The 57,671-nt window shown below is 42.6% G+C and carries 56 protein-coding genes, 1 other RNA gene and 2 pseudogenes (2 of these 59 only partly in view); 51 read left to right on the top strand and 8 right to left on the bottom strand.

All coding sequences use genetic code 11. From position 1 onward, the window contains the following. The 4 genes from OIT45_RS10660 to OIT45_RS10675 form a co-directional block, all read left to right on the top strand. On the top strand, positions 1-1,189 hold the 3' portion of the coding sequence (locus tag OIT45_RS10660) for an ATP-dependent DNA helicase (RefSeq protein ID WP_264340067.1). It extends 1,109 nt beyond the left edge of the window; only the last 1,189 of its 2,298 coding nucleotides appear in the window; its start codon lies beyond the left edge, outside the window; it ends in the stop codon at positions 1,187-1,189. Between the two features lie 91 nt (positions 1,190-1,280). Beyond that, on the top strand, positions 1,281-1,793 hold the full coding sequence (locus tag OIT45_RS10665; protein ID WP_071707421.1) for a DUF5590 domain-containing protein: 513 nt from the start codon (positions 1,281-1,283) through the stop codon (positions 1,791-1,793). A gap of 29 nt (positions 1,794-1,822) precedes the next feature. Further along, on the top strand, positions 1,823-3,118 hold the full coding sequence (asnS, locus tag OIT45_RS10670; protein WP_003610494.1) for an asparagine--tRNA ligase: 1,296 nt from the start codon (positions 1,823-1,825) through the stop codon (positions 3,116-3,118). A 307-nt stretch (positions 3,119-3,425) separates the two neighbouring features. After that, positions 3,426-4,166, top strand: a complete 741-nt coding sequence (locus OIT45_RS10675; protein WP_087043723.1) for a DnaD domain-containing protein — start codon at positions 3,426-3,428, stop codon at positions 4,164-4,166. A gap of 70 nt (positions 4,167-4,236) precedes the next feature. Here OIT45_RS10675 and OIT45_RS10680 read toward each other — a convergent pair whose 3' ends face one another. Next, positions 4,237-6,471, bottom strand: coding sequence for a PBP1A family penicillin-binding protein (locus tag OIT45_RS10680; RefSeq protein ID WP_264340069.1), 2,235 nt, complete (start codon positions 6,469-6,471; stop codon positions 4,237-4,239). A 15-nt stretch (positions 6,472-6,486) separates the two neighbouring features. Continuing rightward, entirely contained in the window at positions 6,487-7,092 is a 606-nt protein-coding gene (recU, locus tag OIT45_RS10685) for a Holliday junction resolvase RecU (protein WP_087043720.1), read from the bottom strand. Between the two features lie 121 nt (positions 7,093-7,213). On the opposite strand from recU, the gene OIT45_RS10690 reads away from it, so the two are divergent. The 23 genes and pseudogenes from OIT45_RS10690 (at position 7,214) to OIT45_RS10790 (ending at position 28,622) form a co-directional block, all read left to right on the top strand. Next, a complete protein-coding gene (locus tag OIT45_RS10690) occupies positions 7,214-7,777 on the top strand; it encodes an SLOG family protein (protein WP_039968696.1) in 564 nt (187 codons plus the stop codon). A gap of 88 nt (positions 7,778-7,865) precedes the next feature. Continuing rightward, positions 7,866-8,234 carry a cell division regulator GpsB gene (gene gpsB, locus OIT45_RS10695; RefSeq protein WP_199404200.1) on the top strand — a complete coding sequence of 123 codons (369 nt, stop codon included), beginning with the start codon at positions 7,866-7,868 and terminating at the stop codon, positions 8,232-8,234. 24 nt (positions 8,235-8,258) lie between these two features. Next, positions 8,259-8,628: RNase P RNA component class B (rnpB, locus tag OIT45_RS10700), an RNA gene on the top strand. A gap of 97 nt (positions 8,629-8,725) precedes the next feature. Further along, entirely contained in the window at positions 8,726-9,856 is a 1,131-nt protein-coding gene (locus OIT45_RS10705) for a THUMP domain-containing class I SAM-dependent RNA methyltransferase (protein ID WP_199404201.1), read from the top strand. A 27-nt stretch (positions 9,857-9,883) separates the two neighbouring features. Continuing rightward, complete coding sequence (gene pcrA / locus OIT45_RS10710) at positions 9,884-12,175, top strand: DNA helicase PcrA (RefSeq protein WP_199404202.1); 2,292 nt, start codon at positions 9,884-9,886, stop codon at positions 12,173-12,175. A gap of 17 nt (positions 12,176-12,192) precedes the next feature. After that, positions 12,193-14,229: an NAD-dependent DNA ligase LigA gene (gene ligA, locus OIT45_RS10715; RefSeq protein WP_264340070.1), complete on the top strand. Its 2,037-nt coding sequence runs from the start codon at positions 12,193-12,195 to the stop codon at positions 14,227-14,229. A gap of 57 nt (positions 14,230-14,286) precedes the next feature. Then, positions 14,287-15,474, top strand: coding sequence for a CamS family sex pheromone protein (locus tag OIT45_RS10720; RefSeq protein ID WP_199404207.1), 1,188 nt, complete (start codon positions 14,287-14,289; stop codon positions 15,472-15,474). A gap of 243 nt (positions 15,475-15,717) precedes the next feature. After that, positions 15,718-15,978: a transposase gene (locus tag OIT45_RS10725; RefSeq protein WP_199404204.1), complete on the top strand. Its 261-nt coding sequence runs from the start codon at positions 15,718-15,720 to the stop codon at positions 15,976-15,978. 2 nt (positions 15,979-15,980) lie between these two features. Beyond that, complete coding sequence (locus OIT45_RS10730; RefSeq protein WP_264330368.1) at positions 15,981-16,808, top strand: IS3 family transposase; 828 nt, start codon at positions 15,981-15,983, stop codon at positions 16,806-16,808. A 505-nt stretch (positions 16,809-17,313) separates the two neighbouring features. Then, positions 17,314-17,451, top strand: a complete 138-nt coding sequence (locus OIT45_RS10735) for a hypothetical protein (protein ID WP_199404844.1) — start codon at positions 17,314-17,316, stop codon at positions 17,449-17,451. A 122-nt stretch (positions 17,452-17,573) separates the two neighbouring features. Further along, positions 17,574-17,801 carry an IS3 family transposase gene (locus OIT45_RS10740; protein ID WP_199404845.1) on the top strand — a complete coding sequence of 76 codons (228 nt, stop codon included), beginning with the start codon at positions 17,574-17,576 and terminating at the stop codon, positions 17,799-17,801. Positions 17,802-17,956: 155 nt separating this feature from the next. Continuing rightward, entirely contained in the window at positions 17,957-18,136 is a 180-nt protein-coding gene (locus OIT45_RS12640) for an IS3 family transposase (RefSeq protein ID WP_199404846.1), read from the top strand. 532 nt (positions 18,137-18,668) lie between these two features. Continuing rightward, a complete protein-coding gene (locus OIT45_RS10745; protein WP_264340071.1) occupies positions 18,669-19,667 on the top strand; it encodes a MucBP domain-containing protein in 999 nt (332 codons plus the stop codon). A 76-nt stretch (positions 19,668-19,743) separates the two neighbouring features. Continuing rightward, a pseudogene (locus OIT45_RS12645) lies at positions 19,744-20,112 on the top strand (MucBP domain-containing protein); the annotation flags it as partial. 274 nt (positions 20,113-20,386) lie between these two features. Further along, complete coding sequence (locus OIT45_RS10750) at positions 20,387-21,571, top strand: phytoene desaturase family protein (RefSeq protein ID WP_264340072.1); 1,185 nt, start codon at positions 20,387-20,389, stop codon at positions 21,569-21,571. An 8-nt stretch (positions 21,572-21,579) separates the two neighbouring features. Further along, positions 21,580-21,870 (top strand): phytoene desaturase family protein, encoded by a 291-nt coding sequence (locus tag OIT45_RS10755; RefSeq protein WP_264340073.1) that lies wholly within the window; start codon positions 21,580-21,582, stop codon positions 21,868-21,870. 1 nt (position 21,871) lies between these two features. Next, positions 21,872-22,747, top strand: a complete 876-nt coding sequence (locus tag OIT45_RS10760) for a phytoene/squalene synthase family protein (protein ID WP_199404849.1) — start codon at positions 21,872-21,874, stop codon at positions 22,745-22,747. Positions 22,748-22,915: 168 nt separating this feature from the next. Further along, on the top strand, positions 22,916-23,128 hold the full coding sequence (locus tag OIT45_RS10765) for a helix-turn-helix domain-containing protein (RefSeq protein WP_199404850.1): 213 nt from the start codon (positions 22,916-22,918) through the stop codon (positions 23,126-23,128). A gap of 179 nt (positions 23,129-23,307) precedes the next feature. Continuing rightward, positions 23,308-23,601 (top strand): annotated as a pseudogene (locus tag OIT45_RS10770) (hypothetical protein); the annotation flags it as partial. A gap of 167 nt (positions 23,602-23,768) precedes the next feature. Further along, the gene (locus tag OIT45_RS10775) at positions 23,769-24,572 is read left to right on the top strand and encodes a WxL domain-containing protein (RefSeq protein ID WP_264330365.1); all 804 of its coding nucleotides are present in this window, start codon (positions 23,769-23,771) and stop codon (positions 24,570-24,572) included. Between the two features lie 60 nt (positions 24,573-24,632). Beyond that, positions 24,633-25,682, top strand: a complete 1,050-nt coding sequence (locus OIT45_RS10780) for a DUF916 and DUF3324 domain-containing protein (protein ID WP_199404852.1) — start codon at positions 24,633-24,635, stop codon at positions 25,680-25,682. Further along, positions 25,669-26,076 (top strand): hypothetical protein, encoded by a 408-nt coding sequence (locus OIT45_RS10785; protein ID WP_199404853.1) that lies wholly within the window; start codon positions 25,669-25,671, stop codon positions 26,074-26,076. Before OIT45_RS10780 ends, OIT45_RS10785 begins: the two co-directional genes overlap by 14 nt. Positions 26,077-26,156: 80 nt before the next feature. Then, the gene (locus OIT45_RS10790; RefSeq protein WP_264330364.1) at positions 26,157-28,622 is read left to right on the top strand and encodes a pectate lyase-like adhesive domain-containing protein; all 2,466 of its coding nucleotides are present in this window, start codon (positions 26,157-26,159) and stop codon (positions 28,620-28,622) included. Between the two features lie 237 nt (positions 28,623-28,859). Here OIT45_RS10790 and OIT45_RS10795 read toward each other — a convergent pair whose 3' ends face one another. The 3 genes from OIT45_RS10795 to OIT45_RS10805 form a co-directional block, all read right to left on the bottom strand. Then, positions 28,860-30,065, bottom strand: coding sequence for an ISL3 family transposase (locus OIT45_RS10795; RefSeq protein WP_199404855.1), 1,206 nt, complete (start codon positions 30,063-30,065; stop codon positions 28,860-28,862). A gap of 787 nt (positions 30,066-30,852) precedes the next feature. After that, positions 30,853-31,680, bottom strand: a complete 828-nt coding sequence (locus OIT45_RS10800) for an IS3 family transposase (protein ID WP_264330363.1) — start codon at positions 31,678-31,680, stop codon at positions 30,853-30,855. Positions 31,681-31,682: 2 nt separating this feature from the next. Beyond that, positions 31,683-31,943, bottom strand: coding sequence for a transposase (locus OIT45_RS10805; protein WP_264329950.1), 261 nt, complete (start codon positions 31,941-31,943; stop codon positions 31,683-31,685). Between the two features lie 833 nt (positions 31,944-32,776). On the opposite strand from OIT45_RS10805, the gene OIT45_RS10810 reads away from it, so the two are divergent. The 7 genes from OIT45_RS10810 to OIT45_RS10840 all read left to right on the top strand — a co-directional run bounded on the left by OIT45_RS10810 (position 32,777) and on the right by OIT45_RS10840 (position 39,235). Beyond that, the gene (locus OIT45_RS10810) at positions 32,777-33,484 is read left to right on the top strand and encodes a WxL domain-containing protein (RefSeq protein WP_264340074.1); all 708 of its coding nucleotides are present in this window, start codon (positions 32,777-32,779) and stop codon (positions 33,482-33,484) included. A gap of 87 nt (positions 33,485-33,571) precedes the next feature. After that, positions 33,572-34,603 (top strand): DUF916 and DUF3324 domain-containing protein, encoded by a 1,032-nt coding sequence (locus tag OIT45_RS10815; RefSeq protein WP_199405009.1) that lies wholly within the window; start codon positions 33,572-33,574, stop codon positions 34,601-34,603. 17 nt (positions 34,604-34,620) lie between these two features. After that, positions 34,621-34,947 carry a hypothetical protein gene (locus OIT45_RS10820; RefSeq protein ID WP_199405010.1) on the top strand — a complete coding sequence of 109 codons (327 nt, stop codon included), beginning with the start codon at positions 34,621-34,623 and terminating at the stop codon, positions 34,945-34,947. Further along, on the top strand, positions 34,944-35,912 hold the full coding sequence (locus OIT45_RS10825; RefSeq protein WP_199405011.1) for a WxL protein peptidoglycan domain-containing protein: 969 nt from the start codon (positions 34,944-34,946) through the stop codon (positions 35,910-35,912). Before OIT45_RS10820 ends, OIT45_RS10825 begins: the two co-directional genes overlap by 4 nt. Further along, complete coding sequence (locus OIT45_RS10830; protein WP_264340075.1) at positions 35,902-38,022, top strand: L-type lectin-domain containing protein; 2,121 nt, start codon at positions 35,902-35,904, stop codon at positions 38,020-38,022. The genes OIT45_RS10825 and OIT45_RS10830 overlap by 11 nt, the downstream gene beginning before the upstream one ends. A gap of 122 nt (positions 38,023-38,144) precedes the next feature. Further along, positions 38,145-38,405 carry a transposase gene (locus tag OIT45_RS10835; RefSeq protein WP_264329950.1) on the top strand — a complete coding sequence of 87 codons (261 nt, stop codon included), beginning with the start codon at positions 38,145-38,147 and terminating at the stop codon, positions 38,403-38,405. Positions 38,406-38,407: 2 nt separating this feature from the next. After that, positions 38,408-39,235, top strand: coding sequence for an IS3 family transposase (locus tag OIT45_RS10840; RefSeq protein WP_264329899.1), 828 nt, complete (start codon positions 38,408-38,410; stop codon positions 39,233-39,235). A gap of 1,170 nt (positions 39,236-40,405) precedes the next feature. Here OIT45_RS10840 and OIT45_RS10845 read toward each other — a convergent pair. Both OIT45_RS10845 and OIT45_RS10850 read right to left on the bottom strand, forming a co-directional pair. After that, positions 40,406-40,966 (bottom strand): hypothetical protein, encoded by a 561-nt coding sequence (locus OIT45_RS10845; RefSeq protein ID WP_199404831.1) that lies wholly within the window; start codon positions 40,964-40,966, stop codon positions 40,406-40,408. A gap of 20 nt (positions 40,967-40,986) precedes the next feature. Continuing rightward, positions 40,987-41,355 (bottom strand): hypothetical protein, encoded by a 369-nt coding sequence (locus OIT45_RS10850; RefSeq protein WP_199404830.1) that lies wholly within the window; start codon positions 41,353-41,355, stop codon positions 40,987-40,989. Positions 41,356-41,921: 566 nt separating this feature from the next. Between OIT45_RS10850 and OIT45_RS10855 the strand changes: the two genes are divergently transcribed. The 3 genes from OIT45_RS10855 to OIT45_RS10865 all read left to right on the top strand — a co-directional run bounded on the left by OIT45_RS10855 (position 41,922) and on the right by OIT45_RS10865 (position 44,771). Further along, positions 41,922-43,205, top strand: coding sequence for a hypothetical protein (locus OIT45_RS10855; RefSeq protein ID WP_199404829.1), 1,284 nt, complete (start codon positions 41,922-41,924; stop codon positions 43,203-43,205). A 915-nt stretch (positions 43,206-44,120) separates the two neighbouring features. Continuing rightward, positions 44,121-44,396 (top strand): hypothetical protein, encoded by a 276-nt coding sequence (locus tag OIT45_RS10860; protein ID WP_199404828.1) that lies wholly within the window; start codon positions 44,121-44,123, stop codon positions 44,394-44,396. A 9-nt stretch (positions 44,397-44,405) separates the two neighbouring features. Further along, on the top strand, positions 44,406-44,771 hold the full coding sequence (locus tag OIT45_RS10865) for a TIGR02328 family protein (RefSeq protein WP_199404827.1): 366 nt from the start codon (positions 44,406-44,408) through the stop codon (positions 44,769-44,771). Between the two features lie 187 nt (positions 44,772-44,958). Here OIT45_RS10865 and OIT45_RS10870 read toward each other — a convergent pair whose 3' ends face one another. After that, positions 44,959-46,194: an IS110 family transposase gene (locus OIT45_RS10870; protein WP_199404826.1), complete on the bottom strand. Its 1,236-nt coding sequence runs from the start codon at positions 46,192-46,194 to the stop codon at positions 44,959-44,961. Positions 46,195-46,554: 360 nt separating this feature from the next. Between OIT45_RS10870 and OIT45_RS10875 the strand changes: the two genes are divergently transcribed. From OIT45_RS10875 to OIT45_RS10940, 14 genes are all read left to right on the top strand, one after another. Next, positions 46,555-47,160 (top strand): DUF4190 domain-containing protein, encoded by a 606-nt coding sequence (locus tag OIT45_RS10875; RefSeq protein ID WP_264340076.1) that lies wholly within the window; start codon positions 46,555-46,557, stop codon positions 47,158-47,160. Positions 47,161-47,297: 137 nt separating this feature from the next. Further along, positions 47,298-47,933 (top strand): YfbR-like 5'-deoxynucleotidase, encoded by a 636-nt coding sequence (locus OIT45_RS10880; RefSeq protein ID WP_003608244.1) that lies wholly within the window; start codon positions 47,298-47,300, stop codon positions 47,931-47,933. Positions 47,934-48,037: 104 nt separating this feature from the next. Then, positions 48,038-50,053, top strand: a complete 2,016-nt coding sequence (gene uvrB, locus OIT45_RS10885) for an excinuclease ABC subunit UvrB (RefSeq protein WP_199404824.1) — start codon at positions 48,038-48,040, stop codon at positions 50,051-50,053. 77 nt (positions 50,054-50,130) lie between these two features. Then, positions 50,131-50,562 carry an acetyl-CoA carboxylase biotin carboxyl carrier protein gene (locus tag OIT45_RS10890; protein WP_003608246.1) on the top strand — a complete coding sequence of 144 codons (432 nt, stop codon included), beginning with the start codon at positions 50,131-50,133 and terminating at the stop codon, positions 50,560-50,562. 53 nt (positions 50,563-50,615) lie between these two features. Next, entirely contained in the window at positions 50,616-51,992 is a 1,377-nt protein-coding gene (gene accC / locus OIT45_RS10895; RefSeq protein ID WP_199404823.1) for an acetyl-CoA carboxylase biotin carboxylase subunit, read from the top strand. Next, positions 51,989-52,834, top strand: a complete 846-nt coding sequence (locus tag OIT45_RS10900; RefSeq protein WP_199404822.1) for an acetyl-CoA carboxylase carboxyltransferase subunit beta — start codon at positions 51,989-51,991, stop codon at positions 52,832-52,834. Before accC ends, OIT45_RS10900 begins: the two co-directional genes overlap by 4 nt. Positions 52,835-52,836: 2 nt before the next feature. Next, complete coding sequence (locus OIT45_RS10905) at positions 52,837-53,607, top strand: acetyl-CoA carboxylase carboxyltransferase subunit alpha (RefSeq protein WP_199404821.1); 771 nt, start codon at positions 52,837-52,839, stop codon at positions 53,605-53,607. 197 nt (positions 53,608-53,804) lie between these two features. Then, on the top strand, positions 53,805-54,362 hold the full coding sequence (locus OIT45_RS10910) for a hypothetical protein (RefSeq protein ID WP_199404820.1): 558 nt from the start codon (positions 53,805-53,807) through the stop codon (positions 54,360-54,362). A 119-nt stretch (positions 54,363-54,481) separates the two neighbouring features. Then, on the top strand, positions 54,482-54,700 hold the full coding sequence (locus OIT45_RS10915; protein ID WP_199404819.1) for a hypothetical protein: 219 nt from the start codon (positions 54,482-54,484) through the stop codon (positions 54,698-54,700). A gap of 81 nt (positions 54,701-54,781) precedes the next feature. Beyond that, positions 54,782-55,042, top strand: a complete 261-nt coding sequence (locus tag OIT45_RS10920; protein WP_199404344.1) for a transposase — start codon at positions 54,782-54,784, stop codon at positions 55,040-55,042. Between the two features lie 2 nt (positions 55,043-55,044). Beyond that, positions 55,045-55,833: an IS3 family transposase gene (locus tag OIT45_RS10925; RefSeq protein WP_264330356.1), complete on the top strand. Its 789-nt coding sequence runs from the start codon at positions 55,045-55,047 to the stop codon at positions 55,831-55,833. Positions 55,834-56,189: 356 nt separating this feature from the next. Continuing rightward, entirely contained in the window at positions 56,190-56,678 is a 489-nt protein-coding gene (locus tag OIT45_RS10930) for a 6-phosphogluconolactonase (RefSeq protein WP_242458318.1), read from the top strand. 108 nt (positions 56,679-56,786) lie between these two features. Next, positions 56,787-57,344 carry a GNAT family N-acetyltransferase gene (locus tag OIT45_RS10935; RefSeq protein ID WP_199404969.1) on the top strand — a complete coding sequence of 186 codons (558 nt, stop codon included), beginning with the start codon at positions 56,787-56,789 and terminating at the stop codon, positions 57,342-57,344. Between the two features lie 23 nt (positions 57,345-57,367). Next, on the top strand, positions 57,368-57,671 hold the 5' portion of the coding sequence (locus OIT45_RS10940; RefSeq protein ID WP_264330355.1) for a hypothetical protein. Its footprint extends 212 nt past the window's final position; only the first 304 of its 516 coding nucleotides appear in the window; its start codon is at positions 57,368-57,370; its stop codon lies beyond the right edge, outside the window.

Genomic DNA, 57,671 nt, shown 5'->3' on the forward strand with positions numbered 1-57,671 from the left:
TTTCTTGCTCAATGGGCATACACCAGCGACGGAAGGTCACTACGAAGTGGAACTACCGATTTCTGAGTTGGCACAGTTCTGGGTCGACCAAGGACACCACCTAACGAGTATGCGTCATGCAGTCCGTGATTTGGGCGAATCGATGGATTATTTGTTGGAGCAATTCAGTAATACCAAGGACGCATTTTCATTGAATGAGCGTCAACATTTGGCGGATTTCCGTCGTTTGCTAGAGAGTATTGCGAAGTATGAGCAACGCTTGACGACGTTCCAACAAGATTTGGTTGATTTCCCAGATGCGAGTGTCTTCTGGCTAACGGAAAATCAAAACCATGACAGCAGCAACTTGCGTTTGAGTGGTGGGTTGCTACACACCTTGGATTTCTTCAAAGACAAGGTTTATCCGCACTTTATGCCACCAACCATTGTCGGGGCAACGTTGTTTACATCAACGAAGTCAGGTTACCTATATGATCGTTTGAATATTGATCGTGATACGGTATTTGCTCGTCGTTATCCTGAAGTGTTTGATTTTAAGAATCAAGCTGAATTGGTAATGGTTGAGAATGCGCCGTCTCCAACTGATTCAGGGTACGTTAGCTATTTGGCCAAGCAATTGGTGCAATTGACGACGACGGTTCAAGAAAACACGCTGGTGCTGTTTAATTCGTTAGACACCATTCAGCAGGTCTATAATCACATGCAGTCAAATCAAACTTGGCAGCAAGGAAATATGACGTTGCTGGCACAAGGTGTGACGGGGACGCGTAGCAAAATTATGAAGCGTCTGCAAAACGAATCACATATGGTTGTTTTGGGTGCCAATAGTTTCTGGGAAGGTGTCGACTTGCCTGGTGATCAACTCCGGATGGTGGTGATTGCGCGACTACCATTTGACCAACCAAATAGCGTGCTAGCTCGCGCCGAAGAAGCGGTCTTGATGGCACACGGTAAGCAACCGTTCTATCAAAGCACGTTGCCAAAGGCGGTGCTACGTTTGCGCCAAGGTGTCGGTCGTTTGATTCGCAAGCCGGATGATTTTGGTGCTGTGGTGATTTATGACCCACGTATCTTGACGAAGTCTTACGGAAAGACGTTGCGCAATATGTTACCGGAGGAAATGCCACAATATACGTTGGCTGACAATGAAGTTGTCCCAAAGGTGAAGCGATTTTTTGATGCGCATTAACGCAAGGTCTTTAATATTGCTGTAAAATTTGATACAGTAATAATTGATTTTGTTCTGTTCACGCAGAACTAACCAGAAGGAGCCACGACACATGGAAATGCGATCAACCGCTCGTTCAAGACGTCGCCGGCACGGATGGCGCTGGCTAATTGGCTTAATCGTTGTGTTAGTACTACTCATTGGTGGTGCTACGATTGTGTCGGTTGCAATGCACCCGGTTACTGCGGCGCGTGAACGAGTGACTGAATTGGCGGTTAAGCGAAATAAGATCACCTCAGCAACCCAATTTTACGCGGTTTCTCGTAACGACACGTACTACAGTGTGGTTGGTGAGAACAAGAAGCACCAAAAAATTGGTGTTATTGTAAAAGGAAAGTCAAAGAAACTCGTCACCGTTAAAATGGCTGATGGTGTTTCGGCTGCTGAGGTGCGACAACTTGTGAAGTCAAAGTACAACCCAAAGCGAATTACAAGCCTCGGGTTGGCAATCTATAAGCAAGTTCCTGTGTGGGAAGTCACGTTTATAGATCGACAAGGCAATTTGAACTTTATCACCTATCAATTTGCGGATGGTAAGGCAGTTCGGACCATCCAACATTTATAAGAGATTACACATCTAAGGGAGTTTAGAAGATGGATACAATTCGCATTGAAGACGCGAAGAACTACGTCGGCCAAGAGGTTCGATTGGGCGCTTGGTTGCGTAACAAGCGTGGTTCAGGAAAGATGCAATTCTTGCAATTGCGTGACGGTACGGCCTTTTTCCAAGGGGTTGTTTCAAAGGAAGCCGTTGGTGAAGAAATCTTTGCCAAGGCCAAGGCTTTGACGCAAGAAACGAGCATGTACTTGATTGGTACAATTCGTGAAGACGAGCGTTCACCATTCGGATACGAAATGCAAGTTAAGGATTTGACGGTTGTTGGGGAGTCAGAAGGTTACCCAATTACGCCAAAGGAGCACGGTACGGATTTCTTGATGGATCACCGTCACTTGTACTTGCGCCACATCCAACCATTCGCTGTTTTGCGTATTCGTAACACGATTATTGCTGCAACGTACGAGTTCTTTAACAAGGAAGGCTTCGTTAAGATTGATTCACCAATTTTGACGGGTTCAGCTCCTGAAGGAACGACTGAATTGTTCCACACGGAATACTTCGATACTGATGCTTACATGTCACAAACTGGACAATTGTATGCTGAAGCTGGGGCAATGGCCTTTGGACGTGTCTTCACGTTCGGACCAACTTTCCGTGCTGAAAAGTCAAAGACACGTCGTCACTTAACTGAGTTCTGGATGATTGAGCCAGAAATGGCTTGGATGCACCAAGAACAATCACTTGAAGTGCAAGAGCGTTACATCGCTTACTTGATTCAAGCTGTTTTGGATCGTAACGAGTACGAATTGGACTTGTTGGGACGTGACAAGGAATTGTTGAAGTCATACACGCAATTGCCATACCCACGTTTCTCATACGATGATGCTATCAAGTTGTTGCAAGAAAACGACTTTGATGTTGAATGGGGTGCTGATTTCGGTTCACCTGAAGAGACGTTCTTGGCAAATCACTTTGCTAAGCCTGTCTTCATCACGAACTTCCCTAAGGAAATCAAGGCCTTCTACATGAAGCGCCACCCAGATCGCGATGATGTCGTTATCTCAGCTGACTTGTTGGCACCTGAGGGATACGGTGAAATCATCGGTGGTTCAGAACGTGATACAGACTACGATTACCTTGAGCAACGTATCAAGGAACAAGGTTTGGACTTGAAGGAATACTCATGGTACTTGGACTTGCGTAAGTATGGTTCAGTACCTCACTCAGGATTCGGTCTTGGGTTGGAGCGTGCCGTTACTTGGATTACAGGTGAGGAGCACATCCGTGAGGCAATCCCATTCCCACGTACAATGAACCGTTTGTGGCCATAAGCTTAAATACAAACATTAATAAACCGCTGAAAACAGTCGTTATAACTGTTTTCAGCGGTTTATTATCGTAGTAATTATTTTGGTTGTTTGTTTTTCTTTTTTCGACGACCGATAAAGAATAGTGCTACCAGCCAGAACCAGGGACGTAGCCACAATGGGCGATTATCATTATTATCCATGTTGCAAATCCTCCTATAACGTTTAGCGTACTCTGAATATGACCATCGCGTTGACGGAAATATGGGGGTATAATAGAAAAATCGAAAAGTATGGGGTACATGCTTTCAAATTTTAGTTAGGGGAACGTATGACAGATAAATTAAATTTTGCAGCGTTTATGCAAGCTGGTACAACGAGCATCAGTAACTATTTACTACAACATTACCGTGACCTTGGCATGACGAACGAAGAATTGCTTGTTTACGTGCAAACGAAGGCAGGTATTGATCGTGGCGAACTAGAACCTAGCACGCAAAAAATTGGGGAGACACTTGGCTGGGATGCGCAGACGGTGTTTGGACACCTTGAGGCAATGCGCGCCAAGGGATTGGTTAATTTTGTTAGTATGCGTGATGGTGCTGGTCGCGTTAGCACACAGTTGGATTTCCAACCACTATATGACAAGTTGGTTTCTGAACCAGGTAGTGATACGATGACTGCGGCGCAGCGTGTTGCCACGCAAGGTCAACCGGTAACGCATCAGGACGATTTGAGTCGTGCAGCGATTTATAACTTAATCGAGCAAGAGTTTGGTCGTCCGTTAAGTCAGATGGAGATGGAAACCGTTAAAAACTGGTTTGACGTGGATCATTTCAAGCCGGAATTCATCAAAGCGGCGGTGCAGGAAGCGGTTCTGAATGCTGCCTTAAACCTGCGTTACATTGAGACCATTCTGGTGGCCTGGCAGAAGAAAAATTATCGTTCTGTCCAGGAAGTTCGTCAAGAGCGTCAAAAGCGGACGCAATTTAAGCAGTTGAATTCAGATGAAAAAGTTAACATTCCAACGAATGTTGATATTTTGAATACTGACTGGTCAAAATTTAAATAATAAAAAGCAAGGAGCCGAACGGTAATTAAACCATTCGACTCCTTGCTTTTTTATTTAATTACTGCTGTCGTTATTCTGATGACGAACTAGCAGGTGGGGTACTTGAGCTCTGAGCTGATGAACTAGCAGGCGTAGAAGAACTTGCTGGTTCATTTGATGCTGCTGGCGCTGAACTTTCAGCGGGTTGTGAGCTGGCTGTTGAGCTTGATGATGGCGTGTACGTTGACGTAGAACGTGAAGAATAAGAAGGTGTGTATGTTGATGCCACACCGACCGTCTTTTCGTTTGCTACGTTAGCACCGGCCACTTGGTATTCCTTCTTACCGTAAACATTAACTTGCTTAACGGTTGAAGGAACCGTCCAGTCTGATCCGTCCATTGAAGAATCAGACATTACGTAATCCATCAAGGCGCCATAAACCTTCAACATGATGTATTGTTCGTTACCAGTCAAATCGTGGCCGACCTCGTTTGGATCGTCATAACCTGTCCAAACAGAAATGGCAGCACTCTTAGTGTATCCAGTGAACCAAGTATCCATTGCTGAATCAGCTGACATGTTTGAATCTGCGCCATAAGCGACTGTTCCTGTCTTACCAGCTTGATTATAAGCATCGGTTGCAATCATCTTGGCGTATGAATCGCTGATAACCGACTTCAACATGCTTGTCATCATGAAGGCTGTAGAAGACTTCATAGCCTCTGAACCCTTAGAACTAAACTTCTTCACGGCACCACTACGGTCAGTAATCTTAGAAATGTAAGATGGCTTGTAATAAGTACCACCATTTGCGAATGCTGAGTAGGCAGCTGCTTCTTGCTCAGTTGAAATGTCGATTCCAATGGCGTTTGAGGCAACCATCTCCTTAGGATCTTCGTTAATACCGAGCTTCTTAAGGAATGCAGAAGATTTGTCATAACCAACTTCTTGCAACGTTTGAACGGCAGGGATGTTACGAGATTGTGCAATCGCTGTACGCATTGAAATCGTACCAAGGTAACGGTGGTCAAAGTCATTCACGGAGATGTTTGTGCCAGGATACTTGTAGGCATTGTCATCAACGGCGTGGTTCGTTGACCAGTTCATATCTTCGATTGCTGGACCGTATGCGACCAAAGGCTTAGCTGTTGATCCAGATGAACGCTTGGTGTTAGTTGCGTGGTTGGTACCAAATAGGGTTGTTTCTTTACGACCACCAATTTGGGCAATCACGTCACCGTTGCGGGGGTCGGTAACTGTCAAACCAACTTGCATCTCATCATCAGGCCAAGCAACATAGTTTTCTGTGTTAACAATGTTGTAGGCGCGGTTCTGTACCTTTGGCTCAAGATTCGTTTGAATCGTCAAACCGTCAGTGTCAGGATTGTAGCCAAGGCTCTTCAATTCAGCATTAACCGATGTGATGTACGCTTGGTTGATCTTGGTCTTTTCTTCAGTGTTTTCAAGTTGATCTGAGTGAGTTGAGACCAAACCGTCGTCGATCGGCGTCTTCATGTACTCATTGGCCTTAGATTGCGTGATAACGCCGTTTTGGGCCATTGCTTCAAGAACTTCGTCACGACAATTCTTGGCGTCCTTTGGGTTAGTGTATGGATCATAACCAGTAGGTGATTGTGGCAAACCAGCCAACAAGGCCATTTGAGGCGTTGACAATTGGTCAAGTGACTTACCGAAGTAGTAATCAGCAGCCGTCTTCATACCATAAACACCATTACCCATATAAACCTTGTTCATATAAAGCGTCAAAATTTGATTCTTTGAGTATTGCTTCTCAAGCTTCAAAGCAAGCCAAGCTTCTTGTGCCTTACGCTTCAACGTTTGGTCACTAGCCGCTGTTGAGAAAACAGTCAACTTAATCAATTGTTGCGTTAGGGTAGAACCACCTTGCAAACCAAGTGATGAACCAGTGAAGTTAGCAAATGCAGCGCCGAGAATACGGCGAGGATCAACACCGTGGTGCTTGTAAAAACGACGATCCTCGATTGAAACAACGGCCATACGCATTTCTTGTGGAATCTCAGATTGCTTGGCAATCTCACGCTTTTGTGAGCCACTTGTATAGAAAACGTCACCGTTCTTATCCAAGTATTGGGTTTGTGAAGTGCCGACAAGAGCAGCATTTGTCACTTTAGGTGCTGATGAAGCATAGTAGGTGAAAGCACCAACTCCGGCCAATGTGCCGGCTGCGCCAAGCGTCACAAGTGTTAGCAACGTATACTTTGTATAGCGCTTCCACTTTGAAGTTGGCTGGGATGTCTTCTTTTTTGAGCGTAACCTTTGCACGCGTGACATCTCTTCTGTCATAACAAATAGTTCTCCTTATACTTTACGTTGATTAAGCAATTCATCAATAGCGGTTAAGTAGGGCGTGGTTGGGTTGATTCCGAGGGGAACTAACGCACCTTCTGCCTTAATAACGTCGTATGGAATCGACTTTCGTTGGGTTTCTTGATTATCCCAGTAAGTGAATAATAGCTCTGCCCAAATGACGTATGTCTCATTTAGGTTGGAAAAGCGAATAATCATGAAAGCGAGTCCATGCTGTGTAACCACTTGCTTCAAATGCTTAATCTGATGTTCATGGACATTTTTCAAAGGAAATGACTGCTTATTGGTCGTTTCCTTCGCATCGAAGTCGATATATTGCCCATTATAAACACCATTGTAATCTGTGGTAGAAGCCTGTCTAAAATATGCTTCCGTAATTTTCGCAGCTGAACGGGCAGGGTAGCTAACGTTAACAATTTGAATAGGCGTGGGCTTTTTATGAATCACAGCCTTATCTGTTGCTAGGTAGTACGCATTTGCGTCGTTCAAATCATTTTCCAATGACATACCGCGATTACTTTGGGAAACACCTTTTGAGACCGGCTTTGAAAACGCACTCGGATTAAATTGGCGTCCATTTGGATAGTTAATAGCCATTTCGTACTCCTGCGTCTTAAGGTATCCTTTATATTATAGCAAAATGACAATTATTCTGACAAACTTTCCTATAATGTAAGTAATACGTAAAGAGGTGATGACGTTGACAGTTGATGGTGAATTGCATCGAATTTGGATTACAGGGTTCCGCAGTTATGAGTTGGGCGTGATGGGGACAAAAGACCCAAAGTTGATGGTAATTAAGTATGCATTGCGTAAAATTTTGGAAAACGCGATTCAAGATGGTACTGATTGGTTGATCACTGGTGGCCAATTAGGCATTGAACAATGGGCGATTGAAGTTGCGTTGGAATTGCGGGACGAAGCTTACCCTGAGTTCCAGATTGCGTTGATGACGCCGTTTAGCAAATTTGGTAGCCAATGGAATGAAGCAAATGCCGAAAAATTGACGCAGCTAAAGTCATCAGTCAATTTTACAAGCGCTGTTTCGCAAGGTGACTTTGCAGGACGCAATCAAATGGTGACTTACCAGAACTTTATGTTAACGCACACTGATGAAGCTGTTATTTTTTTCGATGAAGAAGCAACTGAATCGAAGGCGCGATATGATGATGTTGCCATTCACGATTTTGCGGAAAACCATGATTATCCGGTGCGCCGGGTGGATTTGGACCGTTTGCAAGACTATGCAACGGAGTACCAAGAAACGCTTTGGGAAGACTAGGACACAAACAATTCACATAAAGTGCTTTTGTAACTGAGTTTAAAACCTGTTAAACTAATAATACGAACAAAACGGAGGAGTCCTAGTGATGGAAAACGTGCTACACAACCGCGAGGAAATTTTGACGAAGGAATTTAAGAAGACGCGTATCGGTACTGGATACGATATGACGGATGTCGATGCTTTCTTGGATGAAATCATGTCAGATTATCAAGCGTTCCAAAGTAATATTGATGAATTGACGACACAAAACGAGAAGTTGAAGGCGCAAGTTGCTGAATTGACGAAGCAAGTATCAGCTGTGGCAACGGCGCCTAAGGCATCTCCAGCGCCAGTGGCAAACACAAACATGGATATTTTGAAGCGTTTGTCTAACTTGGAACGCCGTGTATTTGGTACGGCTTCAGAGGCGCCAACACCAGTTGCTGAAGAAAAGGCTACACAAACGGCTGAATAAGTGTATAATAAGTAAATACGATGTATTAGCGGGTAATTGCGTATGGCTTATGCCGTATGAGGAAAGTCCATGCTCGCACTGACTGCGATGTCAGTAGTGTTCGTGCTAGCTGAAAAAATAAGGCTAGGCAGCCGACTTGTCGGTTGACGGCCAACGAAAGACCTACGGGTAACTATGGTTGAGTAGTTGTTAAAGTGCCACAGTGACGAACCGTCAAAGAAATGCGACGGGTGGAACGCGGTAAACCCCTCGAGCGGGCAACCCAAACTTTGGTAGGGGCGCTTGACCTAACAAATTGAAGTGATGGTCGGGGAGGCAGAAATGTCTGAGATAGATGATTGCCACCGGGTATTGACCGCCAATCAATATTCGGTACAAAACATGGCTTATAGCTGATGCATCAGGCAGCCGACGTCCTTGTGGCGTCGGCTTTCTTTTTGCACTTAAACCCAGGAAACTGGGATACATAAATAAGAAAAAAGGTGACAATTATGCAAACATTTAAATTGATGGCCACCATGGGAGCAGGACTTGAAGCCCTTGTTGCTCGTGAGTTGAAGGACATGGGTTATGCAACCCAAACTGAAAATGGACGCGTTTTCTTCCAAGGAACGGTTGAAGATATTTACCGCACTAACTTGTGGTTGCGTGTAGCTGATCGTGTCAAAATTGTGGTGACTGAATTTGATGCCAAGACTTTCGACCAATTGTTCGAGAAGACGAAGGCATTCCCATGGGAAGACTTGTTGCCATATGACGCTGAGTTCCCAGTAAACGGGCGCTCAAAGAACTCTATTTTGCACTCTGTACCAACTGTACAAGCAATCACGAAGAAGGCGATTGTTAACCGTTTGACGGATGCCTATCACGCGCGTGGCTACTTGCCAGAAACAGGAAACCGTTTTGTTTTGGAAACGGCCGTTGATAAGGATCACGTCATGATTACGCTGGATACGACAGGTGATTCATTGTTTAAGCGTGGTTACCGTACTGAAAAGGGTGGTGCGCCACTAAAGGAAACGATGGCTGCTGCGTTGGTTAACTTGGCTCACTGGTTTACCGACAATCCATTTGTTGATCCAACAACTGGTTCAGGAACTATCGCTATTGAGGCTGCGTTGATTGGTCGCAACATTGCACCAGGATTGAACCGTGAGTTCGATATTACGCAATGGGACTGGTTCGACAAAAAGATTGGTGAAACGTTGAAGGCTCAAGCACGTCAAATGATTGACTTTGATGTTGAGTTGGATATTGAAGGATTCGATATCGACGAAAACATGATTGAAATCGCGAACGCAAACGCTGAAGCTGCTGGTGTTGGTGATGACATCACCTTTAAGCAATTGGCTGCTAAGGATTGGTCAACTGACAAGATTAATGGTGTGTTGGTTGCTAACCCACCATACGGAGAACGTTTGGGTGACGAGGATGCTGCTCGCCAACTATACAGTGAGATGGGTCACATCTACAACAACATGCCAACGTGGTCAAAGTACATTTTGACGTCAGATGAAGGCTTTGAAGAAGCTTTCGGTGCTAAGGCTACTAAGAAGCGTAAGTTGTACAACGGTGCATTGAAGGTTGATTTGTACCAATACTGGGGAAAGAAGATCCGCTAATTTTTAAAGATTGAAAGGGGCAAACACATGAGTTCACTACTTGATGGCATGAACGACAAACAGGCAGAAGCGGTTATGACAACGGAAGGTCCGTTGCTAATTATGGCTGGTGCCGGATCTGGTAAAACACGTGTTTTGACGCATCGTGTCGCCCACTTGATTAAAGATTTGAATGTGATGCCATGGCGTATTTTGGCCATCACATTTACGAATAAGGCTGCCCGTGAGATGAAGGAACGTATTGGTCAACTAGTTGATGCTGAAGATGCGGATGCCGTTTGGGTCTCAACGTTCCACGCGTTGGCAGTGCGTATTTTGCGTCGCGATATTGATAAGTTGGGTTACAAGAAGGACTTTTCAATTATTGATGCCGGTGCGCAACGTACATTGATTAAGCGTATTTTGAAGGATATGAACGTGGATATCGAAAAGTATGATCCACGTTCAGTGCTTGGGGCTATTTCAAACGCAAAAAACGCGATGGAAAAGCCTGAGAAGTACGAAGAATTGGCTAATGGCCCATTTGAAGAGATTGTTGCGAAGGCGTACAAGGAGTATCAACACCAATTGGCGTTGGCACAATCAGTGGACTTTGATGACTTGATCATGTTGACGATTGAATTGTTGCACCAAGAACAAGAAGTTTTGGAATTCTACCAAGAAAAGTTCTTGTACGTGCACGTCGATGAGTATCAGGACACCAACGATGCGCAATACGAATTGGTCACGTTGTTGTCAGCTAAGCACCGTAACTTGGCCGTAGTTGGTGACTCAGACCAGTCTATCTATGGTTGGCGTGGTGCGAACATGCAAATCATCATGAACTTCACCAAGGATTATCCAGATGCGAAGACGGTTATGTTGGAACAAAACTACCGTTCAACGCAAACTATCTTGGATGCGGCGAATGCAGTTATTGAACACAATAACGAGCGAATCGCGAAGAATCTTTGGACGGACAACGGAATGGGTGAAAAGATTACCTATTACCGTGGTCAATCTGACAAGGATGAAGCCTTGTATGTCATTGCCCAAATCCGTGATGGTGTTAAAAATGATGAGCGCAATTACCGTGATTTTGCCGTCCTTTACCGTACGAATGCGCAATCACGTGGAATTGAAGAAGCTTTGGTGAAGGCGAACATCCCTTATACGATGGTCGGCGGATCGAAGTTTTATGAGCGTAAGGAAATCCGTGATGTGTTGGCCTACTTAGCTTTGGTGACGAATCCGGCTGATAATGAAAGCTTCTTGCGTGTCGTCAATGAGCCAAAGCGAGGTATTGGTAATACATCAATCGAACGTTTGCGTTCATTTGCCTTGCAACAAAACTGGCCATTATTGGATGCTGCCCAAAATGCGGTCATGATTCCAGGTTTGACGGCCCGTGCAGCTAACCAATTGACGCAATTTGCTGATTTGATTAGCTCACTTCGTCAACAAATGACGTTTGACTTGAGTATCACCGACTTGACGCGTCAAATTTTGGAACGTTCTGGTTATGAGGAGCAATTTAAGGCATCCCCAACCCCAGAAAACCAAGGCCGTCTAGAAAACTTGGCCGAATTCCTGTCAGTAACGGAAGAATTCGACAAAAAGTACGAGCCAACCGAAGAAAGCGTCTCAAAGTACGTGGACTTCCTTGGTGAATTGGCGTTGGTTTCTGATTTGGATAGTGTCGATGAAGATGCAGACAACCAAGTGACGTTGATGACGTTGCACGCTGCCAAGGGATTGGAATTCCCAGTCGTCTTCTTGGTTGGTATGGAAGAAAACTTGTTCCCATTGTCTCGTGCTGCGGCTGATGACGCCCAACTAGAAGAAGAACGTCGTTTGGCTTATGTTGGTATCACGCGTGCTAAGCAAAAGTTGTTCATTACGAATGCTTATTCACGTTTGCTATACGGACGAACGACAAGTAATATCCCATCACGTTTTATTGATGAGATTAGTCCAGAGTTGATTCAACAACCAGCTGGTCAAACGTTGTCAACAACTGCCAATCGTGATGGTGCTTTGCCATTTGCCCGTCGCACACAACAAGCGACGGCAACGACGTTTGCTGGTCGTCAACGCCAATCATCAGTGGCGTCAACGCCAACTCGCACAACATCTTCCATGACAACTAACAACCCAGGAACTGGCGCTGATAAGGCTGCTTGGACAATTGGGGATGCGGTTAGTCACAAGAAGTGGGGTGTTGGTCACGTTGTGAAGGTGTCAGGAACTGGTGAAGACCAAGAATTGGACATTGCGTTCCCAGATCAAGGTATCAAGCGTTTGCTGGCTGCCTTTGCACCAATCCAAAAAGTCAATTAACAAAGAGGGACTGTTGAATGGCAGATATTAATACGGATATTAAAGATCTTTCACAAGAAGACGCGGCGACTGAGATTGCTGCTTTGCAAGCTGATTTGAAGCAATGGGCACGTGAATATTATGAGAACGATGCACCGTCAGTTGAAGATTCAGTTTATGACGTTGCTTATAACCGACTAGAAGCTTTGGAAGCTGCTTTCCCGGCGTTGGTGACGGCTGATTCCATCACGCAACAAGTTGGTGGGCGTGAAGTGAAGTCAGATTTGCCAAAGGTTGCCCACCCGGTACCAATGTTGTCACTGGGTGACGTCTTTTCATTTGAAGAGTTGGCAGACTGGATGGCTACGACACAAAAGTCATTCCACGAACCGTTGGCATACAATGCGGAATTAAAGATTGATGGTTTGGCCATCAGTTTGGTCTATGAAAATGGGTCACTTGTGCAAGCGTCAACACGTGGGGATGGTAGCATCGGTGAAGATGTGACCGCTAACGTCCGACAAATCAAGCGTATCCCTAAGAAGTTGAACGAACCACTGACCGTTGAAGTCCGTGGTGAAGTGTACATGCCTAAGGCTGCCTTTGTGACGTTGAACGAGGAACGCGAGCGTGACGGTTTGCCAACGTTTGCAAACCCACGTAATGCGGCAGCTGGTTCATTGCGCCAGTTGGATGCCAAAATCACAAAGCAACGTCAGCTAGATGCATTCTTGTATTTTGCGGTTGATGCTGAAAATGTTTTGGGTGTTACGACGCAAGCTGATCTGTTAGCTCGCATGGCAGAACTTGGTTTGCCAACCAATCCAACCAATGCGGTGGTGAGTTCAGAAGCGGATGTTGAAGCTTACATTACGAATCAAACAGCGACACGTGATGACTTGGCTTATGGTATCGATGGTATTGTCGTTAAGGTTAATAACTTGGCTTACCATGAAGAACTTGGGAACACGGTGAAGGTGCCACGATGGGCCATTGCCTATAAGTTCCCACCAGAAGAAGCGTTGACGGTTGTTCGTGATATTGAATGGACGGTTGGACGTACTGGGGCGGTCACGCCAACTGCGGTGATGGACCCAGTTCAATTGGCCGGCACGACGGTTTCACGCGCCTCTCTACACAATCCAACATACCTTGAAGCAAAGGGCATTCGTATCGGTGATACGGTGACGTTGCACAAGGCTGGGGATATTATTCCAGAGATTGGTCAAGTGATTTTGAAGCAACGTCCGGCGGATTTAATTGAATACAGTATGCCGTTGGGTTGCCCGGCCTGTGGTCAGGAATTAGTACACGTTGATGGTGAAGTTGCCCTTCGTTGCATTAACCCATTCTGCCCGGCACAAGTACAAGAATCATTGACGCACTTTGCATCACGTGATGCCATGAACATCGATGGCCTTGGACCAAAGATTGTGGCACAGTTGCTTGATAAGAAGATGGTTGATCAAGTGTCTGATTTGTATCGTTTGACGTTTGAACAATTGCTTACGCTGGACAAGTTTGGTGAAGTATCGGCAAACAAGTTACTAACGGCCATTGAAAATTCAAAGGCTAATTCAGTTGAGCGCCTGTTGTTCGGGCTTGGTATCCGTAACGTTGGTGCGAAGGCTGCGAAGACGATTGCGGCTAAATTTGTCACGTTGGATGCCATTGCTCATGCAACGGCCGAAGAAATTTCTGAATTGCCAGGCATGGGATTGATTATTGGCCACAGTATTGCGCAATACTTCGATACAGATCACGCCCAAGAGTTGGTTCGTGATTTCGAATCACTTGGCGTTAACACGCGTTATACGCAAGCGGTTGAAGTTGCAACTGACACGGTCTTTTCTGGTAAGCGTGTGGTTTTGACTGGAAAGCTTGAGCTGTTTAGTCGTTCAGATGCGACTGCATGGCTTGAAGCGCAAGGTGCAACGGTGAGTGGATCGGTTTCTAAGAAGACTGATTTGCTGATTGCCGGTGCAGATGCAGGTTCAAAGTTAACAAAAGCCCAAGAACTTGGCATAGAGATTTGGTCAGAATCACAATTGCGTGATAGTATGGAAAGTAAATAATAATCAAAAACGAAACCGCTCGATGTAGTGTCGAGTGGGTAAGAGGAGTTTTTCATGATGCGTGCACTTAAATGGATTGCTGCACTAGTTGTTGTGGCAGTTTTGGCTGTAGCATTGGTCTTCTTTGGTAACTTTTTCTCAAAGAATTCGTCATCAGTTAATAATTCTGGTACGACGAAGACAACGAGCTCATCTTCATCAAAGAAGGGTGTTCAGGTTACTGGAAAAGCTGACGACTCAGTTTACAAGACTGTCATCAAGGACGGTAAGTATTTGACGAGCAAGACCCGCGGTTTGACGGCCCAACAGAATGCCGGTAACACCTTTAACCTGGTTGGTTTTGAAGATGGGTTGCTTGACTTTTCTAAGGATCATTTCAGTACGTCTAAGTACGTGTTCCAAGAAGGTCAATATTTGTCTACGAAAACGGCTATAGATTGGTTGAATCGCAAGGCGGGCGATAATCCAACAGGACTAAATCCTGAGGATAATGGTAAGACTGACGATTCACGTGCACCAATCTACTTGCAAACAATTGAAGAACAAGACTTCATGACGCAAGACGGTGATAACCTGAAGTTGGCTGGTATCGTCATCGGTATGGGAATGAACACCCAAGACGTTTATCAAAAGGAAAAAGATGGGCCTAGCTTTACGCAAGATATTGATAAGGCTGACCGCATTGCTCATGGTAAGGAAATGGCTGCTGAAGTTGTTAAGCGTTACCGTGCAATGAAGGATATTCCTGTTGATGTGCCAATTTATGTGGCCATGTATGCCCAAGCTAAGGATGATTCTTTGGCTGGTGGTAGTTTCTACAGTTGGAATGTATCAAAGTCAGGTGATTCATTGGGATCATGGACTGATTTGAACAACCAAACTGTTGTATTGCCAATGCAAGAAGGGACGACGTCAGCAAAGTCAGTTGCAAGTTCATTGAATACGAGCTTCACAAACTTTGTGGACAAGGTACAAGGATTCTTCCCTAACTTGTCGTCTGTTACTGGTCAAGCGGCCTACACAGATGGCACGTTGCATGGCTTGAATGTGAAGGTTTCAACGCAATTCTATTCTGCCACTGAAATCCAAAGCTTTGCAAACTACATCGCCCAACTTGCACCAAGCTACTTACCAAACGGGGTGCCAGTTCAAATTAGCATTGAAGCATCAACGGGTATGCAAGCATACGTGACGTCTGACGGTAAGGATGATACGTACACAGTTACGGTTCTCGGATCTTACTAAAATGCTTTGGTAAAAATTTATAGTTTAAGCCTTTCTTAGGTAGCTGATTTGACATTTTTGAAATCAGCTCCTTTTTTGCATATAGTTAATTGAGTAGAAACTATTCTTGCATGGGACGATAATACGTAGACGTAAGTTTTTGAAACTACGGAATCCATACACCATGCGGTTATGCTCTTATGATGGGATTCCGGACTACTTTTTCTAGTTTGGTAGAATATCATCATAGGAGCATGTTTATTTATGGTTACACGTTATGAAGAGGACTTTAAAAAGTCCATTGTTGAGATGGTTAAAGCGGGCCGTCGGCCCGATGAATTATCGAAGGAGTACAGTCCTTCAGCCGATTCAATTCGGAACTGGATTAAAAATTACTCACCTGTGGAGGTCAACGGTGAATCTGTCTCAGCCGATGAGTTGAAAAAGTTGCGCAAAGAACTCGCAATCTTGAAAGAGGAAAATGAAATTTTAAAACGTGCGGCGGTGTTGCTGGCAAAACATTAGTTTTGCGCGGTAGAAGTGTTGTTTTGCCAATTATCCACAAAAATTTGGTACAGGGACACCGCATCACACGCGTTCTGAGTGCTTTGAAAATTCCAATGTCCACTTACTCTGACTGGCTCCATTGGGAGCCGAGCGCACAAGAAATACAACACAACAACTTGAGAATTGCCGTCGAATCAATTTACACAGCCAATAAAGGCATTTATGGTTATCGACGAATTGCTAAAACCATGCGAAACCTATTCAAACTAGCAATCAGCGACCGCTTTGTATGGCAATTGATGAGTGAAGCTGGCTTGAAATCGCGTATGCAAAAGCGATATAACAAGCCTACAACAGTCAATGACAAAGATCAGATGCCAAATCTCATTATCAATCTGGATGACCTAAGTGGCGTAATGACAACTGACATTACGTATATCCAGTTGACCGATAAGACATGGGTTTACATGGCTAGTGCATATGATCCGGAAGACCGTAAGGTGCTGTCGTATCGAATCGCAGATACAATGACAGCTCAACTAGCAACCTCAGTAATCGTTAAGGCGCTAAGACGAGGTGAAAAACCACTGTATGTGCATAGCGATATGGGAAGCCAGTATACCAGCGAATTGTTTGAAAATACACTGGAGTCCATAGGTATTAGGCACTCTTACTCCCGTAAAGGGCACCCTTACGATAATGCCCGCATCGAAAGTTTTCACTCGTTACTCAAGAGGGAGCTGATCTACCAACAGGATTTCGAGAGTATCGCTGATGTGCAAGCCGCTGTTGGATGGTACGTCAACTGGTGTAACAACAATCGTATATCACTCCGTGATGCCGCCTAGACCAATTTGTAGATGACATAAACGCGATTATACAAATTTGCCTATACACCGGCGTTTACAAGCACTGACTTTGTGAAGTCCAAAAATCACTCTGACCAGTGCTTATTTGCTATACCCTCAGACTTGTGAAATTTAACAAAATCCAAACTAGACCACCGTAATTACAGAGTCTCCGGCAGACACAGGGACAAACCCTTGGCCCCGTAAAAATGACCCGAAATCTTTACAAAATCAGGCCATTTTGAAAAATTTTCGGGGGTACGATACCTAACGAGCTCGAAAAACAGGTCAGAAGTCTTGACATCAGAGCCCCGTGCATCGAAAAAGGACAAAATATGCGTACTCCTTTAAAATCAAGGTTATAAGATGGCGATTAGAACACCACGCTTCTCTTCCTCGGGCAGCGAAGAAATTTCGTATACGGAACCCTTCTCTGATATGGCAGTGGGAACGTGCTTTCGATTCTGTTCGTCTAAAACCTGATAAACGAAGGCGGAAACGAACCATGAACAAGCAAGAACAAGACAAAATTAAGAAGTTAGAAGAAGAGAATGAGCTGCTTCGCATTAAGGTGGCGTATCTGGAAAAACTCGAGGCATTAGCACAGGAAAAGAAGAGAGTACAAACTAAGACAAAGCGGTAGTTATCACTTTGCTAAGGCAAGAATTGAAGTGCAAGTTGAAGCTACTTCTTCAAGTGGCTGAGCTGTCTAGTAGCAGCTATCACGATTTGTGAAAACGTTTATACAAGGAGTATCCACGTGAGTTGGTCGATGCGATTACATCAATTCGTATTGACACCCCAGATTATGGTTATCGTCGTGTCACGCAGGAGCTCCATAATCGTGGCTTCAACACCAACCACAAGGTTGTGCTGAAGATCATGAAGATGAATCGGCTGCCTTGCACTGCCTATATTGACTTTTATAGTGGTGAGATTCTCACTTGGAATATCGATTTTCATCCAACTGTCGAGTTGTCACAAAGCCGTTAGATGAGCTTCTACAAAATAGGCCAGAATTGAAATATCGAATGACAATTCACTCTGACTAAGGTTTCCAGTGTCAAAATTATGAGTATGTATCACGGTTAAAGACTAACCGTGTTTTCCAAAGCATGAGTTGCAAAGCGACATGCCTAGATAACGCAATGGCTGAGAGTATCTCCCACATCTTGAAGGTAGGAAAGGTACATAACAACCACTATCAAAGTTATGACGAATTAAAGTCCGCCATAACTAACTATGTCTATTACTACAACAACAAGCGGTTAAAACAAAACTGGTCGGAAAAACTCCGGTTCAATACCGAAATCTTTCCGACCACATAGTCGCTTAAACTTCACTCCAACTTTTGGGGTTAAGTTCACTAGGCTTTTTTAGTGGCGCAAAGTAGCAGATACAGATTTAACATTGATGATAATAAATATTAATTAACATGAAGTAGCCGGCGCTTACGTTTCTGGGGGACACATAGGTTCCATTTAATTGTCAGTTATTCTGCCGGTACTGATTTCTGTGATCTATTCAGGTAAAGTTAGCACGCTTTAGTTATTTAAATATTCTCATTTTTAATGAGAATCAGATAAGGAACAGGAAGGGAAATCAATATATTTGAATAATGTTAAGGAGAGTGTTACAGTATAGTAATTCTTAAGAGATTAATCTATTAATACGATTGTCTGTGCTAATATACTGTTCAAAGACTGTCACTTATTAAATGACAGATATTTGAACAATATGTTTATGTCTTTTTTGACTTGAATTTTAAAATGTCAGGTAATTCAGAATCGAATTCATGAAACCAGACAACATATACATATGATTTTAAGATTTTTTAATCTGATAGGGAGAGATATACTTATGGCAAATTACAGGAAACTCATTGTTGTTCCGATAATTGTCTCAGAATTAATTCTACCAACAAAAGTATTTGGGGACAGTATGTCTCCTCAAACTATGCGAAAAATAGATACTAGTACTGTGAGTAATGTAAACAACACTAACAACAAATCGATTAATAACTTTGATTCTACTTCAGAAAATGTTGCTTCCGGAATATTTGGCACATCGCTTTGGGAACTAGATAGTTCAGGGGTTTTACACATCGGAGCAGGAGAATTTGCGTATACAGACACTAGTTCGCCGTGGAACAACTGGGCTCCTTTAATTAAGCGGGTAGTCTTTGAGGGGAAGGTAATTGCTGGAGCTAGGTCAAATTATTTGTTTAAGGACTTTATTAATGTGACAGAGTTCGATAAAATGGAGAATTTTGATATGTCAAATGTAGTGGGGGCTGCTGATATGTGGAAAAACAACAAAAGTCTAGAAAGTCTGGATTTAAGTTTTTCTAGAGCTGGGCAAAACGCCAAAACACTACAAAATGGTGGAATGTTTGAAGGATGCGTAAATTTAGAGTATTTAGACTTAAGAAGTGTTAAATTTAGCTATAATTACTTCAGTGCGTTTAAGGACGATGCGAAATTATCTAGAGTTACAGTGGACAAATCTTTAAACCTGTACGATAAAGGTAAATTTCCAGGTATACCTGAATCTAAACAATACACGGGGAAATGGGTAAATGTCGGTGATGGGACTATTTCAAACCCTGCCGGAAGCATCGTAGTAGATACTACTGATATATTCGGATCCAATCCAAATCTTCCTGAAGATACGTATGTTTGGCAAGAAAATACAATTACTGTTGGTAAGCCGGTTACAGTACAATACGTAGATACAGAGGGAAATAAACTAGCGGAGGATACAGTTAAGTCAGGAAATATTGATGAGGAATATACAACGGAGCAAAAAACACTTCCTGGCTATACACTTAAGGAAATAAGGGGGTCAAGCGAGTGGTAAGTTTGCAGATCAACCGCAAGATGTAACCTATGTTTATAGTAAGAATCAGGTCGCTGGTGGATCAGTTACAGTACAATACGTAGACACAGAGGGAAATAAGCTAGCGGAGGATACAGTTAAGTCAGGAAATATTGATGAGGAATATACAACGGAGCAAAAAACACTTCCTGGCTATACACTTAAGGAAATAAGGGGTCAAGTGACCGGTAAGTTCATAGGTAAAACGCAAATAATTAGTTATGTTTACGTCAGTAACAGTGAATCATCCTCTAAAATTCAAGATATTAATTACTCCAACACAACATCGATCTTTTTAAAAAAAGATCAAAATAGAATTGCGTTGCCAAACACAGCTGCAGCACATAAGAAACAAATGAATGAAAAAATAGCAGTGTTTATGGTTATTATATGTTTAGTTATATTCATTGGCAAAAGGAAATTTTAGTTGTATTGTTCTTTCTTAAAGCAGGTTGAAAAAGCTTTGGGTTCTTTGCACTTGTAGACTGAAAGTGCATGACAGTTATTCAACATAGTGTAGTGTTTATGGTTGGTGAAGAAAGGATTTTACAGAGTAAGTATTGGCATAAAGCTTAAACGCATCAAAGTAAGCCAATATCATGTTTTCCTAGAAGATAAGCTAGCGGATGAAGTGGAATATAGATTAATAATCTTGCTTATGTTTCACAGGAACTTAAAAATATATGTATGAGGTTATGGGAATGAAAAAAGTTTCAGTAGTTGGAGCCGGAATAGGTGGATTAACAGCAGCAATTTATTTGCAAAACTATGGGTATCAGGTGGAAGTTTTTGAGAAAAATTCACGCCCGGGTGGCAAAATGGATATTATTGAAGAAAATGGGTTCAAGTTTGACACAGGACCAACAATTGTAATGATGCCTGAAATATATCAAAATCCGTTCAAAGATACGGGAGTTGACTATAAGGACTACTTTAAATTACAGCGAGTTAATCCATTTATGGATGTATACATTGATGGTGTTCGGACTGCTTTGTCTAGTGATTTAGTTGACCTAGCGAGTATTTTTGAGTCACAGGGTGAATATGAAATGGAGGGGTTTTTAAACTATTTAGCGGATATATATAGTAAATATAGAAATGCAAAAGACAACTTTATCTATAAAAGTTTCAGAGGCCCTAAAGATTTCTATAATTTTAAAACGCTGATTCAAGCGTATAAGTTAAAAACATTTTCTAGTTCGTTCGAAGCTCTCAGTAAACACATTAAAAACCCACAGTTGCGTAACTTATTGGCCTTTCAGACTCTGTACATTGGCATTTCACCTTTTAATGGACCATCTATCTACAACATCATTCCAATGATTGAGCTTACGTCTGGTGTCTGGTTCATTCAGGGTGGAATGTTCCAGTATGCTGCAGCTTTAGAGAAACGATTTTTAGAATTAGGTGGTGTAATAAGATATGATACTGAGGTAACCGAAATCGTTGTGGACACAGATAATAGTGCAATTGGAGTTCAAACTACGGCGGGGTTCCATGAATCTCAAGCTGTCGTAGCAAATTCTGATTTTCCTTATACCGTAGAAAATTTAATTAATATTCCAGAGAAACGATTAGGCAAGTATACAAAAAAGAGGATAAAACAACTAGACTATTCAATGTCTTGTTATATTTTATACTTGGGTGTAAACAAAAATTTCTCAGAGCTAGGCTTGCATACAATCCGTATGTCTGAAGATTTTGAAGGGAACGTACAGGCTATTGAGAATGGAATCTTCCCAGATGACCCCTCATTTTATATTTATAACCCTAGTACTATAGACAATTCGTTTGCGCCAAGTGACCAGTCAGCGATTTATGTGCTCATTCCAGTATCAAATTTGAAAGGTACAAATCTTGGGAAACAGCTAAAGCAGACCATCTGAAAGCTAATGTGTTAGAGATAATGGAAAATGAGTTGGGAATGACTGACTTAAAAGATCACATTGTATATGAGAGAGCTTTTACCCCGGAAACCTTTAAGCATAGATATAATAGTCTTTTTGGGGCAACATTTGGATTAAAACCAACTTTGTTTCAGAGTAACTATTTTAGACCGCACAACAAGCATAGCACGATACAGAACCTCTACTTTGCGGGGGCTAGTGTACACCCTGGTGCGGGTGTACCAATCGTTATCACCAGTGGACAATTAACTGCCAATGAAGTCATCAAGGATTTGTAACATGCATACCCAATTTAACAATTATTTTGACTCGGTTGAACTATTTCTGAAAAGCGAACAGGTTATTCGAAAGGAATCATCATCATTTCATTTTGCTTTTTCACAACTACCTAGAGAAACGTCACTTAGCATTTTTGTTTTGTATAACTTTTTAAGGCAATTAGATGACTCCGCCGATAAATTTGACGTAAGCAAGTTTAACAGGTTAGTTGATGATTGGCGATCAGCAATAGTCAGGGACAGAATTGTTCTTAACAAAAATTCAAATATATCTGAACAAGTCGCCTATATTTTTAAGAAACATTCTATCGACGCAACATTGATGGAGGATATGATTACTGGTCAGTTGAACGATCTTAATGGACAGAAAATCAAAAGCGAGGTTGATTTAGAAAGATACTGTTATCAAGTGGCAGGTACTGTCGGATGCATAATTGTTAGTATATTAGATCAGGATGCATATAAAAGTGCCAAATCCGATATTATAGATACGGGTATTGCCCTACAAATGACCAATATACTCAGAGATATCTATGAAGACGCTATGAATGGGAAAGCTTATATCCCTATCGACTTAATGCAAAAATATGACGTGAATATTAAAGACCTAATGGTACCTGTACCGGACGATAATGTTCGTGAGCTCTTATTATTTTTGGCGGATAAAGCTAGAAAGAAATATTTATCAGAAAGAAAATTCATAAATTTTCTTTCTGATACAGTCTCTAGGCGCAGTGTCCATCTATCTGTTGTCGTTTATAAGAAATTGTTATGTAAGTTGATCAAGGGCAAGTTTACCAATACATCAGACAGGATCTTTGTTACGAAATTGGAAAAAACTTGGATTTTGATAAAAAGTAGATTGTTTTTAATTTAACATAATAGTCTGATAACTATTCATAACAGTAATAAAGGTTTGCGCTAATCGTGTCAATAAAAAACTAAATAAGCAGCGACCACTGACCACTTTTATCTATAAGTAGAGTCAATAACTTTAAAAAGTGAACTGAACCCCGAAAGTTAAAGTAACTTTCGGGGTTTGGTTATGTTTTCAAAAGAAGTACAACTTGAAGCAGTTAGCATGTATCTGCAAGGCGTGCCGCCTAAGCAGATCCGGAAGAAGTTTGGAAGCACAGGTGAGTCCATTATTCTTAACTGGCTAAACAAAATTAAGATGCGTGAAATTGAAGGTCTGAATAATCTAAGTCGAAGCAAGACAACCCCAACCCACTCCTTTAAAATCAAGGTTACAAAATGACAATCAGAACACCGCGATTCTCTACTAATTAACTGTAAAGACGTTCCACTTGCGTACTCCTGCTTTAATATGGAAGTGGGTACGTGCTTTTAGAGTCCGGTCGTCTAAAACCTGACAAACGAAGAAGGAGAACTCACGTGAGTTAATCGATGAATTCGTGCCGATAAAACTATGGTTATCGTCATGTCACACAAGAACTTCGTAATCGAGGCTTTAGTACCAACCATAAGGTTGTGTTGAAAATTATGAAGCTGAACTTGCTTCTCTGTACTGCCTTCAACCGTCTGACACGGAAGTACAATTCTTACGCCGGAACTGTTGGCCACATATCATCAAATCATGTTAAAGGTCGATTAACGACGGATCGTCCATATCAGAAGGCAGAAGGGTCTCTCACTGCCGTCACGGAAGTTCGCTGGGGATTAGGCATAATGGCAGAACGCCGAAACCTTTTCGAGCAGTTAGCCGTTTGAACTTCACTCCGATTTTCAGGTTCAGTTCAAAGGACATTTTCAATTGGCGAAAGCAAGCTGTTTATTATATTTTTACCTTAAACTAAAGTTGAATTGTCATTTGGCAATTAGTATAATACAAGATGGATATAGGAGATATATCTAAAAATATTTTTAGAGGAGATCTAATGATGATTAGTTCTATTTTGAAGTCTACTGCAGTATTGGGATTGGCAGCTGTTGGGCTAGGTGTTGCAGTACCTACAGTTGCTCATGCTGACGGCGGTTCATACACAACTGACGCGGGTGTTACCTTTACGCCTTCAACTGACACGACTAGTCCAGTTGATCCGGACAACGTTGACCCATCAAACCCAACGACCCCAGTTGGGCCTGATGGTAATGAAGATGGTGGCAAGGGAACTGAGGGACCTTTGTCAATTGATTATGTTTCATCTTTCGATTTTGGTAAGCAAAAGATTTCTTCAGCTGACCAAACGTACTACGCTAAGGCACAATCATACAAGGATGGTTCACCAGCTGATACTGCTTTGTTTGCCCAAGTTACGGATAACCGCGGAACTGGTGCAGGTTGGACGTTGACTGTTCAACAAGACAAGCAATTGAACAATGGATCATCAGACTTGAAGGGTGCTCAAATCAGTATGGCTGACTTGAACGCTGCAACTCAAAAGGATTCTGAAGCAGGTGCAGCTTTGGCTGGACAAAACATCACGTTGGTTCCTGGTGAAGGTGCACAAACTGTTATGTCAGCTGCTAAAGACGCTGGTCAAGGTACTTGGGTAACTCGTATGGGTGACACCGCTAACTTGGCAAGCGAGACTGGAACGGCAAATGACGGTTCAGATCGTACAGTTGACAAGAGTGTTTCATTGTTCGTACCAGGAACGTCAAACAAGATTGCTGATGCAAAGTACTCAACAAACTTGACTTGGACGTTGACTGACACGCCAGCTAACTCAGCCAACTAAGCCCATTCACATACGTTGAGTAGAATAAGGGAGGCTTAGGTAGTGAGAGTAAATGGGTTAATGAAGAAGTTTTTCCTGTTTTTGGTGGCGATGTTTGGTCTCGTGATGTCCGGTACCGCTCCGGCGGCCGTCTCGGCTAATGAAATTAATTTCGCCGTAATCCCTAACCTTCCGGATAACCAAGTAGATAAGAATCATAGCTATTTTGATTTAGAACTTAATCCGGGGCAATCGCAGACGGTCAGTGTGACATTGAAGAACGATACTGACAAAGATGTTGTCGTGGCTATAGCTATGACGCGCGCAACAACCAATACTGCCGGTGTCGTGCAGTATTCTAGCACAAGTGATAAAGACTTGAAGTCTAAACTGGATAAGTCGTATACCAATGATATTGTTAAAGCGGTGAATGTGCCTGATAGTCAAACGATTCCAGCACACTCATCAATTCAAGTGCCAATTACTATTAAAATGCCTAATCAGAATTTTAAGGGTGTGATGGCAGGTGGGATTACATTCAAGCAGACGAACCTGAAGCAGAAGAAGAGTAGTGGTCAAACTAATATCGTGAACCAATATGCGTACACGGTTGGGGTGACGCTGCGCAATAATACTGACAAAGTTTCACCTAACTTGAAGTTAAATGGCGTGACTGCCGAGCAACTTAACTATCGCACTGCGATTGTTGCTTCGGTCCACAATACCACCCCAACGTATATCAATAACGTCGCAATTGATGGTTATATTACTAAGCGTAATAGCAGTAAGAAACTTTATAAGTTGAATGTAAATGCTGACAAGGCAAATTCTGGTAAACAGATTGCGCCAAATAGTGTTTACGATGTACCATTCTATCTAGGCGGTGATGAACTTAAGCCTGGTAAGTACACGCTTGATTTAACAATGACGTCACACGGTGACAAGTGGCATTTTAAGCAAAACTTTACGATTGTTTCAAAGCAAGCCGAAAAACTGAATAAGACTGATGTTGATATCGTTAAAATTAATTGGTGGCTGATTGCAGGAATTGTTGGTCTAATTATCTTGCTGTTGATTCTGGCCTACTGGTTATGGCAGAAAAAGAGGAACAGTAACAATGAAACGAACTAAATGGTTTTTGACCGTCAGTGCGACAACCTTGTTGTTTGCTGGTACTGGCCTAACGTCTGCAAGTGCGGACGGTGGTTCTTATGATACGGACGGTACAGTTTCCTTTGTTGTTAACCCTGATGAGCCAAGCCAACAAGTGGTGCCGGATGATGATTCTGGTACGACGACTGGTGAAGTTCAGAATGACGGTGGATCATCATCACACAGTTATGTTAAGCCAAGTGATGATATAGCGGTTGAAACAGGTACTCATAATCATACTGCAAATACGACCCTACCAAACACAGGCGTTGACAGAAGCGAAGATTGGTACTTGACTATGTTCGGTCTAGCTGGATTGATCGGCGTAGGATATGTATCATATCAATCATTTCGAGATAAAAGAAATGCGTAGTTAACGATGATAACTGCTTGTGCTTTGCGTTAGTTATATCTAATGCGCTTGCGCAAGCAGTTTTTTCGAAAGGTAATATTATGAAAAAATTTTTGGTATTACTTGGGGTAGTGTTTGGTGTCTTGGTTATGTCTCAGGGGCATGCGAATGCTGATGAGGTCACTGTTAGTAGCTGGCCTGATTTTGTAACGGCTTGGAATAATCCGGACACAACAAAAATTACATTGTCTCAAGATTTTGAAACAACGGCTACAAGTACGCAAACACGTACAGCCGGCATAGAAATTGATGGAAACGGTCACAAAATTACGTTTTCGGCAGGTTCTGATGCTTCGCACTCGCTGAGTTTCAGAAATCCCGCGAGTTCAGCAACCGATCAATCACCGGTCTTGAACGTTCACGACATCGACATGGTGGCAACACAAGGTGAGGGGGTTAACGGGTTCATCTATAACGGAGAAGATAAGCAAGCGAGTCAATGGACGGTGAAGATGTCTAATTTGACTTACAAGCAAACGTTTAATGGTGGACAGCGTTTCGCCACGGTTGGTGGTGCCAAGGTTCGCTTGAGTGGCACAGTTGATATTCGCACTAACTATGAGAATTTTGTTGGCGCTCAAGACATTGAAATTGCTGACGGAACGCATTATTACGGCGTGTCAAACGCCAGTTCAAATAATAATGGTGAGGCGTCAGCAAACGGTGCAGGACCCGTGTCTGTTTGGTACATGACGTCAACGGCTGGAGATGGTCACATTACGATTGGTAACGATGCAGTTGTGTCATTGGTTAATTACCACACTGCTAACCAATATTCGCCAATCTATCTGAGATTTGGTGAAGTTCATGTGCAACCAGGTGCAACGTTTAATTTGAACGGCGGAACAGCTGGAATTAACTGGTTTCAGAATGCACAATATGGTTACAACGGACACTATATTGTCGATTTAAACGCAACAATGTCGGTTTCATCAAACACACCCAATGGGGCAGCAAATGTTATTGATTACTCAAATACCACTGGTACTGGTGATCAAGGAATTGCAGTCAAGTCTCAAGGAAGTTTGTATGTCATGGGTAGTCAATCTAGTGGCGTGCCACTAATTGCCATGACGGGTGGAAATGCCAATCAATACCTAACGTTGACGAATCCGAAAGGCTTTGATATCAACAATCAAGGAACGGGTAACAATGCCGCGGTCAATGTCACGCGTGGAAAATTCAGTATTACTGATAGTAACGTGACACTTTGGAATAATGGTTTGAATACGACGACTGACGCAGCGTCATCAGCATTTGAAAAGGTGGCATCATTCACTTATACACCAGCGGATGGTGTCGTTTCATCTGATAGTGGTTTGCAAACGGCGTACAAGAACAACTCAACGGCGCGTATTTCAGGATTGAACCAACCGTTGAAAATCTATGTACAACCATGGTCTAAGGAAGCTGATACAACTAACACGACGATGCTTGATTCAGATACCCAAAACGGTTTGATTTGGGACACTGATAAGACCGTACGTGCACGTGTTTCAATGGGGCAATTGCCGGTTTCAGGTAAGCCTGATCCAGACACTGGTTTGTTGACTTACCACGACGTCTGGGCCATCAAGGACCAAGTGACGTTGACTGGTAACGACTCATTGGGTCAAACGTTCTCAAAGCAGTCAGATGCCGATGGATTTGTAACGTTATCAAATGATTACTTCCAAAAGGCAACGCTTAATGGTGGTCAGTTGTTGAGCTTCTACGGTAAGTTTGGTGATTACGAGGATAAGGTTACAGCGGATGTTACTGACAAGACGCCACCGACACCAGTGTCATTAACTAGTAGTGCCACGGCCAGTGCAAACGTGTCTGGTAAGACAGACGCCGGTGCGACTGTTACGGCTAAGGTTAGTCATGATGGGGGTCAAACGTGGGTCGATGCTCCAAACACAGCCACAGCTGATGCTGATGGTAACTTCTCATTAGGGGTTATTGAAGGTTTGGCAAAGGATGACATGGTGCAAGTCCTTGCAACAGATGACAGCGGTAATACGAATCCTGTTACTGACACAACGGTACATGACGCTGATTTGAAGGCTGCACCAACGTACACGATTGCTGGTGACTTAGCATGGGCCGGTAAATTTACGAAGATCGACTTCGGATCACACGGTCTGAAGAGCGGTAACAAGAAATTTGCGGCAACTGAAAACACGACTGGTGAAATGACTGTTTCAGATACACGTGGAACAGGTAGCAGCTGGCGTGTGACGGCAAGTATGTCAAAGCAGTTAACTTCATCTGATGGTGCATACACATTGAATAATGACGTCATGTTCAGGAATGATGGCAACACACAACCATTGACAAACGAAGAAACTGTGATTATGGATCACACAACGACATCAGATGATGATACGGTTAAGATTAATCAAGACTGGAACGATAAGGACACGGGGTTGTTCCTTGAAATTCCAGGTACTAAGCAACCGGTAGCAGGTAGCTATTCTGGTGAGATTAACTGGTCATTGCAAGATGTTCCAGCTAATAACTAGTAATCAATGTGCGATCTATCGAAAATCTAATCTATTGGTTTATTAGTTAGGTGAGATTGATTACCAATCAAAGTTAATATTTTGAAACTTACTTAGGCAGCTGATTTCACATTGGTGAAATCAGCTGCCTTTTGCGGCTCTATGCCAAATAGCGTTGGTCGACAATAAAATTGAAAATTAACGCGATTTGAAGAGTCGCAAAAAGTGGTGATGACAGAAATGTTGTCACCACTTTTTTTAGAATTTTCCATACTTCATTTGGATACGGATGCGTCGCATGTAATTACCGAGGTTTTGATAACCGTATGCGGTACGAGCTATTTGCTTAAGGCGACGGTTGATGCCTTCGATTTTACCGTTTGACCATGGGCAACGAAGACTTTCGAGGATGCCTTTTAAATTGCGCTTAAAAGTACCGATGGTCACGTCCATGGCGGAACCTATCGGTTTGTAAGTGCTGATCAATGCATGAATTAGCTCGGGGCTACGCTTGTCCATTGCTTCTAAAGCTTCTTGGTACACTAAATAAGCCGCCTCGAGAACGGGGAATGATTTGAACACTAGCGTGATGGCTTCTTCTTCCGTGATATATTCGTTCAAGCCTCGCATATATTTACGATGGGTAGTTTCTAAGTTGCTGTATTTTTTAAGGAAAAGGCGCCAGCCGTTTTTCATTATTTTGTATTCACGAGAGTGCTTATCAAGTAGATGCTGAATGCCTGTGCGAATAGTGTTGATAGCACGGGTCATCAGTTGAACGATATGGAATCGATCAATGACAATTTGGGCATTAGGAAATAGTTCTGGAACGAGGGTAGCGTAGCTAGCGTTCATGTCCATGACGACGTGTGTGACTGCCTGGCGTTGCTTCAAAGAGAAGCCATAGAAATAACTTCGGATTGTGTTTAAATCACGACTTGGCAATATCTCCATAAAGCTGTCAGGTGATGCATACACGAAAGCGTATGATCTGCTAATTCGAATTTCATCGAAGCTTAGAACTGCTGGTAAATGACTGTAGTCATAACGATAATCCTGGAGTTCGTCATTGATAACACGGTGAACTGTTGAGTGTGAGAGACGCAAAATAAAACCGATAACTTTCTCTGAAATATCCTCCATAGCCAGCCGAATAACTTGAAGGCGTAGAGGTTTAGAGATGTTTCGGGCTTCTTCTAAATCGGGTGATGACACAACTACAGACGCGTTGCAGTCATGGCAGTAATAGCGCTGCTTACGCAGGCGTAGGCGGTTATCGAAACCGTTAGTTGCTGGTAGCTTTACTTCGGTGGGTTTGCTGAAACCATTTTTGGTTAATACGCTCTCTTGGCCACACAACGTGCATCGATCAATATCACCGTGTAGTGTGGCTTCATAAACGATAGTTTTATGATTATCTTTTCCACGATATGAGATGTGGTTGAACTCACCGTTATCATCCATTAAAAATTTAAAAATTCGAAATTCGGGTCTGTTAATCCGACGCTACGTAGGATAAATCATTTAAAGACATCAATAGCTCTCCTTGTATTTTGGTTTTAGACGACTTTAGGATACACCGAGCTATTGGTGTTTTTTATTTTTGTTTTGAGAATGATTGATAAGTGCAAAAAAAGCGTCGGTGATTAATCACCAACGCCAAAAAGAATAGAACCCCTTTTGCGGCTCTTTGGGCTCAAAGTCAACTGGTACTGATAGGAATACTAAGCAGCATTCCACAAACGGCTAATTTCTTCGATAAATTAATCATGTTAGTGATAACTACTTCTCGTTAGGCAATCATCTCAATAGTATTCTTTACTTGCTGTTGCAGATGTTTAACTACGAATGACGATGCTTCAGATGCTTGATAAGAACTCTCGTGTTTATTCCATACTTTTCGCTAGTATATGACGCTTGGTCATATCGTGATACGCAATTAGACGATGTATTCCTAGCCTTGAACTGTTGTCTACGTAAATTCGATTAACGAAATTGATGAATGTGGCTCTGATGTCAATACTACGGACCTCTTTTTCGATCCCGTTAGAGATCGTACCTCGAAAATTTTTCACAATGGCCTGATTTCGTACAGATTTCGGGTCATTTTTAATGGGGCCAAGTGTTTTCTCCCTGTGTCTGCCGGAGACTCTGTAATTACGGTGGTCTAGTTTGGATTTTGTTGAATTTCACAAGTCTGTTATACCGAAATCCTGGGTATAGCAAATAAGCATCTGATCTAGAAATTGGTCTAGGCGGCATCACGGAGTGATATACGATTGTTGTTATACCAGTTGACGTACCATCCAACAGCGGCTTGCACATCAGCGATACTCTCGAAATCCTGTTGGTAGATCAGCTCCCGCTTGAGTAACGAGTGAAAACTTTCGATGCGGGCATTATCGTAAGGGTGCCCTTTACGGGAGTAAGAGTGCCTAATACCTATGGACTCCAGTGTATTTTCAAACAATTCGCTGGTATACTGGCTTCCCATATCGCTATGCACATACAGTTTGTTTTCACCTCGTCTTAGCGCCTTAACGATTACTGAGGTTGCTAGTTGAGCTGTCATTGTATCTGCGATTCGATACGACAGCACCTTACGGTCTTCCGGATCATATGCACTAGCCATGTAAACCCATGTCTTATCGGTCAACTGGATATACGTAATGTCAGTTGTAATTACGCCACTTAGGTCATCCAGATTGATAATCAGATTCGGCATCTGATCTTTGTCATTGACTGTTGTAGGCTTGTTATATCGCTTTTGCATACGCGATTTCAAGCCAGCTTCACTCATCAATTGCCATACAAAGCGGTCGCTGATTGCTAGTTTGAATAAGTCTCGCATGGTTTTAGCAATTCGTCGATAACCATAAATGCCTTTATTGGCTGTGTAAATTGATTCGACGGCAATTCTCAATTTGTTGTGTTGTATTTCTTGTGCGCTCGGCTCGCAATGGAGCCAGTCAGAGTAAGTGGACATTGGAATTTTCAAAGCACTCAGAACGCGTGTGATGCGGTGTCCCTGTACCAAATTTTTGTGGATAATTGGCAAAACAACACTTCTACCGCGCAAAACTAATGTTTTGCCAGCAACACCGCCGCACGTTTTAAAATTTCGAGCTCTTCTTTCAAAATTGCGTTTTCCTTACGCAACTTCTTCAATTCATCAGCTGATATTGATTCGCCATTCACTTCTACAGGCGCATATTTTTTGACCCAATTCCGAATTAAATCGGCTGAAGGACCGTATTCCTTGGATAATTCATCGGGCCGACGGCCCGCTTTAACCATCTCCACGATGGACTTTTTAAAGTCCTCTTCATAACGTGTAACCATAAATAAAAATGCTCCTATGATGATATTTTACCAAACTAGAAAAACTAGTCCGGAATCTCATCATAAGAGCATGTTAACTGAATCGATTTATGAACCCGATTTTTATCGCAGTGTATCCTTCATCTTCTGGTCGTAGTAAGGGATCGTGACTGACAGATCACGATAAGTGGATCCGAGAACCTTGGCACATAAGGAAAGAGTTCCTCTGTGAACACTATTATGTCGAGACCGCGCGTGTCACAAACTTTGTTCTTGTACATACGTGTATTATCGTCTACGGGATTATTAGCTATTAAACGGTTAGATATATGATACAGAATGCTGTCGATAAGAGATTTATAGTAGACGTCAGCTGCTTCAAATCACTTATCCCGACTACATCAGTTGCCAACTGAAACGCGTCTAAGTCATATAATCCCTGCACATCTTACTGATATCTAAAACTATGATGTTCCTATAACATTTTTCTGAATTTGTGACGTAAAAGTTTTAGTAATCTAGTTTTCAAAACATGGTATCATGCACCTAAATACTTTTGCTGAATTTTTAAAAACAGTGAAGTTTCTATTTTGTTCTCAGGTTTCAAGGGAAAATAACGGCTGTTTTTGCCTCACTACATTATAAATGTAATAAAATCGTAGATGAAATCCATCAAGTTTTAACTACGCATCCAAGCTTAGTAGTTTATTCTTATGTCAGCTATTAATTAGGTTTGCAACTTACTTAATGGAAAATTTCTTCTGTGATAAAAAGAACCGTTAAATGAATGTAAATAATTTAGGTAATATCATCTTGTACTTAAGTTACAAATAAGATTTTTGAGGTGAGGAACTATGTCATACAAGTCAATTTTGGCTAGTGCTGCCGCTTTGGCAGCTGTAGTGGGAACTACTGGAATCGTTGCAAATGCTGATTCAACTTTGCCAGCAGCTACGAGCACAACTAAGAACGATGCAAAGGGATCTGTATCAGGTAACTCAGATGCCACGGTAAAGGTTCAAGAAGGATTCTTGACTTTGGATGCTGTGCCTGACATGAACTTCGGTTTGGCGCAATCAAAGACGGCAAACAAGAACTTGCCATTGATTAACAACCAAGGTTTGATTTCTGATGATGGAAATGATTCAGGACTTTTGAAGGTTACGGATTCACGTACATCAACATCAACTTCAGGGGCGGATGGTTCAACGACAACAACGACAATGCCTTGGCAATTGACGGCAACGTTGGGTGACTTTGCTAACGTTGACGGTACTGCCGTTGCAAACCTTTCTGACTGGGCAATCAACTTGAAGCAAACTTCAGGTGAGAACACGTCAGGTAAGATGCCAAGCTTGTACCAACCAAAGCTTGTTTCAGGTGACAAGACGCAACACCGTGTCATGCAATCAGCACAAGGTACGGGTTACGGAAGCACGAGTGTTTACTACAACAAGGCTAACACGGCATCATTGGACATGGGTGCTAACGTACCAGCCGGTCAATACGATGCGCCTATTACATGGACACTAAACGCAACGCCTAATGCTTCGGTAAACTAAAACTTCGCATCTTTTTAGGGACCCTGAATAAGGGTCCTTTTGTTTATTTAGGGGTGAAACTGATACAGAGGGAGAAAAATAACCATCATGACAATGACGTTTAAGCGTTTATTGAAGCCGCTATTTATGGTGTTAGCGATGTTGCTTGTGTTCCCGTTTAGTGCGGTAACCGCTCATGCAACCGGGACATCAGAAATAGCGATTGCGCCGGTATATCCAGAAAATCAAATTGCGCAGAACGGTATTTTTAATTTAAAGGTAACACCTGGTCAAAAAGAAACCATCAAACTTAAGATCGCTAATTTATCTAAGGAAGATCAAAAAGTAACAATTCAGCCAACGACATCATACACGGCTGATTCGGGCGTTTTGTCGATTGATCGTGTAAAAGCACCTAAAACGACTACGGCACCGGTGAAGTTCCGCAATATTGTTCGCAAGGCGGATCACAAAAAGACCGTCACGATTCCCGCTAACGAAATTGTGGAAGTGCCGTTTACGTTTACGACACCAAAGAAGCCGTTTGAAGGTGTTGTGGTAGGTGGTTTATTAGTAAAGTCAGCGACTGAAGAAAATCCGTTAACCCACAAAGGTGTGAGCGTAAAGAATAAGTTTGCTTACACGATGTCGGTTGTTTTGAAAGAAGAAGACAAAACAGCTGAGTCTGATTTGAAGTTGGGTGAAATTAAAGCCGGTCGTGTTGGCACAGATATTAAGGTGAAGTCGGTTTACAAGAATATCAAGCCAGCCATTATCAGTGATATGACGGTGAACGCCACGATTACGACTAAAGATGATGGCAAAGTGATGGGTAAGACGACGGAAACTGGGTTGAGCATGGCGCCAAATTCTAGTTTCAAGTTCACCAATAATTGGGGCAAGAAGACGATTAAGCCTGGAGACTATCACTACAAAGCCGAAGTACAAACAGCTGATGGACACCATTGGACGTTAGAGAAGGACTTTACGGTTGATATTGCAGATGCAGTTGTGATTAATGATCACTACAACCCATGGATTAAGTGGATTATCTTGGCCGTTATTTTGATTATTTTGATTTTGGCAATTTGGTACTACATCCACCGTAAAAAGAAGGCGGAACAGAATCAAGCAAGTTAAGTTTTAAAGGAGGAGGAATGATGCGTAAAAAAGTGGGGATGCTATTGTCAGGGATCCTATCACTAGCGCTGTTGGCGGCACCAGTTAATACGATGCATGCAGAAACGTATGGTCATTCAGATGCCGGTGTTGGTGTAAAAAATAAAACAGCTGATCAGAGTCAAACACAAAGCTCTGAAGATGATTTAAGCAACAGTAATCGACCAACTGTCATCGTTGAACAAACACAATTGCCAGAGACGAGCGCCATGATGAAGGGCGGCGTTTCGACGCTGGTTGTGATTTTAATTGGGTCAATGGGTTATGCCTGGTATTTGACTCGCGATAAAAAGCAAGAAAAATGACAGTAGCGATGAAGAAATGGGGGATTCTGAGCCTTAGCTGTTTATTGGGATTGTTACTGGGGGCTAATGTGTCGGCGACAACGCTGAAAGGTCAGGATTTAACCGTCACGCCTGTCATTAGCGAATCAGTGTCGCAGGCAAAGCCGAATATTTATAGTTTTCACTATGAAGCGGACCATGACTATACTGTTGAAGCTGATATCACGAATACGGGGACTGAAAAGCGCCGCTATCAAGCAGAGATAGAAGATGCCTATACAAATCAGAATGGGCAACTAGTATATCGTGATACCGACAAGCGTCAAGGTATTCGTAAGTTGACTGATAAACCAAAACAAACGGGGACCATCGCACCAAATGAAACGAAACATATCACGTTTCATTTAAAAACGGATCAAGAACCATTTGACGGGGTGAAGATTGGCGGTTTACGTGTGACAGAGTTAGCCCAGTCATCAAAGAATGATATTAAAAATAATATCTCACTCATTACTAGTATCGTGATGGCGACAAGTGAAACTGAAACGACGGCTGTAAGCGGTCTTGATGTCACCAATGTGGCTGATGTTTTCACGACAACTAAGCGAGGTTACGAATTTAAATTCGACAATGATACAGCGCAGTTGTTGACTGGGGTTCAGGCAACGTTGACGTTATATAACCACAACAAGAAAGTTGCTGAAAAGACGTTGCAGCCAATTACAATCGCGCCGAAGTCGCCATTTAAGCTGTTTTTGCCAGTAGATGGCCGTCCAGATGCGTTTACCAAAGCAACTGTGACGTTTAAAAAGGATGATCAAGAAAAAACGGTAGCGTTTAATAATATAAAACCATCGCCGGGTACGACGGATAAACCCGAAAAGCATAATTGGACGCCTTATTATTGGGGTGGCGGGCTGCTCGTGACTGGTATTGCTGGTGGTGAATATTACTTAGTGAAAAGGAGGAGCCGTGATGGAGCATAAACATGGCCGGCTGCGAACGATGGTGATGTTGGCTGCTGTGTTGCTGGGATTTATTGGTGTGCCGGTAGGACTAGCGCCGGGGCTAACGGATACGCAGTCTAACGATGTTAAGGCAGCAGGTGTTGTGCCGGCACCACCGTCATCAGGTCCGAACGTGGCTGGAAATTTTTATATCAATGGTTACACGCCGAAACAGGATGATCAGTATCGCAACATGCAAATCATTTCTGACGGGACAAAAAGTACCTATGAAACCATGTGGTATAAAAATCCCGTCAATATTAATAAGCCCTTTCAGACCAAGTTCTATATCTATATGGCAGGAGGTGCCGACGGACTAACGTTCACCTTGCAAGGTCAGGGGCCAACTGCGCTTGGTCAGAACGGTGAAAGTCTGGGTGTCTATGGAACAATTCGTAATAGCACTTACAGTGGTTATATTCGCAATGCCCTAAGTGTGGAATTTGACCCCTATCCCAACGCGGACTATAGTGATTCGCAAGTTGTTAATCAACTTGGGCGATCAGGTCACGTCGCATACGTCCATCCTGATGAGTATGGTAGTACTGGCTTCTTTGGTGGCGGTAAGAAGTATATGAAGCACTATTCGCCTTTTAAGGCTAATATGAATGATGCGAAATGGCACTCTGTTGTTATTACATGGACGCCGAACACATCGACTGGTCAAGGGACGATGAATACGACATTTGATGGCGCAAATGTGGGAGACCACACAGTCAAACTATCGCAATTTGGTAATGGTAATGTCTACTGGGGATTCAGTGGTTCAACTGGAGCTAAATCAATGATTGGAGCCGTTGCTTATACAGAAGTTATTCAGCAACCTAATTTAACGAAGCTGGTTCGCAATGTAACGGCTGGTGAGACTGAGTTTAAAGATAGTACAACGGCAAAAGTTGGTGATACGTTAGAGTATCAATTTGTGGTTAAAAATTCAAAGTTGAATGGACTTGGAAATACCTGGGAAGATGTTGAAATCAACGATGATTTACCAGATGGCATTACGACGTTGGATGGACAAAAACACATTCAACTATCGGTTGGTGATGTTCCGGTGGATGGTCGGGTAACGAAGACGGTTCAAACCAAGGTGACGGTGAATGAGGATGTTGCCTTGCGTAATACCGCTTTGGCAACCGGCTCAAATTACTACGTGTCACCGACGACTTTGTTATCAAATGATGCGATTGTGAATGTTCAGAAGCAGGAAAATGCAAATCCAGTTAAGTTAACCATTCAAAATCAGTTGTTTAATACGACGTATCCGGATGATCATAATGCAGCCAACACAACTATTAACAGTGTTTTGCCGGGTGATCAAGTTCGGTATGTGACGGATATTAAAAATACGGCTGAGGCATCATCAATGACGAATGGTGTCTACCGCTTCGAAGTGCCAGCGGGTACGGTATTTAATCAGGTGAAGCTGGGCGACAAGACGCTCACAGCAGGGACCGATTATACGGTGACTCATCAAGGTACCACGGATGTCGTGCTCGTTAATAACGTTAACTTTGTTGGTCCGGGAAGTCTTGAATTTACTGCTGATGTGACAATTGGGGATGCTGGTGGTAAACAACTTTCCTTTGACACGCTGCCATTTGTGACCGGCAATAACCCGGACGGGACTAAGTTTACGACTGACGGAACGAGCATGACGATAAACTACACCGACAATATGCTTAAATTCACGCCGAAGAACATTGATTATGGTGCGCACCCGTTTGTGAATACGGATCAGGTGTTCGATCGCACAGATGCAACGAATGCACCAAATACAGTTGTTGATGTGAAAGATACGCGTCGTGACAAATCAGCGCTCAAGGTATTTGTTAGCCAAGATGCACCGTTCAAGATGACGGATAATATCAATGCCGTCTTACCATCGAAGTTGCGTTACTATGAGAATGGTAATTTCACAACGTTGGATAATGATGGGGTACAGATTGGCCAAACGAACGCAGGTCAAGCGTTGTCAGCAATTAGTTGGCAGAAAAATGATGGCTTGAGACTGTATGCTAACGGTAATAATTTCATGCCTGGTAGCTACCAGACTACGTTAACTTGGACAGTGGTTAACGGATATTAAAAGAAGCTACGCCACAAGTAGTTCAAATATTTTAACAAAAAACGGGTGTTTTGCTCTTATGATGAGATTCCGGACTAGTTTTTCTAGTTTGGTAAAATATCATCATAGGAGTATTTTTATTTATGGTTACACGTTATGAAGAGGACTTTAAAAAGTCCATCGTGGAGATGGTTAAAGCGGGCCGTCGGCCCGATGAATTATCCAAGGAATACGGTCCTTCAGCCGATTTAATTCGGAATTGGGTCAAAAAATATGCGCCTGTAGAAGTGAATGGCGAATCAATATCAGCTGATGAATTGAAGAAGTTGCGTAAGGAAAACGCAATTTTGAAAGAAGAGCTCGAAATTTTAAAACGTGCGGCGGTGTTGCTGGCAAAACATTAGTTTTGCGCGGTAGAAGTGTTGTTTTACCAATTATCCACAAAAATTTGGTACAGGGGCACCGCATCACACGCGTTCTGAGTGCTTTGAAAATTCCAATGTCCACTTACTCTGACTGGATCCATTGGGAGCCGAGCGCACAAGAAATACAACACAACAAATTGAGAATTGCCGTCGAATCAATTTACACAGCCAATAAAGGCATTTATGGTTATCGACGAATTGCTAAAACCATGCGCGACTTATTCAAACTAGCAATCAGCGACCGCTTTGTATGGCAATTGATGAGTGAAGCTGGCTTGAAATCGCGTATGCAAAAGCGATATAACAAGCCTACAACAGTCAATGACAAAGATCAGATGCCAAATCTCATTATCAATCTGGATGACCTAAGTGGCGTAATTACAACTGACATTACGTATATCCAGTTGACCGATAAGACATGGGTTTACATGGCTAGTGCATATGATCCGGAAGACCGTAAGGTGCTGTCGTATCGAATCGCAGATACGATGACAGCTCAACTAGCAACCTCAGTAATCGTTAAGGCGCTAAGACGAGGTGAAAAACCACTGTATGTGCATAGCGATATGGGAAGCCAGTATACCAGCGAATTGTTTGAAAATACACTGGAGTCCATAGGTATTAGGCACTCTTACTCCCGTAAAGGGCACCCTTACGATAATGCCCGCATCGAAAGTTTTCACTCGTTACTCAAGAGGGAGCTGATCTACCAACAGGATTTCGAGAGTATCGCTGATGTGCAAGCCGCTGTTGGATGGTACGTCAACTGGTATAACAACAATCGTATATCACTCCGTGATGCCGCCTAGACCAATTTCTAGATGACATAAACGCGATTATACAAATTTGCCTATACACCGGCGTTTACAAGCACTGACTTTGTGAAGTCCAAAAATCACTCTGACAAGTGCTTATTTGCTATACCCTCAGACTTGTGAAATTCAACAAAATCCAAACTAGACCACCGTAACTCCATAGCCTCCGGCAGGCACAGGGGCAAAACCCCTGGACCCCATTAAAAAATGACCCAAAATCTGTACGAAATCAGGTCATTTTGAAAAATTTTCGTGGTACGAGCCCTAGCGGGCTCTAAAAAGAGGTCCGGAGTCTTGACATCAGAGCCTTTTTTGTTAAATGGTTCTGGGCAAAGCCAATTTTGACTAAAATTCGTGATTGTACGAATAATCATTTCTATGATGACATTTAACCATAAGCCGGTAAACACTACACGAGTATAAATTGAAAATTCGCCAGGCAAACTGAAAACAGATAGTTCTTATCCGTGAGATGGTAACTTGCTTACATAACAACCTGATATTCATGTAAGTTTTATAACACAAATTTTAAGCTGTCATAACATAAAGACCCCCCGAAAGTTTAAAACTTTCGGGGGGTCTCACATTTTGGGGCAAAAGAGTTTACAGTTTAATCATATTGGACTATGATTAAAGAGTGACATTGTGTAGGTGAGTTTTTGAGGTGAGTATACGACCTACACAATGTCACATTTTGATAATAAGTTGGATAGACTAGTTACCAAAATCTGATATAGGTAACTGGTAAGCCCCAAGAAATGTGATAGCGTTGGTTAATTATCTGCAGGTATCAAATAATTAACCATGGGAATAATTCTAACGCTTAAACTAACTTGTGTCCACCCTAATGTGAAAAATTGAACGTTTTTGTTTAAATGTGCAATTTTTTCTATTTTTATTGCATTTCAGACATAATGTTTGACGGACATTGGACATTTTGGGATGAGTAGAAGCAAATTGTAATTAGAAAAAAGCCCCTCGTAGATTGGCGCTAGTCCACACCTATGAAGGGGGTGTTAGTAGCTATGCGTAATTCAAGGAGAACTTATGAGCTAATACATCCACACTATTTTAGGTAAAAGAGGTGTGCTACTAACAGATGCGATCTTTAATGGCGGCCACATTCCAACCTAGCATTAGACTATCACAGTCCTCAACTAAACATCAACGAGTTTCGTGTTGCTTTGCCAATTGGCGATGCAAACGAGCTGCCAGACGTAGTTCTTCTATCGACTTTAATCGAAGGGCGGATGGATGGCCATGTTGCGCCATTTTACGTTGCCATAAAGCCGCATCCTGATAAATTGCGCGATGACTCCTTGGCGAGTAGTCATGGTAAAGGTAAGTTAACGCATCATAGACGTAAGCAGACAGCAAGTGTTCTGGCAAAATGAATTGTGATCGAGCGCCAATTAGATCAGTCTTTTTGCGTAATTGTAAGGATGTCTGGCGCTGCATATACTCAAAATCAGACGTGGCAGTCGCAACAATACGGGCTAACCTGATTTTACGATGGTTACCAGATTCGACATTGATGAGCTTGTCTAGTAGAAACGAAACCTCTAGTTGATCATGCTTGAGTGCTGCGTATAAGTCGTTTGATAGTTTTAACCAGCGCGTTGGGGTTTCCTGGACGGTACCGTCTGGTGCTACAAATGGGAGCGTAATCCCAATAAAATAAATTTGGCGGGTTTGTACGTCAGAGTCCACAAATAGTGAGTTCAAAATATCAGTCCTTTACTTGTTTATCGCTTTAATAATTGTCTACCTTGTGCTTCAAGCTGAGCAAAAATGTCTGTGCGCTTCATATGATGCGTTACCAATTGGAAACTAGGTGCGTAATGTTGGCTATCAATTGAATCGATATAGCAAATCTCGAGTAATAGCCCTTCTGAAGATAGTGGCTGTTGGGTTGCTTGAGCTAGAGGCACTAAATGTCCCGAAAAGTCATCGAAGCGTAGGAATGTTTGCGCATCGGAATCAAACGGGAACACAAGTATAATATCACCAATGGCGTAGTCATGGGTATCATGACTAGTTACCAATGTCCGCAATTTGTTGTTTTTAATCGCTAAAAATCGTTGTGGTGTGATAGATATTTCAAATATTGACATGAGTGATACCTTCCTTTCCTAATGACGTTGTATGAAGCATCGTTGGTTATCTACTATGATAATGCTTTTGATGCCAATCATGATCAATTTCGAATACGTGTTGGCAGGCCGTTAGGATTCCCTCAAAAATTATTAACACAATAAAATAGATGACGGTAAACAGCGTAACGGCAATAAAAAACAATAGTGTTGAAGGTGGCATAGTCCAGGGATCCTTTTCTATCAGCTATCCAATGGGATAACTGAATGATGATTTCGTTTTGACAGGCGCTACATTATACAGACAGCGCAGCGCGACAAGGGCGGCTTTGCCCTGCAATTTTTCGACAAATATGTTTAGCGTAACCGGGGCGTTCGTCCAGCGATGATAATCAAAAAGGATTGTTGAGGTTTCGGACTTGATGACAAAAAGCATTCCGAAAGAAATTAGATTAATGTCGATTATCTAAGGCCCTGACTGTTTTATGGTCAGGAGCTTTATTTTTAGACGAACAGAAAATGATACAATTTTTTAAAGCGTTATAACCACATACAATGGACTGAGTTTGAAAGCTAGGGGGCTTTGTATGTACACGTTAGGTTATGCCATACTATATTTTCTGGCAAATATTACCATCATTTTGCCGTACGAAATGGTGTTACAAAATTACACAAATTCTGAATCCGGAACATATTTTTTAATGTTATTAATTGTTTATGGCGTTAGATCTGTGGCCGTTTGGGTACTGCCGGATCAAATTGTGACCGTGACCGGCCCGTTTATGAACTTAAGAAGTAGCGTTGCTGCTGCTTGTATCGGATTCATGTTAATGCCGTTTATCGAGTCGAATACTAAGGCGTTGGGCGTCCTTGTTGCAATTTTGCTGGGATATTCATCAGCAACTATTTGGCCACTTTTTCTAACGTACAAGTCTGAAGAGTTGTTTCGTCCGATAAAGCCAGCAAATTTACTAATTGATTTGTTGGCTATCGTTATTGCTCTTGTTATTCTGCAAGTTGTATTTCCAATGGATGTTAGCAGCGTTCTGCTGGGACTGCTATACTTCGCAACGTTGTTTATCGTGCCAAAGACTGATGGCAATAATTTGGTAGCAGATGGTAAGGCCATAGCTCTAGTTCTGGCTGTCGTGTTATTGGACTTCATCGCCCGTGTTGGACTTGCATCGCCAATGTTAAATGCTAGCCAAACAGTATTTGAAGAAAAGTTGGTCATCGGAATGCTACTAACTTTGTCTGTCGTTGTCAGTTTCTTGGCCGTATTGGAGTTTGGGCGGCTTAGGCATTCTGAATTGTTTTTCGCAACAGTGTTAAGAGGTCTTGTAATGGCGTATGTGATGTTGTTTATGCCACTGATACTTACGTCAATGATTGGTTCAGAAAATGCGACTTTCATCACGTACGGCTTATATATTGTCGGTTTTGAGGCGGGCGGAATAATGAAAAATAAGCTGGCACATAAAAAGCGTCTATTCATTTTGGGCGCTGGCTTCATAATTGGCTTTTTTCCGAATCCCGTGATAAAATTATTGGCTAGTTTACTTTTGGCAACATTCGTCGGTAGTATTAATCATGATCTTAACCAATTTCACATTCAAAACGGTCGCCGGCTTTCCTTTGAAGGTATTACTCATAAATATAAAGTCTCCAATTTGGGTAACCAATTCTTTTATATCATTTTTATTGCAAGTACGTGTGGCCTGGCGTTTTTTGGAACTGAGTATCCGGTAAAATTCTTCCAAGGAGCACTTTCAGAGCAAACAGCGCAATTATTTTCAATAGTGATGAACGCCGTGACAGGCGTAGTTTCTAGCTGGTTATTGTTCAAGGCTACAAAGAAAAAACTTGAATAGAACTCAATTTAGAAAAGGGGGCAATGGCCACATGGGACTTTTTTTCTAGTATGATAAAATATAATAACAGGAGCATTTTGTTCGCAAAGAAACTGGTCAGAGTATTTTACGGTAACTTAGATAGGCTTTGGTAAGCAGTTTGGTCCATGCTTACTTTATGTCTAGAGGACAAGTTAAAATTACCGTGTTTATCATATTATATCGAATTTAAAAACCTGGTGGAATGCGCACGCATTTCAACTAAAGATTTTACGTGAGTAGGAACCTCAATTGCCAGGGACCAAAAAGATATTTACCGCATTTTTAATTTCAAAGCTAGGCGAGCACACTGGAAGTTGCGGCAAGCGAATGTTTAGTGTTGCCAGAACACTCGAACTAAAATATCCAGATGTTACAACGGACATCAGAAAACTAAAATAACGATTTTGACGATTCCAGACATGGATACGTTCATTAACAGTTTGAAAGAATCATGGCGTCCTGCATACTCACTGTTCAAGTGATAGGTTAATTATCACCTTTGGAAACGTAAAAGACCTGTTGAGACAGAATATCAAGCATTAAAGGCTCTTTCTGAAATGGTTAAAGCAGGACCGATTAGTCGCGATGGAACCGGTAAACGGACGAAATACTTGGTTAGCCCAGACTCGCCAATCACTCGTAAAATGACCAACTTATTTATTAATACGGTGAATGATGCATTTATATATCAACACTAAAAAACGCACATCTCCCGCCGCCGTTAAAAAGATGAACTAATGTGCAGTATTAAGTTATCGAAAGCACCTAGCGCGCCTAAGCAAAAGATTTTAGGTTTCTGCGCCAATACTTTCGAGGTAACTATTACCGGTTTCATTTTTTATATAGGATAGAACAACACATTTACTTAGAATGTTAAATTAAGGAGAAAATAATATGGAAGATAAAAAATTACTAGTTCTTATTGGTCGCATCGCTAGTGTGATGTCTGTACTGATGTACGTTTCGTATATCCCACAAATCGTGGATAATCTATCAGGTCACGCAGGTGATCCAATACAGCCCTTTGTAGCTATGTTAAATTGTATCTTCTGGACCATTCACGGACTGTTTGGGTCGGACGGTCATACCCGTGACATGCCAATCGTAATTGCTAATGTACCAGGAATTTTGTTTGGATTTACAGCGTTCATTACTGTATTTATCCATTAGGAGGATGCTATGAGACTTTGGCACGAAGACCTTATTGAAAAGTTACCCCGGCAGCAATTACTAGGTCAACATCGAGAATGCTGCGCATTACGAGGTGGTGGCTGGGGCAAAAAACACGCAACGGTAAACTATGTTTTCAACTACTCGCCCTATAAACTGTTCCAGTATCACAGTAAAGTCATGAACGAAATGATTCTTCGCGGTTATTCTCCCAATACAGAGTGGTTTAACCCGCTATATCGTGGCTTAAAGGAGCCTCCCTACACGTCACTTGATCCAGTAGAACCGACAATTCCAATCTATCCTGATCATACGGATAGTTATTATCAAGAGTGCGTAGACAATCTTCTAGGTAAAGGCATTATTATACTATGAACTATACGTGCAGAATAGGAACCACGTTAAAAGCTAAGATATGTGGTCTTATGTCAAGAAGTTGATCAAGTAAACGTTGGTATATCAAACTCTAAGAATCCAATTTTAGACGCACTTTAATAAACCGCGAGTGTGTGTTTAATTCAACTCCGGTTTTCAGGAATTTATACATCTGGGTCTTATTTTTCTATACCAATTCCTCTTTTCTGTAGATTTGATGATTGCGGAGTAGAACGTCAATCACCCTAATTAGTTTTCTTGCGGTAAGCGAGATGGCTCGTTTGTGTGGTGTTCGTTTTGCATCACGGATTTTACTTTCGTAAAAGTGTTTGAACGTCGGATCATATCGCCTTACTGAATTGGCAGCTTCAATTAAGTAATAGCGTAAGTAGACGTCGCCAGATTGCGACATGGGAGTTATTTCTCCCTCGAACGAACCGGATTGGTTTTGTTTCCATGTCAGGCCAGCATATTTCGCTAGTTTGGCCTGATTTTCAAATCGTTCGATTTGTCCAATTTCCGCAATGACACCAGCAGCATAAACGGGTCCGATGCCAGGAATTGATTGTAAGATTTTAGATTCTTCAATGGTCTTCATCAATTTTTCTATATCCTTTTCAAGAATTTTGATTTGTTTTTCAAACGTACGGATTTCCGTCACGTATACCGAGAGAATAACATCAATCGAATTTTGGACTACGGCACTTAAACGGTATGACCCTTTTATGGCTTTCTGAATAGATTTAGCTAGCCGTTCGGGCTCTGCAAATCGTCCACGACCTTTCTCGTTTAGATATTTAGAAAGGTCTTCAATGGGCATTTCAGCCAATTCATCAACCGAAAGGTTGTCTGTTAATAAGCTCATCATAGTTGAACCAAATACAGAAGTATCTGCATCTCCTAGGGCTAACTTGTTTAACTTGTAGTACAGGTTTTCTAGAAAATGTTGCTTCGAACGGGACAAACTCTTCACAACCTCAAATCGTGATCGGGTGAGTCGTTGTAAAGCAACGTACTTCTCGTGTCGAACTATTCCGACGGAATAGCGGCCAACGCGAAGGAAATCGGCAATATAGAATGCATCAATTTGATCGTTTTTCGATTCTTCGAATATGCCTTTATATCGCGATGTTTTACGAGGATTAACAATAACTGTTTCAGTATCGAATTGTGCTAAATCGTCATCATTTTGAAAGAAGTAGGCGGGATGGAAGCTATACATCGATGTGGCCTCCATGCCGATTACAATCTTTTGATATTCACGTTGTGAATGAAGCTCAAGAATCACCTTCTTAAGCTCCGTTGCACCGTTCATATCATTAGCGAACTTTCCTCGAAAGAGGACGTTATCGTCCAATTCTGAGGTTAAGATCGCAACTTCGAGTTCCTTTGAACTGACGTCAATACCGACAAATAGTTTCATTTTTCATTGGCCTCCTTTCATGTGTACTGTCTGGTCTCAAGTTGGACATCCGCGTGATAACCCCTAATTACAATCACCTAACACATCCTCGCCTATAAGTATTCATAGGTTGATTCAATCTAAGCTACGCCCAGAGCTACTCAACTCTGGCAGACGATTCAATCGATACAGCATGTGGTTCGTGATTCCGATGATTGCCTGGGCGGCAGTCTTAAAAAGTAGTTAGAACTACAAGGAGAATTAGCCTATACCAGTTGACCAAAGCCAATGACAATTAGAGACTATCACTCGGAGTTCAACAAAGAAACTCAAACAATAAGATTTCATGTTAATTATTTTTATAATACGAGGAGACTTTTTATGGGAAAAAGAGATGAAGATAAGCTTTTGGGAATCATTGCGCTAATCCTAGCCATATTAGCTCTAACGATTTCCTGGATACCTATCGTCAATAATTTTGGTGGTATTCTCGCAGTGATAGGGATTGTTCTGGGAGGCCTAAGCCTATTTGTTAACCGAAGTCGCCAGAAGATTTTTGCGTCCATCTCGACTATTTTGTCAGTTATCGCACTAGTTATTGTACTAGTTACTCAAAGCCTATATGGGGCATCAATTGATAAGTTTACCAAGTCTATCGCAAAAACCACGGATTTATCTTTTAGTCTCTCTTCTTCAAAGAGGTCTGATAAATTTAAGTGGACAAATGACGACTACAACTCTTTGACAGTGGGTGACAAGACAACTGGCGTAGGTGGTGCTAATTACGAAGACATCATATCTAAGTATGGAAACCCAACATCGGTAACTGAAACTCAATCTGATGACCGTACAGTTCGCAAAGCTATGTGGTCACATAAAACATCAGACGAAGAACAATCTGTAGAGTTAACATTCGTGATGCAACAGGATGGATCGTACTCTTTGAGTAAAAAAGATGCATCAATTGATAAGAACTGGGACTTCTAATTATCAATACTACAAATTAGGTCTCCTAAAGGAGTCTTGACATCAGAGCCAGTCAATTTGACCTGGTTTTTTGCTTGCAAACATTAATCTAAACAAGTATGGTAGTAAAAATATATTTTTTGGGGAGGATGAATGGGATGGGGATGCATCAATACTTATCAGGTTTGAATGAACTTGAAATGATCACGCGCGCACCGGGGTACTTTAAGTATCAACCTCATTCAGTGGCCGCCCACTCATGGAAGGTTACCGAAGCTGCGCAATTCTTGGGTGACATTGAAGAACAAGCGGGTAATGACGTTAACTGGCGTATGCTTTACGAAAAGGCTTTGAACCACGATATTACGGAACGTTTTATCGGTGATATTCGCACACCAGTTAAGTATGCGTCAGCAACCTTGCGTCAAATGTTGGCTGATGTGGAAGACTCATTGTCAGATAACTTTGTAAAGACTGAGATTCCAGTTGAGTTGCAGGAAGCATACAAGCGTCGTCTTCACGAGGGTAAGGATGACACGCTTGAAGGACGTATCTTGTCAGTGGCTGATAAGGTTGACTTGTTGTATGAAGCATACGGCGAATTACAAAAGGGTAACCCAGAGCCTGTGTTCTTGGAAATTTACAAGGAAAGCTTGGAAACGATTTTCGCTTTCCGTGACATGCCAAGTGTGGCTTACTTTATTCGTGAGGTGCTGCCAGAGTTGCTGGACGAGCAATTTCCAGGTTCAGAACAATTACAACGCATCTACATCGGCATCTTCAATGCAAAGTAGTCATAAGTTGTTATAATGATAAATAGAGAAGTCCACTGTTCTCAGTGGGCTTTTGTGTTTGTTGAGAGAAAATAACTATTAATGCAGAAAGTGAGTAGGCGAATATGATTAATCGTGATGACAGCCATACCTACGAGGTTGTGTCAAAGTATGAGCCAACTGGGGATCAACCCACAGCTATTGATAAGCTGGTAACTGGCTTGAAGAATGGCGTTAAGGAACAAATCTTGTTGGGAGCAACCGGAACTGGAAAAACCTTCACCATTTCAAACGTCATTGCCCAGGCCAATAAGCCAGTTTTGGTTTTGTCACACAACAAGACCTTGGCGGGCCAATTGTATGGTGAGTTCAAGGAATTCTTCCCAAATAATGCGGTTGAGTATTTCGTGTCTTACTATGATTACTACCAACCCGAAGCGTATGTGCCATCTTCTGACACGTATATTGAAAAGGACTCATCAATTAATGATGAAATTGATAAGCTTCGTAATTCAGCGACGGCATCATTGTTGGCGCGTAACGACACCATCGTGGTGGCTTCAGTGTCATCTATCTTTGGTTTGGGTAGTCCTGAACAATATAATGATCACGTTATTAACGTTCGTGTTGGTGACATTATCGAGCGTAATGATTTGATGCGTCGCTTGGTTGATATTCAATTCCAACGCAATGATATCGACTTCCAACGTGGTCGTTTTCGTGCGCGTGGGGATGTTTTGGAAATCTTCCCAGCGTCATCTGACGCGAAGGCGATTCGCATTGAATTCTTTGGGGATGAAGTTGATCGCATTCGCGAAGTGGATTCGTTGACTGGTGAAGTGACGGCTGATTTGGATTTGGCAACCATCTTCCCAGCAACCCACTTTATGACCAATGATGAGATTCGTGAGCGTGCTTTGAAGACAATTCAAGCCGAGTTGGACGCCCAATTGAAGGTATTTGAAGAAGAAGGTAAGTTGTTGGAGGCGCAACGCTTAAAGCAACGTACCGAATACGATATTGAAATGATTCGTGAAATGGGCTTCACCAGCGGTATTGAAAACTATTCACGCCACATGGATGGTCGTGCACCGGGTGAGCCACCATTTACGTTGCTCGACTTTTTCCCGGATGATTTCTTGATTGTTGTCGATGAGTCCCACGTGACGATGCCACAAGTACGTGGTATGTATAAGGGTGATCGCGCCCGTAAGGAAACGTTGATTGATTACGGATTCCGTTTGCCATCAGCGTTGGATAACCGTCCGCTCCGTCTGGATGAGTTTGAAGAACACGTTGACCAAATTATCTACATGTCAGCCACACCGGGTGATTATGAAGAAGAGCGTGTGTCAAACAAGGATGTTGCGCAACAAATTATTCGTCCAACTGGTTTGTTGGATCCTGAAATTGAAGTGCTCCCGGTTATGGGGCAAATTGATGATTTGTTGGGTGAAATTAACGAACGTGTCGCCAAAGATGAACGTGTCTTTGTGACGACGTTGACGAAGAAGATGGCCGAAGATTTGACGGACTATCTTGAAGACGTCGGTGTGAAAGTTAAGTACTTACACTCAGACATTAAGACGCTTGAACGAACTGAAATCATCCGTGATTTGCGTTTGGGTAAGTTTGACGTCTTGGTTGGTATCAACTTGTTGCGTGAAGGAATTGACGTGCCTGAAGTGTCATTGGTGGCCATTTTGGACGCCGATAAGGAAGGCTTCTTGCGCAATACCCGTTCTTTGATTCAGACGATTGGACGTGCAGCTCGTAACGAGAATGGTCACGTCATTATGTATGCGGATGATGTGACGGCCTCAATGAAGGAAGCTATGGATGAGACGGCCCGCCGTCGCGCTATCCAAATGTCATATAATGAGGAACACGGTATTACACCACACACCATTAAGAAGGAAATTCGTGGTTCGATTGCGGTCACCCACGAATCTGACGATGACAGCAACAAGTCTGCAAGCTTCACAGAAGTGGCTTTCAAGGATATGGCGCGTCTAGATCAAGAAGACATGATTGCCAATTTGGAAGATCAAATGCGTGCAGCAGCTAAGCGTTTGGACTTCGAAGAAGCAGCTAGCTTGCGTGATGCGGTGATGGAATTGAAGTTGCAACTTGGGGTTTAACTCCTTTTCTGCCCGAAAAGGCCTGTTGAGATGTGATATACTTGATATACGATGTTTATAGAAATTAGGGGTATATCATGAGTTTGAATTTAAGCGATATTCAAGCATTGATGCATGATTTTGAGCAGAGCTCATTACGTGAATTCAAGCTAGATACTGAAGAAACACATCTTTATCTCAGCAAGAACGACCAAGCACCAATTATGATGGCACAACAACCAGCTGCCAACGTGGCAACGCCGACTGACGAATCAGTTGTTGTGGATACAACGGTGACGATTAAAGCACCACTTGTTGGTACCGTTTATTTGGCCCCAAAGCCAGAAGCTGCGAACTTTAAATCAGTTGGTGACACAGTCGCTGTCGGTGAAACGGTGGCCATTGTTGAAGCCATGAAATTGATGACGGAAGTAAAAAGTGACGTTGCTGGTGTTATTACGGCTGTTAATGTCGATAATGAAGCTGTCGTTGGGTACGATGATATCCTGTATACGGTTCAACCGGCATAGTTTGAAAGGGGTTGGGAATTTTTCCAGCCTCTTTTCATTTGATGGAGTTAATTATGTTTAAAAAAGTTTTGGTGGCGAACCGTGGCGAAATCGCCGTACGCATTATTCGCGCACTGCATGAGATGGACATCAAAGCAGTGGCCATTTACAGTACGGTCGACAAAGAAGCGTTGCATGTGCAATTAGCGGATGAGGCAATTGCGGTTGGTGGACCACGACCTCAAGATTCATATTTGAATATGAAAAATATCGTGAGCGCAGCCTTACTAACAGGTGTTGATGCCGTTCACCCTGGTTATGGATTCCTGTCTGAAAATGCGATGTTTGTGAATATGTTGACGGATGTTGGCATCACGTTTATCGGACCACACGCAGAAACAATTGCCTTAATGGGTGATAAGGCGCAAGCACGTGAAACGATGCGTGCGGCAGGTGTGCCAGTCATCCCCGGTAGTGTTGGCACGTTGACCGATAGCGCCGAAGCAATTGCTGTTAGTGATCAAATTGGCTACCCGGTCATGTTGAAGGCTGCGGCAGGTGGGGGTGGTAAGGGCATGCGTTTGCTAAACAATCGTGAAGAGCTGGCGCAACAATTTGAGCGCGCACAGGCTGAAGCAAAATTAGCTTTCGGTTCAGCTGATATGTATATTGAGAAGGTGATGACAAATGTGCGTCACATCGAAGTCCAAATCATGCGTGATCAACAGGGTCAGACGGTCTTTTTCCCAGAGCGCGACTGTTCAATTCAACGTCACCACCAAAAGATGATTGAAGTATCACCAGCGGTTGGTGTCACGAGTGATATGCGTTCAGAGCTCGGTGCGTTGGCGGTCAAGGCGGCGAATGCCTTGTCTTACGAGAATACCGGAACGTTTGAATTCTTGGCTGACCGCGAGAATAACTTCTATTTCATGGAAATGAATACACGCATTCAAGTGGAGCACCCGGTTACCGAAGCGGTGACTGGTTTGGACTTGGTAAAGATGCAGATTGCCGTTGCAGCTGGGGAACCATTGCCAGTCCAACAACAAGATATTCAAATTAAGCAACACGCGATTGAAGTTCGTTTGAATGCTGAAGACCCGATGCATGATTTCCGGCCAAGCGCTGGCCAAGTCGACTTTACGTACTTGCCATTTGGTGGACCGGGCATCCGGTTTGACTCAGCGATGTATGCGGGTGATACCGTGCAACCTTACTACGACTCAATGTTGGGTAAAGTGATTGTTTCAGCGGATAACCGTGACGATGTCTTTAAAAAATTGTCACGTACGCTAGATGAAGTGGTTGTGCGTGGCGTTTCAACTAATCTAGCGGTGCAACGGGCATTGGTTAAGGATGAACGTGTCCACCAAGGCCTTGTACCAATTGATTTTGTAGAGACGGACTTTTTGCCTGCGTGGTCAAAGGAAGAGGTGCAAGCGCCATGACCCAATTATTTGATAATCAAGCTGATAAGTTTAAGCATGAGCCTAACCCAGAAGCGTTTGATAAGGTCCCGGCCGGTAGTTGGGTAACTTGTGCCTATTGTGGTGCCCAACAATACCAAGAAGAATTGGGTGAATACCTGGTTTGCGGTGTTTGTGGTTACGGGTTCCGCTTGGGGGCGCAACAACGCCTTGATTTGATGACGGATAAGTTTTCTGAATGGTACGCGGATGTTGAAATGACAACGCCGGACTTTCCAGGTTATCCTGAGAAACTTGCCAAGGCGCAAGCAATCACAGACATGAAGGAAGCGGTTATGACTGGTGAAGCGGTTATTGATGGACGACGAACTGCAGTTGCTGTGATGGATGCGCGTTTCATGATGGGATCATTAGGCGCGAAAACGGGTGAGAAATTGGCCCGCTTGTTCGACGATGCCACAGCCAAGCACTTGCCAGTTGTCCTATTTTCGGCTTCTGGTGGTGCGCGCATGCAAGAAGGTATTATGAGTCTCATGCAGCTTGCCAAGGTCTCAGGAGCCGTCGCACGTCATCGTGAAGCTGGTTTGTTGTATGTGGTCGTCCTAACTGATCCAACAATGGGTGGTGTGACAGCGTCATTTGCCATGGAAGGCGATATTATTTTGTCTGAACCACACGCTTTGGTTGGCTTTGCCGGCCGACGTGTTATTGAACAAACGATTCATGAAACCCTACCAAAGGACTTCCAACGCGCTGAGCACATGCAATCGAGCGGATTCATTGATGCGATTGTGCAACGCCCTGAGTTACAGTCATACATTGGAAAGTTATTGCGTGTGCATCAAGCACCATTGGAGGCGTAATCATGAGTGAATTAACACCAATTGAAATTGCGTGGGCCTCCCGTGAAGACCGTTTCTTGGCGCGTGATTTGATTGCTAATATCGTGACTGATTTTCAAGAATTTCATGGTGATCGTGCACAAGGTGATGATCCAGCCGTGATTGGTGGTGTGGGGATGCTCGGCGAGCAACCGGTCACGATGATTGCGATTAATCGTGGTGATGAGATGGCTGAAAAGCTTCAAACCCGTAATGGTTCACCTGAGGCTAGTGGTTATCGTAAGGCGTTGCGTCTGATGCAACAAGCTAACAAATTCAATCGACCAATCATTACGTTAATTAATACACCTGGTGCCTTTCCTGGTAAAACAGCGGAAGAAGGCGGCGTCGGCCAAGCAATTGCGGAAAGCATCGTGCAAAGCATGTCGTTCACCGTGCCGATGATTGCCATTATCTATGGTGAAGGTGGGTCAGGTGGTGCTTTGGCTTTAGCGACAGCGAACCAAGTTTGGATGTTTGAGCATTCTATTTATGCGATGCTGTCACCTGAAGGGTTTGCTTCGATTATGTTCAAAGATGCCAAGCGTGCACCAGAAGCATCAGAACTATTGGGGCTGACACCACAAGAACTTTTGGCGAAAAAGATTGTGGAACGCGTTATCCTTGAAGGCGATGATCGCGACCTGTTTTATGAAAACCTGCGTCGTGATTTGCTACAAACAATTGACAATTTGTTCCAGTTGGGTCCAGAAGAAATTAGGACGCAACGACAAATGCGATTTGATAAATACTAAAAACGAACCGTTTTGTAGACGCATGTCTGCTGAACGGTTTTTTCATACTCTCAGCACCTATGTTGATGTCTTAACTAAAAGAATTTTTAACGTTGGTAAGGAAATATCTAGCAACGGAGAAGTCGTGCTATCTTTGAGAAGCTTCAAAACACGTCCAGACTGGAATGACGTAAAAAGCTAGTAGATGGGGTTAGTATATGAACAATATCACGAAAAATGTAGCTATCATTTTGGTAACTGGTGTCATTGCAACTAGTGGCATGCAAACTAATTTATTGGTTTCAAATGCTGTTGCTGCTAAAGTGAGTACAACTAAGGACCGACCAATTACTTTGGATGGCGAAGTGTATCAGAATCTATCAGGTAAACAATTTGGTAAAAAATATAAGGGTAAGTTTGTTAAGTTTAATGGATTATTAACCTCGGTCCGTCCATACGCAAAAGACACCAAACGATTTAACCTTTCATTTACAGTTGGTGAAAATCGCGGATCAATGTTTACTGATTCGTCAACGCCTATATATATGATTGCTACTAAAAAACACATGACAAAGGAATGTCGTAAATTGATTTTGAATACTCGCAAAGATAAGGCTACTGGACTAGCTGACCCAGTAAAAGTAACTGTGATGGCAAAGGTTGAAGGATACTCGACTGTTAAGGATATGAAAGCGAAAAGTAAGGCATATCAAGGATATGCAGTGTACTTAACACCAGTTAAGGTGGCTGGAGAACAGGGTGTTTCTGAGCGTTGATAAGCAACTATTAGTTTTACTAAAATCAACCAATAAAATGGCATATTTTAAGCACGGACGTTTTCTATAATTGGACTGTATAAAATAGTATGCCGTCTAATTAAAATGAGGATGAACCAATGAAAATTATTGTTGCCGATAATTATGCTAAAATGAGCCGTTTAGCTGCCCATAAGTTGCTAGCAACGATGCTTAAGCCTGGTCGTGTAAATATGGCGATAACGGCCGGAAATACGCCTAAGGGAGTTTACGAGTTGTTGGTTGAAGAAGTTGTGGGACGTGATTATTATGAGAACGTTCATTTTTACAACTTTGATGAAGTGCCGGTCAACGGTTAGCCTGAAGGTGTGCTCTTATGATGAGATTCCGGACTAGTTTTTCTAGTTTGGTAAAATATCATCATAGGAGTATTTTTATTTATGGTTACACGTTATGAAGAGGACTTTAAAAAGTCCATCGTGGAGATGGTTAAAGCGGGCCGTCGGCCCGATGAATTATCCAAGGAATACGGTCCTTCAGCCGATTCAATTCGGAATTGGGTCAAAAAATATGCGCCTGTAGAAGTGAATGGCGAATCAATATCAGCTGATGAATTGAAGAAGTTGCGTAAGGAAAACGCAATTTTGAAAGAAGAGCTCGAAATTTTAAAACGTGCGGCGGTGTTGCTGGCAAAACATTAGTTTTGCGCGGTAGAAGTGTTGTTTTACCAATTATCCACAAAAATTTGGTACAGGGGCACCGCATCACACGCGTTCTGAGTGCTTTGAAAATTCCAATGTCCACTTACTCTGACTGGATCCATTGGGAGCCGAGCGCACAAGAAATACAACACAACAAATTGAGAATTGCCGTCGAATCAATTTACACAGCCAATAAAGGCATTTATGGTTATCGACGAATTGCTAAAACCATGCGCGACTTATTCAAACTAGCAATCAGCGACCGCTTTGTATGGCAATTGATGAGTGAAGCTGGCTTGAAATCGCGTATGCAAAAGCGATATAACAAGCCTACAACAGTCAATGACAAAGATCAGATGCCAAATCTCATTATCAATCTGGATGACCTAAGTGGCGTAATTACAACTGACATTACGTATATCCAGTTGACCGATAAGACATGGGTTTACATGGCTAGTGCATATGATCCGGAAGACCGTAAGGTGCTGTCGTATCGAATCGCAGATACGATGACAGCTCAACTAGCAACCTCAGTAATCGTTAAGGCGCTAAGACGAGGTGAAAAACCACTGTATGTGCATAGCGATATGGGAAGCCAGTATACCAGCGAATTGTTTGAAAATACACTGGAGTCCATAGGTATTAGGCACTCTTACTCCCGTAAAGGGCACCCTTACGATAATGCCCGCATCGAAAGTTTTCACTCGTTACTCAAGAGGGAGCTGATCTACCAACAGGATTTCGAGAGTATCGCTGATGTGCAAGCCGCTGTTGGATGGTACCTGGTATAACAACAATCGTATATCACTCCGTGATGCCGCCTAGACCAATTTCTAGATGATATAAACGCGATTATACAAATTTGCCTATACACCGGCGTTTACAAGCACTGACTTTGTGAAGTCCAAAAATCACTCTGACCAGTGCTTATTTGCTATACCCTCAGACTTGTGAAATTCAACAAAATCCAAACTAGACCACCGTAACTCCATAGCCTCCGGCAGGCACAGGGGCAAAACCCCTGGACCCCATTAAAAAATGACCCAAAATCTGTACGAAATCAGGTCATTTTGAAAAATTTTCGTGGTACGAGCCCTAGCGGGCTCTAAAAAGAGGTCCGGAGTCTTGACATCAGAGCCGTGTGACGATGACTAATTTACGTCGTCTATTCTTTACGCCGGCAAAGGTGTCTGAATCACAAATCGAGCGCCTGACACCTGAGAATTATCAAACGTGGGATGAAAAGCTTACAGCGGATGGTGGTTTGGACTTGATGTTGATGGGCCTTGGCGCTGACGGTCATTTCCTTGGTAACGTGCCTGGTGCCACCAAGTTTGGCAATCAGACATATCGCGTTGAAGCTGATGCGACACCAACCTTGCGTGAGGTGCTAGTTGACGAAGTTGGTGGTGATGAAAGTAAGGCACCTGACTTCTATGTTACGATGGGGCCACAGTCTGTTATGACCCAAGTGCGTGATGCTGTCATGATTGTGAACGGTAAAGGTAAGGCGGCGATGGTTAAGCAGGCTTTCTTTGGACCGGTCACAGAAGATGTGCCATCAAGTATTTTGCAGCTACATCCTAATTTCACGTTGATTTTGGATGCCGATGCGGCGAGCGAACTGAATCTATAATACAAATACAACCTCAGTGGCTGTTCTTGCGGCGATTGAGGTTGTATTTGTTTTTATCAACTGAAGCTCGTATACTGACTGAAACTTGGTTTTACGGGGGTAATGGGGATGACTTTAATTGAAAGAGTAACTGACTTAGATAACTTTGAGAGCGAGCGCTTTTTGTATCGACATGCGACTGAAGAAGATGCCGCTGATATGTTTGAAATGTTTCATAATCCAGAGGTGCTAAAGTGGATTCACGTACCGATGCCGGAATCAATCGAACACACTTTAGAAATCAGCATAAAGAAATTTCATTTAGCAGATCCACTGGGCAAGTACGTCATTGTTGAAAAAGCAACTAACAAAATGATTGGTAGCATTGATATCCGAACAACCGAGAAAAACAATTCGGCTGAAATTGGGTACGCCTTGAATCACGCTTATTGGGGACAAGGAGTTATGACTGAAGCGCTACGGACGGTGATTACGGTTGGGTTCGAACAACTAGAGTTGCACCGCATTGAATCATTCCACGCACCAGAAAATATTGGCTCTGGACGCGTAATGGAAAAGGCTGGCATGCAATATGAAGGAACACTGCGTGATTATGAGTTGCTACCAAATGGTCGATACGTTGATAGCAAGGTCTACGCTATTTTAGCGATGGATTATTTCAAATAATGGTTCTATAGTTGGAGTGCCTGATGGGATCAATTTATAAATTTAAGTCCGTGAATAAGTGTAACTATGAGATTGAGACATGGCTAGGCGTTGGATGGCTAACATTAATGCCTGAACAACTAATTAGTACTTGGGATGGGGATGATGATGAGCCGTTTTTGTTTAAACTTGTTGACGACCGCGAATTGGTGAAAAAAACGCTTAGCATATTAGAGAATGGCGGCAGGATATTAGGGAGTGCGGAAGCAGAACCCTCCCATGGAAATTATTTGTTTGCATGCCCAAGTTGCTATCATTTTACAACCAAGTTTTGGTATAAAGTCTCTG

Source organism: Weissella sp. LMG 11983 (genome assembly GCF_025908495.1).
GTDB lineage: Bacteria > Bacillota > Bacilli > Lactobacillales > Lactobacillaceae > Weissella > Weissella fermenti.

Bases quoted from the DNA above. Each gene is read 5' to 3' on its own strand.
- OIT45_RS10665 (WP_071707421.1), top strand. From the start codon at position 1,281: ATGGAAATGCGATCAACCGCTCGTTCAAGACGTCGCCGGCACGGATGG.
- asnS (WP_003610494.1), top strand. From the start codon at position 1,823: ATGGATACAATTCGCATTGAAGACGCGAAGAACTACGTCGGCCAAGAG.
- OIT45_RS10675 (WP_087043723.1), top strand. From the start codon at position 3,426: ATGACAGATAAATTAAATTTTGCAGCGTTTATGCAAGCTGGTACAACG.
- OIT45_RS10680 (WP_264340069.1), bottom strand. From the start codon at position 6,471: ATGACAGAAGAGATGTCACGCGTGCAAAGGTTACGCTCAAAAAAGAAG.
- recU (WP_087043720.1), bottom strand. From the start codon at position 7,092: ATGGCTATTAACTATCCAAATGGACGCCAATTTAATCCGAGTGCGTTT.
- gpsB (WP_199404200.1), top strand. From the start codon at position 7,866: ATGGAAAACGTGCTACACAACCGCGAGGAAATTTTGACGAAGGAATTT.
- OIT45_RS10705 (WP_199404201.1), top strand. From the start codon at position 8,726: ATGCAAACATTTAAATTGATGGCCACCATGGGAGCAGGACTTGAAGCC.
- pcrA (WP_199404202.1), top strand. From the start codon at position 9,884: ATGAGTTCACTACTTGATGGCATGAACGACAAACAGGCAGAAGCGGTT.
- ligA (WP_264340070.1), top strand. From the start codon at position 12,193: ATGGCAGATATTAATACGGATATTAAAGATCTTTCACAAGAAGACGCG.
- OIT45_RS10720 (WP_199404207.1), top strand. From the start codon at position 14,287: ATGCGTGCACTTAAATGGATTGCTGCACTAGTTGTTGTGGCAGTTTTG.
- OIT45_RS10725 (WP_199404204.1), top strand. From the start codon at position 15,718: ATGGTTACACGTTATGAAGAGGACTTTAAAAAGTCCATTGTTGAGATG.
- OIT45_RS10735 (WP_199404844.1), top strand. From the start codon at position 17,314: ATGAACAAGCAAGAACAAGACAAAATTAAGAAGTTAGAAGAAGAGAAT.
- OIT45_RS12640 (WP_199404846.1), top strand. From the start codon at position 17,957: ATGGCTGAGAGTATCTCCCACATCTTGAAGGTAGGAAAGGTACATAAC.
- OIT45_RS10745 (WP_264340071.1), top strand. From the start codon at position 18,669: ATGGCAAATTACAGGAAACTCATTGTTGTTCCGATAATTGTCTCAGAA.
- OIT45_RS10750 (WP_264340072.1), top strand. From the start codon at position 20,387: ATGAAAAAAGTTTCAGTAGTTGGAGCCGGAATAGGTGGATTAACAGCA.
- OIT45_RS10760 (WP_199404849.1), top strand. From the start codon at position 21,872: ATGCATACCCAATTTAACAATTATTTTGACTCGGTTGAACTATTTCTG.
- OIT45_RS10765 (WP_199404850.1), top strand. From the start codon at position 22,916: ATGTTTTCAAAAGAAGTACAACTTGAAGCAGTTAGCATGTATCTGCAA.
- OIT45_RS10775 (WP_264330365.1), top strand. From the start codon at position 23,769: ATGATGATTAGTTCTATTTTGAAGTCTACTGCAGTATTGGGATTGGCA.
- OIT45_RS10780 (WP_199404852.1), top strand. From the start codon at position 24,633: ATGAAGAAGTTTTTCCTGTTTTTGGTGGCGATGTTTGGTCTCGTGATG.
- OIT45_RS10785 (WP_199404853.1), top strand. From the start codon at position 25,669: ATGAAACGAACTAAATGGTTTTTGACCGTCAGTGCGACAACCTTGTTG.
- OIT45_RS10790 (WP_264330364.1), top strand. From the start codon at position 26,157: ATGAAAAAATTTTTGGTATTACTTGGGGTAGTGTTTGGTGTCTTGGTT.
- OIT45_RS10795 (WP_199404855.1), bottom strand. From the start codon at position 30,065: ATGGATGATAACGGTGAGTTCAACCACATCTCATATCGTGGAAAAGAT.
- OIT45_RS10805 (WP_264329950.1), bottom strand. From the start codon at position 31,943: ATGGTTACACGTTATGAAGAGGACTTTAAAAAGTCCATCGTGGAGATG.
- OIT45_RS10810 (WP_264340074.1), top strand. From the start codon at position 32,777: ATGTCATACAAGTCAATTTTGGCTAGTGCTGCCGCTTTGGCAGCTGTA.
- OIT45_RS10815 (WP_199405009.1), top strand. From the start codon at position 33,572: ATGACAATGACGTTTAAGCGTTTATTGAAGCCGCTATTTATGGTGTTA.
- OIT45_RS10820 (WP_199405010.1), top strand. From the start codon at position 34,621: ATGATGCGTAAAAAAGTGGGGATGCTATTGTCAGGGATCCTATCACTA.
- OIT45_RS10825 (WP_199405011.1), top strand. From the start codon at position 34,944: ATGACAGTAGCGATGAAGAAATGGGGGATTCTGAGCCTTAGCTGTTTA.
- OIT45_RS10830 (WP_264340075.1), top strand. From the start codon at position 35,902: ATGGAGCATAAACATGGCCGGCTGCGAACGATGGTGATGTTGGCTGCT.
- OIT45_RS10835 (WP_264329950.1), top strand. From the start codon at position 38,145: ATGGTTACACGTTATGAAGAGGACTTTAAAAAGTCCATCGTGGAGATG.
- OIT45_RS10850 (WP_199404830.1), bottom strand. From the start codon at position 41,355: ATGTCAATATTTGAAATATCTATCACACCACAACGATTTTTAGCGATT.
- OIT45_RS10855 (WP_199404829.1), top strand. From the start codon at position 41,922: ATGTACACGTTAGGTTATGCCATACTATATTTTCTGGCAAATATTACC.
- OIT45_RS10860 (WP_199404828.1), top strand. From the start codon at position 44,121: ATGGAAGATAAAAAATTACTAGTTCTTATTGGTCGCATCGCTAGTGTG.
- OIT45_RS10865 (WP_199404827.1), top strand. From the start codon at position 44,406: ATGAGACTTTGGCACGAAGACCTTATTGAAAAGTTACCCCGGCAGCAA.
- OIT45_RS10870 (WP_199404826.1), bottom strand. From the start codon at position 46,194: ATGAAACTATTTGTCGGTATTGACGTCAGTTCAAAGGAACTCGAAGTT.
- OIT45_RS10875 (WP_264340076.1), top strand. From the start codon at position 46,555: ATGGGAAAAAGAGATGAAGATAAGCTTTTGGGAATCATTGCGCTAATC.
- OIT45_RS10880 (WP_003608244.1), top strand. From the start codon at position 47,298: ATGGGGATGCATCAATACTTATCAGGTTTGAATGAACTTGAAATGATC.
- uvrB (WP_199404824.1), top strand. From the start codon at position 48,038: ATGATTAATCGTGATGACAGCCATACCTACGAGGTTGTGTCAAAGTAT.
- OIT45_RS10890 (WP_003608246.1), top strand. From the start codon at position 50,131: ATGAGTTTGAATTTAAGCGATATTCAAGCATTGATGCATGATTTTGAG.
- accC (WP_199404823.1), top strand. From the start codon at position 50,616: ATGTTTAAAAAAGTTTTGGTGGCGAACCGTGGCGAAATCGCCGTACGC.
- OIT45_RS10900 (WP_199404822.1), top strand. From the start codon at position 51,989: ATGACCCAATTATTTGATAATCAAGCTGATAAGTTTAAGCATGAGCCT.
- OIT45_RS10905 (WP_199404821.1), top strand. From the start codon at position 52,837: ATGAGTGAATTAACACCAATTGAAATTGCGTGGGCCTCCCGTGAAGAC.
- OIT45_RS10910 (WP_199404820.1), top strand. From the start codon at position 53,805: ATGAACAATATCACGAAAAATGTAGCTATCATTTTGGTAACTGGTGTC.
- OIT45_RS10915 (WP_199404819.1), top strand. From the start codon at position 54,482: ATGAAAATTATTGTTGCCGATAATTATGCTAAAATGAGCCGTTTAGCT.
- OIT45_RS10920 (WP_199404344.1), top strand. From the start codon at position 54,782: ATGGTTACACGTTATGAAGAGGACTTTAAAAAGTCCATCGTGGAGATG.
- OIT45_RS10930 (WP_242458318.1), top strand. From the start codon at position 56,190: ATGACTAATTTACGTCGTCTATTCTTTACGCCGGCAAAGGTGTCTGAA.
- OIT45_RS10935 (WP_199404969.1), top strand. From the start codon at position 56,787: ATGACTTTAATTGAAAGAGTAACTGACTTAGATAACTTTGAGAGCGAG.